The organism is Candidatus Hydrogenedentota bacterium, assembly GCA_012730045.1.
Lineage (GTDB): Bacteria > Hydrogenedentota > Hydrogenedentia > Hydrogenedentales > CAITNO01 > JAAYBR01.
On record JAAYBR010000081.1, the window covers coordinates 1 to 43,974 of the forward strand.

Annotated in this window: 29 protein-coding genes; 18 read left to right on the forward strand and 11 right to left on the reverse strand. The window is 69.5% G+C overall.

What is annotated here, in order from left to right; translation table 11 throughout:
- Window positions 1-340, forward strand: a 340-nt coding sequence (locus GXY15_08025) for a hypothetical protein (protein ID NLV41162.1), incomplete at its 5' end; no start/stop codon positions are given.
- On the forward strand, window positions 337-3,462 hold the full coding sequence (locus GXY15_08030) for a type I restriction endonuclease subunit R (GenBank protein NLV41163.1): 3,126 nt from the start codon (window positions 337-339) through the stop codon (window positions 3,460-3,462). The genes GXY15_08025 and GXY15_08030, both read left to right, overlap by 4 nt.
- Before the next feature lie 7 nt (window positions 3,463-3,469).
- Here the strand turns inward: GXY15_08030 and GXY15_08035 are convergent, their stop codons facing one another.
- Window positions 3,470-4,828: an SUMF1/EgtB/PvdO family nonheme iron enzyme gene (locus GXY15_08035; protein ID NLV41164.1), complete on the reverse strand. Its 1,359-nt coding sequence runs from the start codon at window positions 4,826-4,828 to the stop codon at window positions 3,470-3,472.
- A gap of 329 nt (window positions 4,829-5,157) precedes the next feature.
- On the opposite strand from GXY15_08035, the gene GXY15_08040 reads away from it, so the two are divergent.
- From GXY15_08040 to GXY15_08050, 3 genes are all read left to right on the forward strand, one after another.
- Window positions 5,158-7,524 (forward strand): M20/M25/M40 family metallo-hydrolase, encoded by a 2,367-nt coding sequence (locus GXY15_08040; protein ID NLV41165.1) that lies wholly within the window; start codon window positions 5,158-5,160, stop codon window positions 7,522-7,524.
- Between the two features lie 462 nt (window positions 7,525-7,986).
- On the forward strand, window positions 7,987-8,601 hold the full coding sequence (locus GXY15_08045; GenBank protein NLV41166.1) for a phosphoribosylglycinamide formyltransferase: 615 nt from the start codon (window positions 7,987-7,989) through the stop codon (window positions 8,599-8,601).
- Between the two features lie 77 nt (window positions 8,602-8,678).
- Complete coding sequence (locus tag GXY15_08050; GenBank protein NLV41167.1) at window positions 8,679-9,494, forward strand: DUF1080 domain-containing protein; 816 nt, start codon at window positions 8,679-8,681, stop codon at window positions 9,492-9,494.
- Between the two features lie 137 nt (window positions 9,495-9,631).
- Here the strand turns inward: GXY15_08050 and GXY15_08055 are convergent, their stop codons facing one another.
- Together GXY15_08055 and GXY15_08060 are read right to left on the reverse strand one after the other, a co-directional pair.
- Entirely contained in the window at window positions 9,632-9,997 is a 366-nt protein-coding gene (locus GXY15_08055; protein NLV41168.1) for a hypothetical protein, read from the reverse strand.
- Window positions 9,994-12,258, reverse strand: coding sequence for a hypothetical protein (locus GXY15_08060; protein ID NLV41169.1), 2,265 nt, complete (start codon window positions 12,256-12,258; stop codon window positions 9,994-9,996). The genes GXY15_08055 and GXY15_08060 overlap by 4 nt, the downstream gene beginning before the upstream one ends.
- A 291-nt stretch (window positions 12,259-12,549) precedes the next feature.
- On the opposite strand from GXY15_08060, the gene GXY15_08065 reads away from it, so the two are divergent.
- From GXY15_08065 to GXY15_08080, 4 genes are all read left to right on the forward strand, one after another.
- The gene (locus GXY15_08065) at window positions 12,550-14,571 is read left to right on the forward strand and encodes a PKD domain-containing protein (protein NLV41170.1); all 2,022 of its coding nucleotides are present in this window, start codon (window positions 12,550-12,552) and stop codon (window positions 14,569-14,571) included.
- Window positions 14,572-14,764: 193 nt separating this feature from the next.
- Complete coding sequence (locus GXY15_08070) at window positions 14,765-18,379, forward strand: hypothetical protein (GenBank protein NLV41171.1); 3,615 nt, start codon at window positions 14,765-14,767, stop codon at window positions 18,377-18,379.
- A 174-nt stretch (window positions 18,380-18,553) separates the two neighbouring features.
- Window positions 18,554-19,996: an arabinose isomerase gene (locus tag GXY15_08075; protein ID NLV41172.1), complete on the forward strand. Its 1,443-nt coding sequence runs from the start codon at window positions 18,554-18,556 to the stop codon at window positions 19,994-19,996.
- 220 nt (window positions 19,997-20,216) lie between these two features.
- Complete coding sequence (locus GXY15_08080) at window positions 20,217-22,649, forward strand: hypothetical protein (GenBank protein NLV41173.1); 2,433 nt, start codon at window positions 20,217-20,219, stop codon at window positions 22,647-22,649.
- Window positions 22,650-22,704: 55 nt separating this feature from the next.
- Here the strand turns inward: GXY15_08080 and GXY15_08085 are convergent, their stop codons facing one another.
- The 4 genes from GXY15_08085 to GXY15_08100 all read right to left on the reverse strand — a co-directional run bounded on the left by GXY15_08085 (window position 22,705) and on the right by GXY15_08100 (window position 30,230).
- On the reverse strand, window positions 22,705-24,378 hold the full coding sequence (locus GXY15_08085) for a hypothetical protein (GenBank protein NLV41174.1): 1,674 nt from the start codon (window positions 24,376-24,378) through the stop codon (window positions 22,705-22,707).
- Between the two features lie 276 nt (window positions 24,379-24,654).
- Entirely contained in the window at window positions 24,655-26,991 is a 2,337-nt protein-coding gene (locus tag GXY15_08090; protein NLV41175.1) for a hypothetical protein, read from the reverse strand.
- Window positions 26,992-27,572: 581 nt separating this feature from the next.
- The gene (locus tag GXY15_08095; GenBank protein ID NLV41176.1) at window positions 27,573-28,985 is read right to left on the reverse strand and encodes a DUF4832 domain-containing protein; all 1,413 of its coding nucleotides are present in this window, start codon (window positions 28,983-28,985) and stop codon (window positions 27,573-27,575) included.
- A gap of 171 nt (window positions 28,986-29,156) precedes the next feature.
- Window positions 29,157-30,230, reverse strand: a complete 1,074-nt coding sequence (locus GXY15_08100) for a LacI family transcriptional regulator (GenBank protein NLV41177.1) — start codon at window positions 30,228-30,230, stop codon at window positions 29,157-29,159.
- Between the two features lie 600 nt (window positions 30,231-30,830).
- Here GXY15_08100 and GXY15_08105 point away from each other — a divergent pair.
- The 3 genes from GXY15_08105 to GXY15_08115 all read left to right on the forward strand — a co-directional run bounded on the left by GXY15_08105 (window position 30,831) and on the right by GXY15_08115 (window position 33,530).
- Window positions 30,831-31,847 (forward strand): DUF1559 domain-containing protein, encoded by a 1,017-nt coding sequence (locus tag GXY15_08105; GenBank protein ID NLV41178.1) that lies wholly within the window; start codon window positions 30,831-30,833, stop codon window positions 31,845-31,847.
- A gap of 178 nt (window positions 31,848-32,025) precedes the next feature.
- Window positions 32,026-32,832, forward strand: a complete 807-nt coding sequence (locus tag GXY15_08110) for a 1-acyl-sn-glycerol-3-phosphate acyltransferase (GenBank protein ID NLV41179.1) — start codon at window positions 32,026-32,028, stop codon at window positions 32,830-32,832.
- 5 nt (window positions 32,833-32,837) lie between these two features.
- The gene (locus tag GXY15_08115) at window positions 32,838-33,530 is read left to right on the forward strand and encodes a hypothetical protein (protein ID NLV41180.1); all 693 of its coding nucleotides are present in this window, start codon (window positions 32,838-32,840) and stop codon (window positions 33,528-33,530) included.
- Between the two features lie 186 nt (window positions 33,531-33,716).
- Here GXY15_08115 and GXY15_08120 read toward each other — a convergent pair whose 3' ends face one another.
- Window positions 33,717-34,097 (reverse strand): exosortase system-associated protein, TIGR04073 family, encoded by a 381-nt coding sequence (locus tag GXY15_08120; GenBank protein ID NLV41181.1) that lies wholly within the window; start codon window positions 34,095-34,097, stop codon window positions 33,717-33,719.
- Between the two features lie 165 nt (window positions 34,098-34,262).
- Here GXY15_08120 and GXY15_08125 point away from each other — a divergent pair, with 165 nt between their 5' ends.
- The 6 genes from GXY15_08125 to GXY15_08150 are packed head-to-tail and all read left to right on the forward strand — an operon-like array spanning window position 34,263 to window position 40,365.
- Window positions 34,263-36,026, forward strand: a complete 1,764-nt coding sequence (locus GXY15_08125) for a hypothetical protein (protein ID NLV41182.1) — start codon at window positions 34,263-34,265, stop codon at window positions 36,024-36,026.
- Entirely contained in the window at window positions 36,026-37,033 is a 1,008-nt protein-coding gene (locus GXY15_08130) for a Gfo/Idh/MocA family oxidoreductase (GenBank protein ID NLV41183.1), read from the forward strand. The genes GXY15_08125 and GXY15_08130 overlap by 1 nt, the downstream gene beginning before the upstream one ends.
- A gap of 33 nt (window positions 37,034-37,066) precedes the next feature.
- On the forward strand, window positions 37,067-37,579 hold the full coding sequence (locus GXY15_08135) for an N-acetyltransferase (protein ID NLV41184.1): 513 nt from the start codon (window positions 37,067-37,069) through the stop codon (window positions 37,577-37,579).
- A complete protein-coding gene (locus GXY15_08140) occupies window positions 37,576-38,772 on the forward strand; it encodes a glycosyltransferase family 4 protein (GenBank protein NLV41185.1) in 1,197 nt (398 codons plus the stop codon). The genes GXY15_08135 and GXY15_08140 overlap by 4 nt, the downstream gene beginning before the upstream one ends.
- Window positions 38,750-39,751, forward strand: a complete 1,002-nt coding sequence (gene queG / locus GXY15_08145; protein NLV41186.1) for a tRNA epoxyqueuosine(34) reductase QueG — start codon at window positions 38,750-38,752, stop codon at window positions 39,749-39,751. Before GXY15_08140 ends, queG begins: the two co-directional genes overlap by 23 nt.
- Window positions 39,751-40,365: a M23 family metallopeptidase gene (locus tag GXY15_08150; GenBank protein NLV41187.1), complete on the forward strand. Its 615-nt coding sequence runs from the start codon at window positions 39,751-39,753 to the stop codon at window positions 40,363-40,365. The genes queG and GXY15_08150 overlap by 1 nt, the downstream gene beginning before the upstream one ends.
- A gap of 10 nt (window positions 40,366-40,375) precedes the next feature.
- Here GXY15_08150 and GXY15_08155 read toward each other — a convergent pair whose 3' ends face one another.
- The 3 genes from GXY15_08155 to GXY15_08165 form a co-directional block, all read right to left on the reverse strand.
- The gene (locus GXY15_08155) at window positions 40,376-40,978 is read right to left on the reverse strand and encodes a glycerol acyltransferase (GenBank protein NLV41188.1); all 603 of its coding nucleotides are present in this window, start codon (window positions 40,976-40,978) and stop codon (window positions 40,376-40,378) included.
- Between the two features lie 147 nt (window positions 40,979-41,125).
- Window positions 41,126-41,494 carry an RNA-binding protein gene (locus GXY15_08160; protein NLV41189.1) on the reverse strand — a complete coding sequence of 123 codons (369 nt, stop codon included), beginning with the start codon at window positions 41,492-41,494 and terminating at the stop codon, window positions 41,126-41,128.
- A gap of 248 nt (window positions 41,495-41,742) precedes the next feature.
- Window positions 41,743-43,974 (reverse strand): PASTA domain-containing protein (locus GXY15_08165; GenBank protein ID NLV41190.1); only part of this gene is annotated, 2,232 nt, incomplete at its 5' end.

Below are 43,974 nucleotides of genomic sequence, written 5' to 3' on the forward strand. Positions count from 1 at the left end.
GCAGCCCCCCGCCGCAGAGCCGCACCCCGCGCAGGCCCCCGCCGCAGAGCCGCCCCCCGCGCAGGCCCCCGGCGCACCGCGCTCCGCCGCCCGGGGGAGCGCGTCCATACCGTCCATACCGTCCATACCGTCCATATCGTCCATCCCGTCCATCCCCCCCATCCCCCCCACCCCCCCGCGCTACCCCGAGGTCTCCGCCAATGCGGCGCTGGTCCTGATCGGGGTGGCCTGCGCCCTCCTGGACCGCCAGCTCTCGGCGCAGGCCGACGCCTTCGGGGAGGAGGGGGGCTTCACGGAGCGCCTGTACACCCACCGTCAACGCCGGAGACGCGACGCATGACCGCCTCTTTTTCGGAATCTGTCGTGGAGGACGCCGCCCTCTCCTGGCTCGGCGCCGCCGGGTGGCGCGTGGCGCACGGTCCGGACATCGCGCCGGACTCGGCGGGCGCGGAGCGCGCGCACTACGGCCAGGTGGTCCTGGAACGGCGGCTGCGCGCCGCGCTGGCGCGTCTCAACCCGGCGCTCCCCCCGGAGGCCCTGGACGACGCCTTCCGCAAACTAATGCACCCCGAGGGGCCGACGCTGGAGACGCGCAACCGCGCGCTGCACCGCCTGCTGGTGGACGGGGTGACGGTGGAGTTCCGCCGCGCGGACGGGTCCATCGGCGGTGCGCAGGCGCGGGTGATGGATTTCGACACCCCGGACACCAATGACTGGCTGGCGGTCAACCAGTTCACGGTGGTGGAGAACAAGCACACCCGCCGCCCGGACGTGGTACTGTTCGTCAACGGGCTGCCACTGGTGCTGGTGGAGCTGAAGAACGCGGCGGACGAGAACGCGACCCTCTGGTCGGCCTTTCACCAGTTGCAGACGTACAAGTCGGAGCTGCCGGCGCTGTTCGCGTACAACGCGCTGCTGGTGATCTCGGACGGGCTGGCGGCGCGGGTCGGCACGCTCACGGCGGGGCGGGAGTGGTTTAAGCCGTGGCGCACGGTCCACGGGGAGGCGCTTGCCCCGCCCTCCATGCCGGAACTGGAGGTCTTGGTCGGGGGTGTCTTCGACAAACGCCGCTTGCTCACCCTGATCGGCCATTTCCTGGTCTTCGAGGACGACGGCGGCGGCAACCTGGTGAAGAAGATGGCGGGCTACCACCAGTTCCACGCGGTGAACACGGCGCTGGCGGAGACGCTGCGGGCGGCGCGGACGCATGCGGGGGAGACCCAGGGCCGCTATGAGTCCGGAAGGCAGCCCGGCGGCGAGCCGGGCGACCGCCGCGTCGGGGTGGTGTGGCACACACAGGGTTCGGGCAAGAGCCTGTCCATGGCGTTCTACGCGGGGCGGGTGATCCGCGAGCCCGCCATGGAGAACCCGACGGTGGTGGTGCTGACGGACCGGAACGACCTGGACGACCAGCTTTTCGGCACCTTTTCGCGGTGCGCGGACCTGCTACGCCAGCCGCCCGCGCAGGCGGAGAACCGGGCCGACCTGCGCGCGAAACTGTCGGTCGAGGCGGGCGGCGTGGTGTTCACGACGATCCAGAAGTTTATGCCGGAGGAGAAGGGGGACCGGCACCCGGTGCTGTCAAACCGACGCAACATCGTGGTGATCGCCGACGAGGCGCACCGGAGCCAGTACGACTTCATTGACGGGTTTGCCCGGCACATGCGGGACGCCCTGCCGGGCGCGTCCTTCATCGGGTTCACGGGGACCCCCATCGAGCTGGTGGACGCGAACACGCGGGCCGTGTTCGGCGACTACATCAGCGTGTACGACATCCAGCGGGCGGTGGAGGACCGGGCGACGGTGCCGATCTACTACGAGAGCCGCCTGGCAAAGCTGCAGTTGAGCGAGGCGGAGAAGCCCACCATAGACCCCGATTTCGAGGAGGTGACGGAGGGCGAGGAGGAGGCGCGCAAGGAGAGGCTGAAGAGCCGGTGGGCGCAGCTGGAGGCGGTGGTGGGCGCGGAGAACCGGCTGAGGCTGCTGGCGAGGGACATTGTGGAGCACTTCGAGAAGCGGCTGGAGGCGATGGACGGCAAGGCGATGGTCGTGTGCATGAGCCGCCGGATCTGCGTGGAGCTCTACCGGGAAATCTCGGCGCTGCGCCCGGACTGGGCGCACGGGGACGACGACAAGGGGTGCCTCAAGGTGGTGATGACGGGGTCGGCGTCCGACGGCCCGGAGTGGCAGGAGCACATCCGCAACAAGCCCCGCCGCGAGGCGCTGGCCGCGCGGTTCCGCGACGCCGGCGACCCCTTCCGGATCGTGCTGGTGCGCGACATGTGGCTGACCGGGTTCGACGCGCCCAGCCTGCACACCATGTACCTGGACAAGCCGATGCGCGGCCACGGCCTCATGCAGGCCATCGCGCGGGTGAACCGGGTGTTCCGCGACAAGCCCGGCGGGCTGGTGGTGGACTATCTCGGCCTGGCGCAGGAGCTGAAGGAGGCGCTCGCCACCTACACGGCGAGCGGCGGCACCGGCCGGACGGCCATAGACCAGAACGAGGCCGTCGCGCTGATGCTGCAAAAATACGAGGTGTGCTGCGGCCTGTTCCACGGGTTCTCCTGGGAGCCGTGGACGACCGGCGCCGCGGCGGACCGGCTCGGCCTGCTGCCGGCGGCGCAGGAGCACATCGTGGCGCAGGAGGACGGCAAGAACCGTCTCTTCGGCGCGGTGCGGGAACTGTCGCAGGCCTTCGCGCTCTCCGTGCCGCACGAAGAGGCGCTGCGCATCCGCGACGACGTCGCCTTCTTTCAGGCCGTGCGCGCGGCCCTCGCCAAACGCGCGGAGGGCGGGCCGAAGTCCGACGAGGAGCTGGACCACGCCGTGCGCCAGATTGTGTCGCGGGCGGTCTCTTCAGACGGGGTGATTGACATCTTCGAGGCGGCGGGGCTCAGGAAGCCCGACATCTCGATCCTGTCCGACGAGTTCCTGGCCGAAGTGCGCAACATGCCCCAGCGCAACCTGGCCGTCGAGCTGCTGCGCAAGCTGCTGACCGGCGAAATCAGGACGCGGCAAAAGAAGAACGTCGTGCAGGCGCGGTCGTTCCTGGAAATGCTGGAAAGCGCCCTGCGGAAGTACCAGAACCGCGCCGTTGAGGCGGCCCAGGTGATCGAGGAGCTGATCGCGCTGGCGAAACACATCCGCGAGGCCGCCGCGCGGGGGGAGGCGCTTGGGTTGACGGAGGACGAGGTCGCCTTCTACGACGCGCTGGAGACCAGTGACAGCGCCGTGAAGGTGCTGGGCGACGACACGCTGCGGGCCATCGCGCGGGAGCTGGTCGCCACGGTGCGCCGGAATGTGACCATAGACTGGACCCTGCGCGAGGCTGTGCGCGCGCAGCTGCGCGTGCTCGTGAAGCGCATCCTGCGCAAACACGGCTACCCGCCGGACAAGCAGGAAAAGGCGACCCAGACCGTGCTGGAACAGGCCGCGCTGCTGTGCGCGGAGTGGGCATAGCGCCCGCCTACTGGGCGGGGGCGTCCTGGGCGCAGCGGAAGCCGTAGTCCTCGCGGGTGGCGTCCATGCGGTCGAAGTGGCGGGAGGCGCAGCGCGCCTCAAACTTGCCGGTGAGGTAGGATCCGCCGCGGAGCACGCGGAAGATCTGGCCGTAGTCCTTGGTCACATCCTGGTTGCCGGGGTAGGCGTCGTACCAGTTGGACACCCACTCGTAGGCGTTGCCGGCCATGTCCACGCACCGGTACGGGGAGGTGCCGTTGAAGTACAGGCCCACGCGGACACGGCGGGCGTTGCCGGCCTCTTTCGTGTTGGCCATGCCCTCCTCGAAGGTCCAGCCCCAGGGGTACTCCCGCCCGTCGCTGCTCCGGGCGGCCTTTTCCCACTCCTCCTCCGTGGGCAGGCGCTTGCCGACAAGGGAGGCGTAGCGCATGGCCTGGGACCAGGAGACGCCCGTGGCGGGCCAGTTCTCCTGACCCTCGGGGAAGCTGTGTTCCGGAAAGACCGCCTTGTAGTCCTGGTTCGTCACCTCAAACTTGTCCATGTAGTAGGGCTTGAGGCTCACCACCCGCTTCGGGCGCTCGTCGGGCGCGCGGTCCTCGTTGCCCATGGTGAAGTCGCCCCCGGAGATCAGCACCATGCCCGGCGGCACCGCGCCCGGGCTCATCTGGAGCTGCACGGTCTCGGTGGCGTTCGCCGCCAGCGTGACAATTTTTTCCTCCTGGACAAAGCCCGGCGTGTGCACGCTCACGAGGTAGCTGCCGGGGAACAGGGTGAACCGCGAGGGCGTGGTCTGCGCCTGCGCCACGTTGTTGATCCAGATCTTCGCGCCCGTGGGCCGCGAGAACACCTCCATCTGCGCCTCCATGGGCTTCAGCTCGTGCTTGAACTCGAGCTTGAAGTTCTCCTCGATGGTGAAGGCGTTGGTGATGGGGTAGTAGTTCTCCAGACGCAACTCGTAGGAGTAGTCGCCCACCTGAAGCGGATACCCAAACACGGGGGTGGAACCGACCTTTTCCCCGTCCACATAGATGTCCGCGCCGATGGGTTTGGACTCCACCGAGACGGTCCCCATCAGGGGCTCCATGGCGATGGTGAAGGTCTCCTCGGGCTCCCCCTTCACCACAATGTCGTGGAAGGTGCGCTTGTAGCGGTCCAGGGTCAGCAGCACCTCGTACTTCCCCGCCGGAAGCCCCTCCACGGTCACCGGCGCGGTGCCCCGGTCCTCCCCGGCGACCAGCACGGCGGCCCCGGCGTCGGGCGCGCTCTCAATGATGATCCGGGTGGCCGGCTTGGGCGGCTCTTTGGGGCCGCATCCGGCCAGAAAAAGCACGGCGCACAGGGCGACACCCCACCCGCTGCGCCCCAAGCCTCCTCTGCGTGCGCCCCCCACCTCAGGAAGTCTCTTCCCCATGGCGGATGAATCCTCTCAACCGGCACAAGCAGAAATATGATGACTGCGAAACAGAGAAAAAAGTGCGGCAACCCGCGACCTTGTTCACAGTATACCATCCTTTAACGCGATTCGCATTATGTTTCTTCCTCTTCCGCGCCGCGGCATTGGTGGTGCCAATGTTCCGCCCGGACGCAACCTCGCGCCCCTGGGCATGGTCTAACCTCCGGCAGTTTCGGGACCCGACGGGTCCGCGCGCCAGAAACAACCGTGCCCGCGGGCACACACGGAGAGGGACGGCGGCAATGTCAAACACAGCGGGGCGGTGGGCGGTCCTTTCCCTGGCGGGCGTCCTTTTGGTGGTCCTGCTCTCCTGGTGGATGTCCCTGGCGCCGTCCGCCCTGCCGGAAACCGCCCCCCCCGAGGCCTTTTCAGCCCACCGGGCCATCAAGCACATTGAGGCCACCTGCCAGGTGCCGCATCCGGCGGGCTCCAAGGCCAACGACGGGGTCTGCGCCTACATCCAGGAGCAGCTCGCCGCGATGGGGGTGGAAACCGTCCTGATTGACGGCCCCGCGGGCGGCCGGCACGGGCAGTCGCTCACCTGGGAGCGCGCGGTGCTGGGGCGGGTCCGGGGCACCGCGCCGACCAAGGCCATCGCCGTGGACGCGCATTTCGACTCTGTGCCCTATGGCCCCGGCGCGGCGGACGACACGTCCGGCATCGCCGCCATGCTGGAGACGGCGCGCGCGCTGAAGGCGGGGCAGCCCCTCAAGAACGACGTCATTTTCTGCTTCGCCGACCAGGAGGAGTTCGGCGGCGACGGCGCCCGGGCCTTCATCGGGCATCCGTGGTTTGAGGAGGTGGGGCTGGTGCTGGGGCTGGAGACGCGCGGTGTCAAGGGGCCGGGGCTCATGTTTGAGAGCACCCGGGAGAACGGGTGGATCATCCGGGAACTGGCGAAGGCGGACGTTTCCCCCCGGACGAACTCCATGATGACGGATTTCTACCGGCGCATGCCCTTCGGCAGCAATTTTGACCAGTACAAGAGGCACCGGCCCGGCTTCAATGTGGCGTACATTGACGGGTTCGCCTATTACCACATCTCGCTCGACAGCCCGGAAAACGTGAGCCTGAACAGCCTCCAGCACCACGGCGCCTACATTCTGGGCATCGCGCGGCATTTCGGCAACCTGCCGCTGGACGGCGACCTGAGCGCGCCCGACGCCGCCTATTTCAACCTGCTGGGGGACTGGATGGCCGTGTATCCCCTGGCCTGGAACCGCCCGCTGGTCCTGCTGGCGACGGCGCTCTTCCTCGCGGCGCTGGTGTTCGGGCTGGCCGTGCGGGGCGTCCGGTTCGCGGGGCTGCTGGGCGGGTTCATGGCCGCCGCGGGCACCCTCGTGCTGGCCATGGCGCTGTGGGCGCCCGGCGCGGCGCTGGCCTTCCTGCGCTTCAAGGAGATGGCCCTCTACTCCAACAACGCCTACTGCCTGGCCTTCGCGCTGCTGGCCTTCGCCGCCCTGGCGGCGGCGGCGGCCACGCTCTGCCGCGCCCTGCGCCCGGCGGAGATGGTGGGCGGCCTCATGCTGCTCTGGACGGCCGTTCTCTGGGGCATGCACCTCTACGTGCCCGGCGGGGTCTACGCCCCCGTGTGGGTGCTGGTCTTCGGCGCGCTCCAGGTGGCCGTGCTCGCCTGGGCCGGCCGCGGCGGCCGCGAATGCGCCCCCGGCGCGCTGGCCGGGGCGGCGGCGCTCACCGTGCCGTCCGTGCTCATCGTCTTCCCCATGATCCCCATCATCGGCTACGCCCTCACGGCCATGGGCGCCTTCAGCGTGGCGGCCCTGCTCATCCTGATCTTCTTCCAGCACACGCCGCTGCTCGCCGCCACCGGGGACCGGTTCCGCCGGTGGGCGCCGGGCGCGCTGGTCCTCGCCGGGCTGCTGGTCTACGGCTTCGCCTTCTACACGAACCTGCCCGGCCCCCGCACCCCCAAGCTGAACTTCCTCTCCTACCTCGTGAACTTCGACAAGGGCGAGGCCTGGTGGGTCAGCGCGGACCCGGAGCCCGACGAGTGGACCTCCCAGTTCTTCGCCCCCGGCACCTCCCGAGCGCGCATCGGCGAGATCATGCCCGGCAACGAGCGCGAGTACCTCAAGGCCCCCGCGCCCCTGGACCCGCTCGGCCCGCCGCGCGTCGAGGTGTCGTCCGACCGCGTTGAAAACGGCCGCCGCATCGTCGAGGGGCGCCTCGTCTGCCCGCGCGACGGACAGCGCGTGACCGTGCGGGCGCTGTCGGCCACGCCGGTCCACGCCGCCACCGTGGCGGGTGTTGAACTCGGCACCGGCGCCCCCTTCTCCTTCCACCTGCGGATCATGGACAAGGCGGGGGTCGCCCTGCGGCTGGAGAGCGACCCCGGCGCGCCCATCGTGCTTGAGGTCCGCGAGGAGTCCTACGGCATCCCGTCCTTCCCCGAGGTCAAACCCCGCCCCGACTGGATGGCCACCGAGCCCAACCGCGTCATAGACCACCGCCGCCCCCTCCACAGCCACCACACCGTCACCCTCTGCACCATTGACTTGGGCACGGGGGCTCAACAGGCAGCCGAGTCGGATGAACAAAACTGGGACGAGGTTGAGACAACAGTGCTGGTCACTCCGCCCATCCTCTGACCGGACGGCCCCATCCAGGGCAATCGCACTGAAATGTCCGGCAAGAAGGGACGAATGCCCCTTGTGCCCATGAGCTGGTGTTGTTTGTCCCAACGGCTGCCGTGTGGGTGCCGTGCTGAGGGATTCCTCGGGCTCACCTCGCATCCATGAGTTGGTTCTATTTGTCCCAACGGGACATCCGAATATAGCCCAGGGCAGGCCGCCGCCCGAAGGGCCAGGCCTGCCCTGGGGAGGAGGCCCCCCCAAAAGACTTGCCCTGAAGGGGCAGCCGAAATTCCACGCACCTGAGAGAAGACGAGGCAGGCGGGACGCCTGCGGTACGGAAGGCACCCCGCCGGCCCTCTTCGTACCGCAGGCGTCCCGGCGGCCTTGTCTTTGGGTGCCCGCCACAGGGGCGCGGCCTTCTGCTAGAATAGGCGCTCCGGCGGCGGCGCGGGCCGCGGGCCGGGGGAGAAGTGAGCCATGCCCTTGCGCGTTGTCGTCCTGCTGTCCGGAAGCGGCACCACCCTGCAAAACCTGATAGACCACATCGCCCGGGGCGCGCTCGACGCCCGGATCACCGGCGTGGTGTCGTCGCGGGCGGGGGCCTACGGCCTGGAGCGCGCGCGCCTCGCGGGCATCCCGGCGGCCACGGTGCCCCGGAAGGCCTACGCCGACGATCAGGCCTTCAACGCCGACCTGTGGCGCGAGATCCGCGGCATGGGCGCGGACCTCGTGGTGCTCGCCGGGTTCATGTCCCTCATCACGGTGCCCGGGGACTTCCACAACCGCATCGTCAACGTGCACCCCGCGCTCATCCCCGCCTTCTGCGGCCACAGGATGTACGGCCACCACGTCCACGAGGCCGTGATCGCCTTCGGCGTCAAGGTCTCCGGCGCCACCGTCCACTTCGTGGACGACCAGTACGACCACGGCCCCATCATCCTGCAGAAGAGCGTGCCCGTCCTCGACGACGACACGCCGGACACCCTCGCCGACCGCGTGCAGGCCGCCGAACGCGAAATCTACCCGCAGGCCCTCCAGCTCATCGCCGGGGGCAGGGTCACCGTCGAGGGCCGCCGCGTCCGCGTGCGATAGGCGCCGCCGACCCCGCAAAACGCGCGCCGCAAAAACCCAAGGCGCTATACTGTCCGCAGTCAAGGAGGCCGCTTGTCATGCTGAAACGACTTTTCCGATGGCTTCTGTTTCCGGCGGTGCTGCTGCTCGTGGTGCTGATGGGCGCGCTGCACGCGGTGAACCTGGGGTCCGTGTTTGAGTGGGGCAAGCCGCGCCCGGAGGGCAAGCCGACGCCGCGCCCGGAGGGCATGGGATGGGTGGACCTTTTGGACGCGGAGCACGCCCCGCTCTGGAAGAACCTGGACGATGACAGGAAGGTGTTTGAGATCGAGGCCGGCGTGCTGCACATCCTCGGCGAGTCGCTGCACCCGCTCCACTACGCCACGTACACGGGCGAGGAGTTTTCGGACTTCGACCTGCATCTGGAGTTCAAGCTGTCCACGCCGCGCATCGCGCCCCTGGCGGCGCTGATGGTGAACCCGCAGATCATGTGCAACAGCGGCGTGTTCCTCCGCGCGCCCGTGGGCGACTCGCCCCTGCGCGGGTTTGAGATCCAGGTGCTGGGGGATTACGGCTGGCCCGCGACCAAGAACGGCACGGGCGCCATCTATGACGTGGTGAGCCCCATGTTCAACCTGGCCCGGCCCACCGGCGAGTGGAACAGCTACGACATCTCCCTGCGCGGCTCGGAGGTGACGGTGACGGTGAACGGGTGGAAGGTGATAGACACGGACTTCGCGCAGATGACGGAGCCCATCGGGAAGTTCAAGACGCCCTACGCCGAATTGCCCAAGGCCGGGCGCATCTCCCTGCAGGACCACGGCGGCGAGCTGTGGTACCGCAACATCCTGATCCGCCGCGCGGAGGGCCCGGCCGCGACGGTCAAGCGCGCCATCACCAATCTTGTGAACTAGGGGCGCGCGCGGGCACGCCCGCGCGAAGGAAGGCGGCAGTCTTTCGCGGGAGTCCACATCGTCCACACAGTCCACCCCGTCCACTCTGGACGATGTGGACGATGTGGACAGGTGGACAGGTGGACACCGCTTTCCCGTCACCCCTTTTCGCGCAGGAAGGCGGTGATCTTTTCGGCGTGGTCGCCCTGGATCTCCACGAGATCGCCGAGGGCCTTGCCGCCGGCGGCGCAGTGTTTCCGCAGGGCCGACAGCAGCGCCTCGGCGTCGCCGGAGACGTTGCGCACGAGGGTCATCACCTTGCCGCCCGCGCGGCGCTCGACGGAGACCGGGTAGCCCCCCTTCTTCGTCTTGGCCACGTGCCAGGGCGGAGGCGCGCCCTCCGCCTTTTCGGCCTGGACCCGCGCGGCGGCTGCGGCCACGTCCTCCGGCGCGATGCCGGGCACGGCGAGGCCCGCAAAGGGGTTGTGGGTGAGGGATTCCTTTCCGGGGGTGTCCGGGGTCATGGGGTCTTCTCCTCCGGCGCGGGCCACTCGCAGACCGCCAGATCGCCCGCTGTCAGTGTCACAGTCACCCGCCCCGGCCCCTCCGCCGCCACCGGCGCGGGAACGCCGTCGGCGCGGAACAGGCGCGGGGCCGCGCCCTCCGGCAGGGGGTAGTCCGGCGTGTCCAGGTTCAGGGCCACGGTCTGCGGCGCCTCCGTGATGTTGGCCAGCACGACAGCCACGCCGCCGTCGGCGGCGCGCCATGCCGAGGCCAGCACGCCGGGCGCGGGCATGCTGTACTCGCGGACCCGGTCGCGCCGTCCGGCGTAGATGGACAGGCGGGACACGGGGATCTCCGACGCCGGAACACCAGTCTCGGGCGGGCGCAACATGACGCCGTCACGCAGGTAGGCGAGCGCGGCCCGACGCAGGCGGGCGGCGCGCACGAAGAAGTCCGTCTCCTCCGCGCGCTGCTCCAGCAGCTCCGGTTTGAAGTTGGCGAGGCAGGGCTGCTGCCCCCAGAGAAGGGCGCGGGCCTGTTCCAGGCGGAACTGCGCGGAGAATTTGCGGTCGAGGAGGACGAGGGGCTCGGCGGGCGCGAACTCCGGGGGCCACAGCTCGTCGTAGGGCGGCTCGGTGAGGGAGGCGTAGTTGCCGAAGAGGAGGGCCGCGTCGTTGTACACGGCCTGGAACAGGGGGACGGGCTCCCACTCTCCCGGCGCGGCGTAGCGCTCGCGGCTGACCTGGAGGCTGAGCATGAGGTCGAGTCGGGGCAGCCACGCCTCGCCGCAGCCCTCGCCCGCCAGGGTCGCCTCCGTGCGCCGGGCGCAGCGCGCGCGAATGTCCTTCTCCAGCGCGGCGAAGCCCTCCACCCACCACGACCCGCCGCCGCGCGGGTGCCCGTGCGACACGTCGTAGCACGCGCAGCTCGCGCAGGCCTGGTCCATGTAGATGCCCCCCGCGCCGAACTCCGCCACGGCCTTTTCCGCGAGCCCGGCGTAGGTGTTCCGCCAGAACGCGGTGCCCATGCACATGGGCGTGCAGGCGGCGTTGTTGAAAATGTTGTAGACCTCGCGGCCGATGGCACCGTCGGGGTTCTTCACGGCGAAACGTTCGGCCCGCTCGGTCTTCCAGCTCTCCGTCTCCAGCCCCCAGAGCCGCTGGTTCATGTAGAGGATCGCGTGGACGCCCTTCGCCTCCGCCGCCGCCAGGGCCGCACGGAACGCGTCGCCGCCCTCGCGCGGCGGGAAGTACTCCGGGAACCCCGTGTCGTAGGCGCAGCCGTGCCACCAGTGCCAGAACACGCTCACGGGCAGCCCGGTTTTCTCCGCCAGCGCGGTCGCGGGCGGCAGCACCCCCGGCGACTTGCCCCGGTTCCACACCCACAGCGCGGTGTCCGCCGCCCACGCGGGGACCCTCCCCAGCCGCTTGCGGCTCTGGTCGGCCCAGAACCCCGCCGCAGCCCCCGCGCGGTAGCGCTCCGCCGCGCCGAACCAGCCGCCGCGGAAGACGGCGATGTCGGCGGCGTACTCCGGCGCGAAGCGGCTGCCGCCGCCCTTCCCCGGCAGATGGGCCATCTCCAGGCCGACACCGCCCGCGCCGTCGCCGCAGACCGCGAAGAGCTTGCGGTGCGCCCCCGTGTCGGCGCTGGAGAGCATCACGCCGGGGCCGGTGTCATTGCAGAAGGCGACAAACTGCATGGACAGGAGGCCCGGGTATTCCCATGCGCGGCGCGCGGGCTGCGGCGGGTCGCCGGGGTTGAGCAGCCGGCCGGGGTTGCGCGCGAGGGACCCCATCCACTCCGGAACGGCCAGCGCGTCGCCCTCGCCGGGGCGCAGCCCGGCGACGCGGGGAAACACCACCTGCCGGATGCGGTTGAAGGGAAGCCCCGTGACGGCGAAGGTGAGGCGGAACGCGCCGTCCGCCGGGACCACCTCCGCCTCGACCCGCGCGTCGAGGGCGCCGTCCTTCACGCTGAACCCGGACCACGCCAGGCGCAGGCCGCCGTCCGCGGACGGTTCCACGGCAACCGTTTCCGCGCCCGAAGCGCGGAGCGCCCCGCCGTCGTCCAGCGTGAGGGTCCACAGCCCGTCGGGGTGCGCGCCCTGGACAAATTCCCGGCCCGTGGCCATGTCCCGCAGGGAGACAATGCCGCCGGTGGCGGGGTCCAGGGCGAGGGCCGCGCCGCCCGACTCCAGCACCGCCGGGGCCTCGGAAAACGCGGCGGCGCAGGCCAGGAGGATCGGGAGGACAATCCAGGAAAGGCGGCGGGAGGAACGCATGCAGGCTCTCCTTCATGAGGTTGCGCGACAGGACGCCCCATTATACCCGGCGCGCGCCGCCGGATAGATCGGACGCCAAGAAACGGGAAGTTTTGCCCTCTTCCGTAGCGCAGGCGTCCCCGCCTGCCCTGTCTTTCATCCAGCCACCGGTTTGGCTTCCGGCCCGAAGACAAGGCCGCCGGGACGGCGGCGCCACGGAAGGACGCCTTTCCGTCCTCCCCCGCCGTGCCCCGCGGCGGGAACGGTTTGGGAACCGCACGGCGGGCGTGGTATCTTCAAGGGATGAAACGCATGCTGACAGTTGCGGTGTGTTGGGGTGTGCTGGTGTGCGCCGCGGCGGCGTCCTTTGCCCAGCCGTCGGCGTTCCACCCGGAGGCGGAGACTCCGCCGAAACCGGCGGCGCCCGCGGCGCCGGAGGCCGCACCCCCCGCGCCCGCTCCTGAAGCGGCCGCCCCGGAGGCCCTTCTGGCGGCGATGTCCCTGCAGCGCCGGGTGGCGCAGCTCATGATGATCAGCATCCAGGGCACCAAGAGCCCCCTGCCGGAGGAGCAGCTGTTCCTCAAGACCCTGGGGCCGGGCGCGGCGCTGGTGCGCCGGGCGAACAAGCCGGGAACGGTGGTTGCGCTGACCACGCAGATCCGCATGCTGTCCGGCGCCGGAAGCGTGCCCCCGTGGATCGGCACGGACCTGCACGAGCTGGCCGCCGGGGATCCCGGCGGGGGGGCGTCGCCCTTTCCGGCGCTGCCGTCGCTGCTGACGCTGGCGGCGGCGAACGACGACGACACGACGCGCCAAATCGGCGTCCTGCTGGCAACGCATCTCCAGGCGCTCGGGTTTGACCTGTGGATGGGGCCGCCCCTGAGCCTCGCACCGGGCCCCGGCCTCGGCGGCGGGTCGGTCAACTGCCTCGGCGGCGACCCCGCCTTCGTGGCCCGCGCCGCGGGGATCCTGATGGACTGCCACCGCGCCCGCGGCGTCGTCTGCCTGCCCATGGGCTTTCCCGGCGGCGCGCTGAACCGCGAGGACCGCGGCGCGGCGGTGCTGACAACCGCCCCCGCCCAAATGGACGAACAGGACCTGCTCCCCTTCCGCAAGGCCGCCGAGGCGGACGCGCCGATGATCCATGTGGGCAACACCTACGCGCCCCTGATCGACACGGCGGGGCGCCCGGCGTCGCTGTCGCCCGCCATAATCACGGGGCTCCTGCGCGGGCAGCTGGGCTACAAGGGCGTGGTGGTGGCGGGGCCGATGGACGCCCCGGAGATCAGCTCCGGCAAGGACCCGGCGGAGGCGGCGCTGGACGCCCTGCGGGCCGGGGCCGACATGCTGCTGTGGCAGGGGCCCTGCGGCCAGCCCGGCCGGACGGTGGAGCGGATCGTCCAGGCGGTGACGCAGGGGGAGCTGCCCGCGGAGGTGGTGGACGCCGCCGTGCTGCGCGTGCTCCGGGCGAAACAGTCCCGGCCAGTCCCGGCGGAGAAGGCGGAGAACGCCGAAAACCTGTTCCGCAAGAACGACCTCGGCCGGGCGGTGGAGCAGGCGGAGCGCCGCGCCATCACCCTGCTCCATCAGACGGCCCCCGTGCTGCCGCTTGACAGGGACCTTTCGACCCCCGTCGGCGTCACCGGCACCGTCGGCACGGAGGAGCTGTGGGAGGCCCTCCGGAAGCCGCTCAAGCATGTGTCCATGCAGCCCATCACCACGGCGCGCCACATCGGCGACATCCAGCGATTCGAGATCGAGCGCCTGACCAAGGGCATGGGCGGATTCAGGACCATCATCTGCGTGCTGTCCGACCGCGAGCGCGTGGAGACGCAGATCGAGCTGGTCCGCGCGCTGAAGACCAAGGCGCAGTCGCTGGTGGTCGTGTACCTCGGCTGGCCGGGCAACGCCCACCGCCTCGGCGACGCCGACGCCATCCTCCTCGCCTACGGCACCGGCGACCGGCCCGGCCACGCCATGAACGCCGTCGCCGACGTGCTCCTGGGCAAGGGCCCCGTCGGTTTCGCCGACCTGCCCGAAACCATCGCGCTCAAGGCCGGCGAGGCGCGCACCTTCAGCGTCGCCGACGTTGCCCAGGTCCCCTCGGGCCGCCTGCCCGTCGCGCTGTCGGAAAAACTGCCCGCAGGGCACGCCGCCCGCTTCGCACCCGCCAACGCCGTGAAAAAGGCCGAATGGACCTTCGGCGACAAGCGCGTCGCCAAACCCGCAGCCCCCTTCACCTTCGAAGCCCCCGGCACCTACCCCGTCACCGTCACACTGACGGACCAGCAGGGCGAAAGCCGGACCAGGACCTTCCAGGCCGTGGTGGAGTAGGCGGGGGAGGGGCCAAGCCCTTTGTTTTTGTCCATTTCGTCCATGCTGTCCATGTTGTCCACAGCGCGAACTCCATGGACTGTATGGACGGCATGGACTCTATGGACAGCGAGAACCCCGCCCCCGCTTTTCGTTGACGGTTCTGCCCGTTTTCCCTACAATGGGAGGTACACGGATTCAGGAGCCGTTCACTATGCGCCCTGCCATGACTTTTCGCTGCGTGATCGTTGTGTGCCTCTGCGCCTGCGCCGCCGGAACGGCGGAACCGGCCAAGGTCTACGCCGACCGGCCCAACCGCATCTCATTCGAGCCGCAGACGGCGCAGTTTGTCCGCTTTGTCATCCACCAGAGCAGCGTCGGCGCGGCGTGCCTGGACGAGCTGGAGGTCTACGGCCCGGACAAGAAGGTCAATCTCGCGGCGCAGCCGGGGGCGGAAGCGTCGGCGTCGGCGTGCCTTTCGGGGTATCCGCAGCACGCGGTTGAACACCTGAACGACGGGGCCTACGGCAACGACAAGAGCTGGATCGGCGGCGACGGGCCGGGGCAGTGGGCGCAGATCCGGCTGGCGGCGCCCGCCGAAGTGGCGCGGGTGGTCTTCTCGCGGGACCGCCTGCGGGATTTCGCCGACCGCGTGCCGACGGCCTTCGAGGTGCTGCTGTCGCCGGACGGCGAGACGTGGACCACGGCGGCGTCGGTGACGGCGGAGGCCGGGCCGGTGCGGCTGCGGTCGCAGGGCGGCGCGCCGGGCATCCCCTCCCCTCCCCCGCCGCCGAAGGCCGCGCATCCCGCCTCCACCGACGACACGGCGCTGGACCCTCCGCACTACGCCTTTCTGGCGGAGGAGCACGCCTGGCTGAAGACGTACGGCCGCGCGGACCTCGACCCGCGCCTCGTGCCGTACAACGGCCGGGTGAAGGACTACCCCCGCCACCGGGGGGACGACGCGGTGCCCCTGCCGGAGCTGGCGGCGGCCCCGCCGCTGGACGCGCCGCCGGACGGCGCGGCATGGCGCGGGGCGTCGCGGGCCGTGGCCCGTGTGGCGCACCCCTATGACTTCGACCGGGGGCCGCTGGTGGAGCATGCGCTGCGGGCGGGATGCCACGGCGGCACGCTGTGCCTCGCCCTGCGGGTGGACCGTCTCCTGAGCGCCCATGTGGCGGTGCTGTCCACGCCGGACAACGGCGCCTGCGGCGTGGTCGCCGTGAAGGGGAACCGGCTGGTCTTCCGCGACTTTTCGGAGGGGGATCCGCCAAAGGAGCAGCCCGTGGAGGGGCGGTTCAACAGGGACCTGACGGAGTTCTCCCTGCGCCTGCCGCTGGCGTGGTTCCCCGAATGCCGCGAGAAAGGGCTGCGCGTGGGCCTCGGCATGGGGGGGCGCCACACCCCCGCCGACGGGCGGCCCGTGCTGCTGGCCTTTGCGCCCTTCGCCCTCGCGGAGGAGTCCCCCGGCGGCGGCGGGTTCCGGGTGCGGCTGACGGCCGCGCCGGGCGGGGAAATGGTGACGCTGCGGGCTGACGACGGGGAAGGAGAGAAGACACTTGCCCTGCGCCCCGGCGCGTCCGAGGTGCTGGAGGTGGCCGCCGCCGACGGCCCCATCGGCCCCGAGGCAACCCTCACCGTGCGCGATGCGGAGGACCGGGAGCACGTCCTGCGCCTGTTCCGCTACGACCCGCTGGCACGCACGCTGGCGCTGTTCGGCGACATGCTGGACCGCTTCGAGGCGCGGGGGCTGGATGTGAAGGCGGAGCGCGCGCAGTGGGACGCGTTCGCCAGACGCCGCGCGAAACTCACGGCGAAGGGGCGGCCCGACGCCGCCGCGCTGCGCGCCGCCTTCTTCGAGGCGCGCACCGCCAAGCGCGCCCTGCTGCTGCGCGACCCCGAAATCACCGGCATCGGCCGCCTGCTCTTCGTCAAGCGCAACGCCTTCGAGCCGTCGCACAACTACAGCGACTACTTCGACTCGGCCTACCGGCCCGGCGGCGGCGTCTGCCTGCTCGACATCCCCCGCGACGGCGGCCGCTGGGCGCCGGACCAGGCGCGGGTGACGGAGCTGTTCGCGTCGGGCGGCGGCATCGCGCGGAACCCCATGGCGGACTTCGACGCGTCGCGCGTCTACTTCTCCTACCGCCCGGAGGAGAAGGGGTACTACCACGTCATGTCCATGGCCCCCGACGGCTCGGATCTGAAACAGCTCACGGACGGCCCCTTCCACGACCTGTGGCCCTGCCCCCTGCCCGACGGCGACCTGGCCGTCATCAGCACGCGCTGCACGGCGCGGTTCATCTGCTGGCGTCCCCAGGCCTCCGTGCTCTTCCGCATGAAGCCCGACGGATCCGAGTTCACGCCCCTGTCCTTCGCCAACCTCACGGAGTGGGCGACGTCGGTCATGGACGACGGGCGGATCATCTGGACGCGGTCGGAGTACCAGGACAAGGGCGCGGACTTCGGCCACACCCTGTGGGCCGTGCGCCCCGACGGCACCTGCCCGGAGCTGGTCTTCGGCAACACCATCATCCAGCCGAACGGCTACGCGAACGGGCGGCAGGTCCCCGGCACCAAGGAGTTCTCCTGCACCCTCATCTCGCATTTCGGCGACCTGAACGGCCCCATCGCCCTCGTGGACACGGGGCGGGGGCGCTTCACCCGCGACGCCATCACCAGCCTCACGCCCGAGGTGCCCTGGCCCGGCATGTGGCCCGACAACGAGTGCTTCCGAGAGGCGCACCCCGTGGCGCGCGACTACTTCCTCTGCGCCCACGCCCCCCGGAAAACCTTCGGGCTCTACCTGCTCGACCGGTACGGCAACCGCGAGGCGCTGCATTTCGACCCCGCGATTTCCAGCATGTGCCCGACGCCGTTCGCGGCGCGGCCCAAACCGCCCGTCCTCGACGGCGGCAAGCCCGTCGAGGACGCCGCCCCGGAGACCGGCGAGTTCATCATGCAGGACGTGTACGCGGGCCTCGGCGCCGCCGTGCCGCGCGGCGCGGTGAAGTACCTGCGCGTGGCCGAGGAGGTGCGCGCCACGCTCGACCAGATGCCCGACGGCACCTACCGCGCCGACCACCCGGAGTTCCAGGACTGGTACGCCACACCGGTGCACAAAGTGTCCGGCCCCCACGGCTGGCCGACCTATGTGGCCAAGGCGTCCCACGGCATCGTGCCCGTGGAGCCCGACGGCTCCGCCCGCTTCACCGCCCCGGCGGGGAAGGTGCTCTACTTCTCCGCGCTAGACGAAAACTACAACGAGCTGCAGCGCATGCGCAGCGTGGTGCAGCTCCAGCCCGGCGAGACGCGCGGCTGCGTGGGCTGCCACGAAAGCCGCCAGCAGGCCCCGGTCCAGCACCGGCGGCTCCTGGCCCAGGCACCCCGGGCTCTGACCGTCGCCGACTGGGAAGGAAAACCCTTCTCCTACGAGGAGGTGGTCCAGCCCGTGCTCGACAGGCACTGCGTGTCCTGCCACAACCCGGAGCACCCAAAGGGCCTCGACTACACCGGGGTCCTCGACGCCGACAAGATCCCGGCGTCCTACCGCACGCTCATCGAGAAGGGGCTGGTCCACTACGCCGACATGGGCTGGAACTCCGGCGGCTGCGAGAAAATGGAGCCCCTCACCCTCGGCACGCTCAAGAGCCGCCTGTGGGAGAAGCTCAACGCGGGCCACCAGAAGATCCAGCTCACCCCCGACGAGACCCTGCGCATCAAGACCTGGATAGACCTCAACTGCCCACTCTGGCCCGACTACAAGAACCGCCTCGAACGTCCCGGCGAGACCGAGCGCCTGGCAAGAAGCGGGGACGGCGGGCGGTAGTGCCCTTGTCCATGGCGTCCATGGAGTCCATACCGTCCATGCGCTGACCCGCACGGACCCTCATGGACGATATGGACGCCATGGACGATATGGACCGGCATCCCCGCCTTGCCGGGGCGGGGCAGTTTCGTGGTACCCTGCGGGTTCGTGCCTAACCCCAAAGGAGACTTCGCCATGACCCGTGAGGCCCCCGCTGTGAAGACCGTCCGCGTCGGCCTGTTTGGCATTGGACTGGACACGTACTGGCCCCAGTTCCCGGGGCTGCATGACCGGCTCTGCGGCTATCTGGAACGCATCCACGGCCGGCTGGCGGCGGCGGGCGCGGAGGTGGTGGACGCCGGGCTGGTGGACAGCGTGCCGAAGGCGCGGGAGGCGGCGTCGCTGTTCCGCCGGGAGGAGGCGGACATCCTCTTCCTCTACATCTCAACCTACGCCCTGAGCTCGACGGTGCTGCCGGTGGTGCAGCGGGCGGGGGTGCCGGTGGTGGTGCTGAACCTCCAGCCCTCGGCGGCGCTGGACTACGCGGCGTTCAACGCCCTGGGCGACCGGGGCCTCATGACGGGCGAGTGGCTGGCAAACTGCCAGGCCTGCTCGGCGCCCGAGATCGCCTGCGTCTTCAACCGCGCGGGGATTGACTACCACCTGGTCACGGGCACGCTGGACGACCCGGAGGCGTGGCGCGAGATCGGCGCGTGGCTGGACGCGGCGCGGGCGGCCAACGGCATGCGGGAGAACCGGGTGGGCGTGCTCGGCCACTACTACTGCGGCATGCTGGACGTGTACAGCGACATGACGCAGCAGGCGGCGGTGTTCGGGTGCCACTTCGAGCTGCTGGAGATGTGCCGGCTGCGGGAGCTGCGCGACGCGGTGACGGACGCGGAGGTGGCGGCCAAGCTGGCGCAGTTCCGCGGCGAGTTCGAGGTGGCGCCGGAGTGCTCCGCCGCGGAGCTGGCGCGCGCGGCGAAGACCTCGTGCGCCCTGGACGCGCTGGCGGCGCGCCACGGCCTCGGCGCGATGGCCTACTACTACGAGGGCGCGCCGGGCAACGAGTACGAGAACATCGTGACGTCGGTCATCGCGGGGAACTCGCTGCTCACGGCGCACGGGGTGCCCGTGGCGGGCGAGTGCGAGGTGAAGAACGTCCAGGCGATGAAGATTCTGGACCTCCTCGGCGCGGGGGGCTCGTTCTCGGAGTTCTACCTCATGGACTTCGCGGACGACGTGGTGCTGCTGGGCCACGACGGACCCGGCCACATGGCCATCGCCGACGGCCCGGTGAAGCTGGTGCCCCTGCCCATCTACCACGGCAAGCCGGGGCAGGGCCTCTCCATCGAGATGAAGGTGAAGAACGGCCCCGTGACCCTGCTCAGCGTGGTGCAGGACGGCGCGGGCCGCCTGAAGCTCCTCGTCGCCGAGGGCGAGTCCGTGCCCGGGCCGATCCTCCACATCGGCAACACCAACAGCCGCTACCGTTTCCCCATCGGCGCGAAAAACTTCGTGAACGCGTGGTCCGCCGCCGGGCCCGCCCACCACTGCGCCATCGGGATCGGCCACGTGGCGGACACGCTGGAAAAGCTCGCCTCCCTGTGGAAGATCGAGTGCGTGCGGGTCTGCTAGGCGCGCCGATGCGGCAGAGGTTTTTCGTGGGCGCGTCTCCGCGGCCGGGCGACGTTTCGGATTCTGGGGCGTTGGCGGGCATGAGATTGCTTCGCTTCGCTCGCAATGACGTGTGTTTTCGCGGTCATTGCGAGCGAAGCGAAGCAATCTCGTGCCCGCGAGGACTCGCCCCCCCTTCCAGGGGGACCGAGAGGGTTTACACTGCGGAAAGGTGATTGCCATGCGCATACTGTTGCTTGCCGTCCTGGCCCTGTCCCCGTTCACCGCTGCCGCCGAATCGTGGCAGATTGTCCTCGGTGCGGAACACCGGGCCGACGAGGCGGTCCGGGTGGCCGTGGAGGACCTGACGGTCTACGGCAAGAACTTCGGCATCGTCTTCGAGGCCGTGTCCGACGAGGCCTTCGGCGAGGGCAACCTGCTGGTGGTGGGAACCGCCGCGCGCAACCGCCTCGCGGCGGACCTCGAAGCCCCGCAGCCCCCGGAGAACCCCGATGGCTTCGCCATCCGCACCGTGACGGCGGACGGGCGGCGGGTCATGACGGTGGCGGGCGGGTCGGTCCTCGGCGACGTGTACGGGCTCTACTGGGTGTGGGACCGCATGCGCGTGGCGCGGGCGGTGCCGGACATCACGGCCACGCGCGCGCCCGCGGTGCCCGTGCGGCTGGGCGGCGCGTGGGGGCGCGGCGGCGGGGCGGGGTCCTCGCCGGAGCGGATGCGCCTCGCCCTGCGGTACAGCTACAACTGGGTTCCCGGAACACCGATCCTCGACCTGGTGCCGTGGGACTCGGAGCCCGAGGCGTCGGTGAACGCGAAGAACCGCGAAGCCGCCCGGGAGCTCATCGCGTATGCGCACTCGCTGCACATGAAGTACTTCAGCTTCGCCAACGAGTTCACGTTCCATCCCTCGCTGCTGGAGGCGGCCGGCGCGGCGCTCTCGCCCTGCGACCCGAAGTTCTGGGACGCGCTCCAGGAGAAGTTCCGCATGCTCCTCACGGCGATGCCGGAGCTGGACGGGGTCGAGCTGTGCAACGACGACATTTCGGGGTTCTGGGACGCGTACCAGCCCTTCGACGTGACGCGGGACGCCCCGGAGTGCGACTGGTCGTACACGAAGCGGTTCAACACCTTCGTGCGGAAGGTGCACGAGGTGGTGGCCGGGGAGTTCGGCAAGACCTACTTCCACTTCACCTGGGGCCTGCGCGAGCATGAGATCCACTGCCAGCCGGAGGTGTACAAGGCGGTCTTCAACGCCGACATGCCCGTGGACCACTTCTACGCCATGCCGAAGATCACCCGGGGCGACCGGTGGTGGCACCAGCCGTACAACGCCACGTTCAACCTGACGCCGCACGAGACCGTCGTGCTCTTCGAGACGATGAACTACCACGAGGGCGGGGCGACGCGCATGTTCCCCACCTTCTCCGGCGAGTACTTCCAGCGCGGCCTCCAGACCTTTCTCGCGCCGGAGAACAGCAATGTCCGCGGCATGGCCGCCCTCGCGGGCGCGGGCACCGACGACTGGGGCACCACGGGCGCGCACAGCTACATCCTCTACCGGCTCATGTGGGATCCCAACGATTCCATGGACGACATCGCGCGGGACTTCTGCGCCATCCACTTCGGCGCGGCGGCGGCGGAGGACATGGCTCGGATTCTCCTGCTCACCCCGACGGCCCACCAGTACGGCCTCCACATCGAGCCCATCTCCTACGGCCAGTTCAACTCGTTCCTGCACATGCGCGTGGGCACGTTTCCCGCCGACGGCTACCCCGCCATTGACGGCGGCAAGGAGCATCTCGCCTTCCTGCGGCGGGTCTACCTGCGCTGCGTGCCGTGGCGCGGGCCGACCCTGCGCGCCCTGGCGCAGGGGCTGGAGACGGCGGACGACATGACCGCGCGGTATGCGGACGCGCGCGGCAAAATCGCCGACCCCGCGCTGGCGGAGGAGTTGGGCATCCGCCTCGCCATGACGCGCAACCTGATCCGCACGAACATCGGCTATGTGAAGGTCATGTTCGCCTATTTCGACCAGATGGACGCCCCGTCGCCGGAACACCACGCCACGCTGGCGGAGGCGCTGGAATGCCTCACCACGGCGAAGGCCGACTTCCAGGCCACCCCCGGGTTCAAATTCGACCTGTTCGGCGTGAACGCCCTGCAGCGAAACGCCGAGGACGCGCTGAAGGACACGGAGGCGGCGCGGGAGCGCCTCGCGCGCGTCCCCAACCGGCGGGAGATCGAGGCGCTCATCGCGGACCAGCAGCGCCGCTACCGGGAGGTGCTGGAGGCGCAGAAGGACAAGGCGAGACTGTTCGCCCGCTTCGAGGTTCTGGTGGACGGGCAGGACATGCTGGTCCTGAAGGGGGACGGCTACCAGGTCGTCAACATCCGCTGGGACGGCGCGCATGTGCAGGTGGGCGACATCCACTTTCCCCTGCCCGAAAGCCCCGGCACCCTCGTGCCCAGGGACATTGAGTCGCGGCCCATGCACCCCTTCGTGCTGGAGCAGCCCTCGCCGGAAAACGGCCATCAGGCCAAGGTCTATCTCGACGACCAGCCCGGCGCGAACGGCTGGATGCGCTTCGAGCTCTACTGGATCCCCGAGACGCCCGAGGCCCTGGGGCTGGTCGTCCCCTGGGCCGGGGAAAAGTAGGCACCGGTCGGACAGGTCGGACGGGTCGGACCAGTCTGACAGGCCTGTGTTTTCTCTACTCTGTCGCGTGAAACCGGTACATGAACCGGCCCGGGGGCGCGGCGTCGCCGTGGAGGGTGAATTCCAGAATGTCGCCGTCGGCCTGTGTGTTGTCGGCCCACTTGAAGCCGAAGTCGAGACGGTCGCCGGGTTTGAGCCCCAGCGCCTCCCTCGGCACCGCGAGGGTCAGGCGGGCGCCGTCAACGGTCCACCGCGCCGTGCCGGCGGGTGTCCAGCTCCAGCCGCCCGCGCAGCGTTCCACCGTCGCCTCCGCGCCGTCCCGCGCGCGGTTGACCAGCAGGTCAAAGCCCTCCCAGCCCGTGTCGGCGCGGCGGTCCAGGTTGAGGAACAGCCGCATCCACACGCCGTCGGCGGGCGGGGTGAGGGCTTCGCGGGTCCGCGCCAGGAACCACACAAAGCGGTCGTCGCGCGCCACGCGGCACTCCACGATGTTGTTGCGCAGGGTGGCGTTCACATACCGCCCGGCGCTTCCCCAGCCGGGATGGTCGCGCGGCGGCAGGCCCGCATGGTTGCGGTAGACGGGCGTCACGGCGTCCCATTGCGCCGCGCCGTCGTCCGGGGCAATGGACACGCGCGGCCCGGCGGCGGGCTGGGGGCGCGCCCCCTTGTACCGCCGGACGCGGTCCACGAGCTGGTGGTAGTAGGCGTCCGTGTGTCCGCCGCGCATGGGCTCGATGTCGCGGCTGTTCTCGTGGTTGAACTGGTCCACGAACATGACGGGCTCGCGCACGCCCGCGAACTCGTCAAAGCGCATGGCGATCCACTCGTTCCATCCGGTGACGAAGACAAACTTCGGGTCCTCCGCCAGCGCGCGCGACCACTGCTCCGCGAAGTTGAACCCGTGCCACGCCGCGTCAGGGCGCGTGTCCCAGGCGCCGCCGTGGAAACTGCGGCCCAGCGCGCCCTTCTCCGACAGCGCGCCGAGGCGCCCGTTCACGGCGTTCTGCGCGACGCCGACGGTCATCTGCTCCTTCCCGCCCGCGCGGTTGGGAAACACATGCTGCGGGTGGACCTCCAGCCAGCCCCACTGGTCCGGGCCGCTGGGTCCGGTGAAATAGGACGGCTCCGGTTTGCGGAAGGTGAAGAAGTCCTTCACGGAGTCGTCCACCTTCGCCGGGTCGGCCAGAATCAGCGGCTTGCCGTCCCACAGGAACCAGAGGTCGCGGTGAAGGCCCGGCCCGTAGAGGTCGGCGTGGAGAGTGTCCACCACCTTCCGGGGATCCCAGAATGGCGTGAGAAACGCGATCTGCGGCGTGCGCTCCCCGGCGGCGCGCAGGTCGGCGTAGACCGCGCACAGCGCCAGATAGTTCTTCTGGTAGGTCTCCTGGTTGGTCACGTCAAAAATGACGACGTCCACCTGCGCGTCCGCGAGCATCTGCGCGTGCTTTCCGATGACCCAGGGATCGTCGGAGAGGTAGTAGCCGAAGAGCGGCTCGCCCCAGTGGTGGAAGGCGTGCATGGGCCCCCAGGCGGGGTGGCTGGCGTCCGCCATCGCCTCCGGATGCGCCGCGAGGATCCTGCTGATGTCGTGCGGCCCCGACTGCCCGTGCGCGCCCTGCCACAGGAAGTAGAACATGCCCACAAACCGCTCCGCGCGCGGCGCGGGGGCCTCCGGCGCGGTCACCGCCGCCCGCCCCAGCACGTCCACCGCCTCCCATGTGTCGGCCATGAGGTCAGCGGCCTCGGCAGGAGTCTCCACCCCCACAGTGGGACACAGCAAAGCGGCAAGAACAACGCACCGAAAAACGCGGGAGAGAACGATCATGTGTCAGGCCCTTTCAAGAGCGGCCATTCTCGCATAGCCGCCCCGGACAGGGGAAGAAAAGGACCCACCGATGAGCACACAGCGCATGCCTGAGGAATCAGACCGATCGGTCTGATCCGTCAAATCGGTCCGATCAAGCTGAGAAGCACCCTCCAGACTCAACCCCCGTTCATCGGTGGTTCACTTCTTCCTCATGATCCTGGCGTCGAAGATGCCGCCCGCGAAGTTCCCGGGGTGGGCCTGGAACCGCACCGTGATCTTCTTCTTCCCCTTGAGCAGCTTTTCAGGCAGGGGGTAGGCCGTGTCGAAGAATTCGCCGGGCTTGTCGTTGTCCAGGGTCTGGGTGGCGAGTTTCTGTCCGTCCACGAGGACGTCGAAGGTGCGCGCGCCCGTCTCGCTTCCCCAGTAGGTGACCACGAGGTCCTGGGACGCGTCCGGTGCCGTCTGGAGGTCGAAGGCGAACCAGCCGCCGTCGGTGGCGTGCCGCCACTTTCTGCCCTGCCAGTCCCCGGCGCCGGTGTTGTCCCCCTCCAGGTTGTGGTCGCGCTCAGGCTGCATCTCGCCGATCCGGACCCTGTCCACGGTGCGCTCCTCGATGTCGTGCAGGCGCGCCTCCTCCGCCCGCCTCCGGGTTTCCTCGGCGCGCCATTCGTCCTCCGTGTACAGGTCGAGGTACACCGTGTGCCGTCGCCCGTGGAAGCTGTGAAACGGTGTGAGCGTCAGGTCTTCGGGCCGTCCGGCGCCTTCGGTGCGGAAGGTCAGCGTCTCCCCGGCCACGGGCTTCAGCCAGTCGGAGACGGGGCGGCCGTCTGTGACCAGCACGGGCAGTTCGCGGTTCTCCGCCTCCGTGCCCAAATCCGCCGCCAGCACCACGGGGCCGTGGAACACCGCGACCCGGTTCGGGTTGTCCGGCATGGACTCCGTGCGCAGGGCCAGCGGCAGTTCGAAGGTCACCACATCGCCGTCCTCCCACTCCCGGCGCAGGTCCGCGTAGCCCCCCGGGCCGGGGGACACCAGCGTTTCCGTCCCGTTCACGGCGAAGGCCAGCGGCCCGGGCGCCCAGTGGGGGTGCCGGATGCGGAGGGATGTTGTCACGGGGGCCGCCGCGCCGATGGTGATGCGGACCGCGCCGGACTTCGGCAGCTCCGTGTCAAGGCGGAGGCGGACCCCTTTCTCCGCCCAGTCCAACTCGGAGGCGATGAACTGGTTCACATACACCCCCTCCGCGTCGCGGGCGTAGAGATGGACGCCGTGCCGGGCGTGGTTTTCCATGCCCGTGCCGGAGCAGCAGGTGAAGCTGTCAAAGGGCGTCATGAAAGTCTTCTGTCCGCCCGGTTTCAGGGTGAGGTAATAGAGGACCATGCCGTCGTCGGGGTTTTGCGAGGCGAGGAGGTGGTTCCACAGGGCGCGCTCCGCGTAGTCCGCCAGCTCCGCGCGCGCGCCGCGCCGGAACAGCAGGCCCGTGAGCTTGACCATGTTGTAGGTGTTGCAGGTCTCGCAGGTGTTTGCGCCAAGACGGTCGTTGAGTTTTCCCGGCTCGCCGAAATGCTCGTCATTGCTGTTTCCGCCGACGGCGTAGGTGTGGTCATGCGTGACGGTGTTCCAGAAGAAGGGCGGGATGGCCCCGAAGGGCGCCTCCCCCGTGAGTTCGTGGATGCGCTCGCAGCCGATGACCTTGGGGAACTGCGTGTTCGCGTGTTTCCCCTGCAACTCGTCGCGGCCTTCGGCCAGCGGGTCGAGCACGGCGCGGTGGTAGAACTTCTTCGCCAGGTCGAGGTACTTCGCCTCGCCCGTGTCGGCGGCCAGGTCGGCCAGCACCTCGTTTATGCCGCCATGCTCGCAGGCGAGCATGGTCTGCCACTGCTCCTCCGACAGGTTCTTGGTGGTTTCGATGGAGAAGTCCGCCAGTCCGCGCGCGACGGCCAGCGCCTTTTCGTTGCCGCAGAGCCGGTAGGTGTCGCGCAGGCCCGCGAAGAGCTTGTGCAGGGTGTACCAGGGCACCCAGGAGCCGTTGAGGTCGAAGCCCTGCGAGGCAATCTCGCCGCGGGCGACCTTTTCAAACACCTCCTTGCCGCCCGGAATCGCCGCGACGTACCCGTTGCCGTTCGCCTGCTGGCACGCGGCCAGCCCGTCCACCATGTATGCGGCGCGCTCGCAGAACCGCGCGTCCCCCGCAGCCTTTGCCATAAAGGCGCACGCGGACAGGTAATGCCCCGCGCTGTGCCCGGCCACGCCCTGCCGCTCCCATCCGCCGTAGGCCTCCGCCTTTTCCGGAAGCCCCGCCTCTTTCCGGAACCCCGCCAGCAGCCGGTCCGGCTCCAGCGACAGGAGATACGCCGCGCCCAGATCCTGCGCATGGCGGAACGGCCCGTCGAGCAGCCGCACCTCGCCCGGGCCGAAGGGCTGCACCGGCAGTTTCGGCGGGGCGGCGAAAACCTCCTGCGACAGCAGGAGCAGGAGCCCCGCCGTGACCGCGCCCAGGGCCTGCAGATTCCGTTCCACACGAAAGATGTTCATGGAGACGCCCTCTATCCGGTTGGTTTCGTGCCGGGGGCCGGACAAGGCGGCCCGCCGCCGTCACCCCGTCATTGTAGAGGATGCGCCGGCCCGGAACCCACTCCGCCGGGAAGAGGGGAGAAGGCGTGCAGGGATGGAAACGCAATGAGGGTTGCTATTAACTCCACTGCAAAAGAATAACCCCGCCGGAGGCCTTACGGCTGGTCCAGCGGGGAACAGATGTTGACGGCATTGTAGGATGTGTTTGCCGTCCAGTTAAGATTTCTCGCACTTTCCAATCGCCGGATGAGAAATGCCCGTTGACACACATGAATGACATCGGGGCTTGTGGATCCACGCTGAATGCGTCAGCGGAACGCATTCCCGCTCACCCAGTAGATGGGACGAACCTGAGCCGTTCCGGCAAGAAACTGCCCCGTTCGCCGGAGCGTTGGCGTGAACGAGATTGCTTCGCTGCGCTCGCAATGACGTGTGTTTTCGCGTCATTGCGAGCGTAGCGAAGCAATCTCGTTCACGGGGCGACCCCGGCTCCTGCAGTGTCCAATCCGGCGATCAAGGGCACTTTGGACAGAACCCCGCCCTCACGGCTGCGCCTTGGGGGCCACCGTGATCTTTCCGAGTTTGTAGCGCCGGTGGCCGTCCGTGTCCGCGAGGGGCAGGGCGATCACCGGGGTGCCGTCGCGCCGGCCGACGGACACGAAGACGTCATACTCCCCGGCGGGCAGGTTGAGGGCGAAGCCGTGGCTGGAGGATGCGGCGCGTTCGGGGGCGGCGCCGGGCGCGGCGACCTCCAGGGTCCGCGCGTCGAAGGACTCGTCCACGAAGACGGCGGCGATGCCGCCCTGGGCGTCCTTGAGAATGTAGGCGGGGAAGCCGCCGGGATAGCACGGGGCGACGCCCGCGTTGGCCCACGTGGACGTGAAGGACACGCGCTCGTCCAGGCGGACGCTTTGCGGCCAGCGGGCCTCGCGGAGCTGGAGGCGGTAGCCCAGCCGCAGGTTGGTCTGGTCAATCAGCTTCCGCTCGCCCTCGAGAAACTCGCGGGGGAACCAGTGGATGCTCATGTAGCTGGTGTGGTACTCCTCGACGGCGCGCAGGAAGACCTCGGGCAGCCAGGCGCCCCGTTCCTGGCTGGATTTCCAGTGCTCGTGCTCGAGGATGACCGGCAGGCGCGGCCAGAAGTCCGCCGCCATGTCCGCGTGGTAGTACGAGCGCGGCGGCGGCTGCACCAGGATGCTGTTGTCGCGCAGGGTCATGCCCTTCTCCCGCGCGTGGGCGATGGTCTCGTCGCCCTGGAAACTGTAGTCGTCGTTGGCGGCGAGCAGTGTCTTCGTGAAGTGCCGCGCGTAGATGTCCATGTGCTTCTTCACCACCTCCGCCGGGTAGGTGATCTGCGACGTGTGGAAGGTGTGGCCCTCGCCCCAGACCCCGAAACTGCCCACATCCACAAAGGCGACGTTCGGGTTGCCGTCGTAGCGGGCCGCCAAGGCGGCGACGAAACGCTCCACCTTCTCCAGGAAGACCGGGTCGTTGTAGTCCGGCTCCCAGAGGTTCCCGTCCGGGTCAATCCCCTTCCCGCCGGTGCAGAAGTGGCCCTTCGCGCCCGCGTCCTTCACCCATTCCGGCGTGGCGTAGCGCAGCCAGGACTCGGCGGAGGAGAAGCACAGGACGATCTGGAGCCCCTTGTCAATCCAGCGCTGGGCCGGGCCGTCCACGATGGACCAGTCGAAGACGCCCTCCTGCGGCTCGATGTAGGCCCAGGGCAGGCGGAAGTAGACGCTCGACAGGCCGGGAAAGTCGTCCACCGTGTCCGTGGACGCCAGCTTGCTCCCGTAGTTCGTCGGGACGTTGGAGTAGTAATACAGGGTCCATCCCATCATGGGGTTCACCAGCGCGGCGCCGGTGTCCGGCGGGCGCACGGCCACCTCCTCCGGCGCGGCCAGGACCGGAATAGAAAGAAGCATCGCAAGGGCTGGGGCGAAAAAGCGGTTCATGCGGGCTCTCCATGGTTCTCCCCATGATAAAGAATATCCCGGCCCAAAGAAAGGCTGCGCTGCCGGAAGGGGGGGCGAATGGGAGGCTGGGAAAGGGCGGCGTCTCCGGGGCTGAAAGAAGTGCGCCCGGTGACCCGGGCCTTTCCGGACCGCCGGATTGGCGGCCGCGGGTCAGCCGGCCTGCATGTCGAAAAGGCGGCGGGGCTTGGGCACCTCCACGGCGAAGCGGCGCTCGTCCAGCACGGGCGGATAGAGCACCCGCACGGGGGAGGTCCGGTCTCCGGTCATCCAGGAGAACAGGTCCACAATGCCCTGGGCGGCGGCTTCGCGCACGGGCAGCCAGACATGGGCCGCCGCCTCGGGCAGGACCGCCGCGTTGTTCACGTAGGTCCATGCCACGAGGTCGAAATCCTTCCCGCAGTCCCGGCAGGCCCGGCGCGCGCCCTCGCGCAGGCTGGCGCCGTCCTCCGTGCCGCTGGAGTCAATCAGCCCGGTCACGGTGCGGTCCGCCAGCAGCCGGTGCACCGCCCCGATGATCCGCTGCGCGTCGAAGGAGACGGGAATCACGAGGTCCTGCTCGAAGGCGATGCCGGCCTCCTCGAGCGCCCGCCGGTAGCCCCGCATCCGCTCGATGCCGGGCTGAAACCCCGAAAAGGCCTTGAGCATGGCGATGCGGCGGTGGCCCCGGTCCAGCAGATACCGCGTGCTGCGGTAGGCGCCCTCCTCGTAGTCCACGGCGGCGCAGCTCGCCTCCGGCAGGCTGTCCAGCCGTCCGATCACCACATACGGCGTCCCCGAATCGTGGAGGCGGCGCAGCACCGTGTCCGCCGGGCGCAGGGGCCCCGCGATGATCAGCGCCTTGAAAAGCTGCTGCCACACGCCCCGGGCGTAGTCCTGGGCCTCCCCCGCGCCGCGCGGGTTCAGGTCGAAGGCGACATACTCCCCCCGCGTGCCGAATATCTGGTAGAGGTAGTTGAACAGCCAGAACAGAAACTCCTGGCTCAGCGGAACCTCGCCCACCGGCGCCGGCAGGGTAATGCCCAGGCACGCGTTGTGGTGGCCCCGCAGCGACCGCGCCCCGATGTGCGGCTGGTAGCCCACCTTCTCCATCAGCTCCTCAATCCGCCGGCGCGTCTCCGCGCCCACCCCCGACTGCCGGTTAAGCACCCGGCTCACCGTCTTTGCCGACACGGCCAGCTCGCGCGCTATGTCATGTATGGTCCAGTGACCCGGCTGTTGTGACACCTCTCGCCTCCTTTCGCTGGGCCGATGACGACCCTTGCCACCCTGGCCGCCCTCCCCCCACGGGAAGACGGCCCCTGCGCACACCCGCCCCCGATGCCCCCCCGCGCACAAGGCAGGGTAACCGGTTGCCAATGAAAGTCTAACATCCCCCCCCTGAATCACGCAAGCCGGACCGAATCGCGCAGAGGAGGGGGGCAAAGGGCTGGCGGCGACCTGAACCCGCGGATGGGTGGGATGGAGGTATGAGAAGCAGGGGAAGGATGGGAACATCCGCCCCAGAAGCTCCCCCGCCTCGGCAGTCGTCCCATTCTTCCCATGCCTACCATCCCTCCTGAAAACGCCGTTTCCCGACTTGATTCCCCCCCGCCGAGGCGCTTTCTTGCTGCGCGGCTGCCCAGCGGCCGATGCGGCGACCGTGCTCACGAGAGCAAGGCGGCGTTGGGAAGCGTTTTGAACCGCACCACTATTGAGAAAAGTTCTTGACAAGGCTTCTGTTTTGGGGTACACTTCATAGAGACATCGGTTACTCTGAGGGGCGGTTGGCCGGACGAGTGGACCGGCGAACAGCCTGCAAGGAAGCAAATGGAAAGGATTCCTACCATGAAGAGACGCGGTTTCACCCTCATCGAGCTGCTGGTGGTTATCGCCATCATCGGCATCCTGGCGGCCATCCTGCTGCCGGCCCTGGCGCGCGCCCGCGAGGCCGCCCGCCGCTCCTCGTGCCAGAACAACCTCAAGCAGTGGGGCCTGGTCTACAAGATGTACAACAACGAGGCCAAGGGCGCCTTCCCCCCGCTGCAGACCATTCGAGACCGGACGTCTTACGGCGGCACCTTGGAAGTGGACAAGGCTGCGGTTGGACCATCGGTTGCGGCGCTGTACCCGGAATACCTGACGGACCCCAACATCATCCTCTGCCCCTCCGACGCCCAGTTAAGTGAGCATCAGGCGGACCTGGTCTTCAGTGCGGACAACTTGGACGGTGCGAGTCCGACGCTCATCGGTCAGCCCCGCTTCGCCTTTGACCCGCAGGTGATTGACTCCAGTTACGCCTACTTCGGATGGGTCATGGACAATCTCAAGTGGCAGTCAAATTCCAGCGACTTCGCGCTGCTCGGTGCGGCATTGGAGCCCGGCCAGACCCTGCCAAACGCCCTTCCCACCCAGATGGCTTCCGTGCTTATGGGGTTCCTCTATCCGACGGTCATGGGGGGTCAGTATCCCCCCACAGTCGCCGACAAGGACATTGAAGCCTCCACGACGGTGCCGTTCTTCGGCCGCGGCAACGGCGGCGGCGACACGATCTACCGCATGCGCGAGGGTATTGAGCGCTTCCTGATTACCGACATCAACAATCCCGGCGGGGCCAGCATGGCGCAGAGCACGCTGTGGGTCATGATGGACATCATGTCCTCCGGCACCTCCGGCTATCTGTTCAACCACATTCCGGGCGGCTGCAACGTCCTGTTCATGGACGGCCACGTCGAGTTCATCCGCTACACGCCCGTGCCCGGCATTGACGACATGAACGGCGCGGCCGCCGAGGCCGCCGTCCAGGGTGCCACACAGCCGGTGATCCCCACCATCGCCGTGCTGATCGGCCTGCTGGGTTCCTGATTCCAGCCCGCAATCCTGCGCCGGCGGGGCGTGACTCCCGCACCGCCGGAAAGTCCCTCAGCGGGGCCCCCTCACGGGGGCCCCGCGTTGTTTTTGTTTTGCGGGCGCGGTGTGGCAGACTGTTGTCCCGGGGCGGGGACGGCCGGGCGGGTGGTCCCCGCATGAGAGGGAGCGTTTCATGTCCTTGTGGCGGTTATTGGTGCGGGCGCCGGCGCTGCTGGCGATGAGCCTCACCCTGATCCTGATCCGGCTGCTGGTGTGGCCGGCGGCGCTGGTTTCGGAGCCCGCGGACCGGCGGCACAGCCGGGCGCTGCTGCAGTTGTGGACCCGGCTGTTCGCGCGGCTGGGAGGCATCCGCGTGGTGTCCACCGGGACGCCGCCGCGCCGCCCCTTCTTCCTGGTGGCGAACCACCTGACCTATCTGGACATGCTGGCGCTGTGCCATGTGACGGGCTGCCTCTTCGTGAGCCGCGAGGACGTGCAGCACTGGCCGGTGATCGGCGCGGTGTCGCGGTCGCTGCGGATCATCTTTGTGGACCGCGCGAGCCGCCGCGACACGGTGCGGGTGAACGCGCTGATATCGCAGGCGATGGCGGCGGGCGAGGGGGTGGTGATCTTCCCCGAGAGCCACACGAGCCGGGGGGTGGACGTGGACCCCTTCAAGACGGCGCTCATTGAGCCCGCCTGCGCGGGGGGCGTGCCGGTGCATTACGCCACGCTGAACTACGAGACCGACCCCGGGTGCCCGCCGCCGGGGGTCGTGGTGCTGTGGTGGCGGCCCGAGTCGTTCTTCTACCACCTCCAGCGGCTGCTGCGCCTGAAGGGGGTGACGATCCGCGTCCACTTCGGCGAGAAACCCCTGTTTGACCCGGACCGCAAGGTGCTGGCCCCCCTGCTGCGCGATGCGGTCCGCGCCCACTACCGCCCGATGGAGGGCGCGCCCGAACCGGAGCCGGAAACGGCCCCGCAACCCCAGGAGGCCTGACCGCCATGAAAATTCCCCGCCGTGCGGCCGCGCTGCTGCTTTGCGCCGCCCTGGCCGCCCTCGCCGCCCCGGCGGCGGACCCGTCCCCCGAGATCACGGAACACTACACCCGCATGATGAATTACCACGGGTACATGGACGGCAGCGTGCCCGGGGGCGCGGTGCTGTTTGTCGGCGACAGCATCACCCAGGGGCTGTGCGTTGCGGCGGTGTGCGAGCGCGGCGTGAACTACGGCATCGGCAGCGACACGACCGTTGGCGTGCTCCAGCGGCTGCCGGCATACCGGTCCATGGACCGGGCGCGGGCGGTGGTGGTGGCCATCGGGGTGAACGACCTGTGGCGGCGTGACAACGCGGCCCTCCTGGAGAACTACCGGAAGATCGCCGACGCCGTCGCGGGGCGCGCGCCCCTGCTCTTCAGCGCCGTGCTGCCGCTGGACGAGCGGATGAAAGAGGACATCCGGGGCGTCAACGCGCGCATCCGCGAGCTGAACGCCGGCCTCGCCGCGCTGTGCGCGGAGCGGGGCGACTGCCGGGTGGTGGACGTGTTTGACACGCTGCTGGACGCGGACGGCAGCCTCGCGCCGGAATATCACACGGGGGACGGCGTGCACCTGAGCGACAAGGGCTACACGGTTTGGATCGCCGCGCTCCGCGGCGCGCTGGAGGCCCTGCCGCCCCGCGCAGCGAAGGGCTGACGCCGGGTTACTAACGCGAAGGCGCAACGTGGAGGCTCCCTGTCTTCCTTTGCGCCTTCGCGCCTTTGCGTCAGATTCTTCCCTTCCCCTCCCCGAATCTGCGCTCATCTGCGCAACCTGCGGACAGAAAAGAAAACGCCCGCATCCCCCCACCGGGGGGCTGCGGGCGCGACATGCCTTTCGGAATTAGAAGATGTACTCGGGCTCGAGGACGGCCTCGTAGTTCACGCTCTTGTCGGAGAAGGGGAAACTGACCGACTCGAACACGCCGGTGCCCGTGCGCATGACGGCGCGCGCGGTGCCGAGCACGGGGGCGACACCCACGAGGTAGCCGAGGGGCTTGCCCTTCTTGAGGTTCTTGTCGAAGGTCATCGGAATCTCGGCCCAGCCGAACATGATGTTCGACAGGCCGCGGCCGAACTTGGTCAGGGACTTCTCCAGCCCCGTCGGCTTCGGCAGGTCCACGTCCGGATCATAGGACTGGGCCTGGACCGGCGCAACCGACGCGAAGACCGCGGCCAGCAGGGCCGCCACGATGACCAGCGTGCTCACTCGTTTCAGATTCACAGCGCACACCCTCCAGAAGGGTTCAAACGCCCCGGGTTTCATCCTGACACGCGTTCAGTGTATCATAGGGCGGTTCGGTTGTCAATAGTTTATAACCGGCCCCCGGGGAACGTGAAAACGCCCCCCCGCCGCGGGCCGCACGGCCCCAACACCCGGGAGGTGCCCATGAAGAACGAAGCCTACCGAAGCGCGCTCCGCACGCTGTGGCGCAGGGCCCCCTGGATCCTCGGCGCCACCGCGCTGGCCGCGCTGGCCGCCGTCGGCAGGGAGCTGCTGTTCCCGCCGCAGTTCGCCGCCGAACAGATGCTCATGGTCAGCGGCCTGGCCGCGGGCGGCGACGCCGTCGCGCTGGTGCCCCAGCCCCTCAGCCCGAAGGCCTACGAGCACATGCTCACGAGCGCGGCGGTGCTGGGCAGAACCATTGAGCGGCTGGAGAAGGACGGCGCCTTCGGGGCGGACGGCCCCCCGGCCATCGAGGACTTCTCCGCCCTGCTTTCCGTGAAGACGGAAATCGTGGACGAGACCAGCCGGCCGGTGAACTACTCCCCCCTGATCCGCGTCTCCGCACGCGGGGAGACGGCGGAACAGGCGGTGGCCATCGTGAACACCTGGGCGGAGACGGCCACCGAGGTGGCCCAGCGCGCCTCGTCCGTGCGCCTGAGCGCGCCCGCCCTGATGCTCACCCGGCACAAGGAGGAGTACGAGAAGGAGGTGGAGGCGGTGTGGAAGCTCCAGGCGGAGGAGCAGGCCCAGTGGAACACCGACGTGCTCCAGCGCACCCTGAGCAACCGGGTGGACCTGCTGAACGAACTGGAGCACAGCCGCAACGAGGGGCGGCGCAAGCTGGAGATCGCGCGGAAACGCCTGGAGGAGATCGCCGGGGACCTCACCGCGCGGCTCGAAACGCAGAGCGGCCAGTATGCGGGGGAGGCGGACACCCTGCGCGCCGAAACGGCCCGGGAGCTGGGCGAGAACAACCTGGACGCCCTCGCCCTGCAGATGGGGCGGGAGCTTGACCTGGTGCACTCGCTGGAAACGCAGCAGCTTGACCTGACGCGCGAAATCAAAGGCATGGAGGAGCGTCTGGCAAAGGTGCGCGGGGCCCTCGAGAAGGAGCCGCTCCTGCTGGAGCTGGGCCGCGCCCCCTCGGAGACGGCCTGGTGGATTTCGGGGGCGGAGAACCCGAAGACCCTGGCCGAGCTCCAGGGCAAGGTGATGGTCTCGCAGGAGATCAACACGGCCCACCAGGAGCTGAAGAAGGAGGAGAACGAGGCGGTGGCCACCCTCGCCCAGAAACAGGCGGAGATGTCGGTCATCGCCGGGCAGCTCGAAGCCGCGAAAACCCGGCACGAGGCGCTCAAGGCGCTCTTCGCCGAGCACAAGATGACACAGGCCCGGCTGTCGAACGATCTGGACATCGCGGAGAAGCTTTACTCGAACCTGCGCACGGACGAAAAGACCTTCCTCATCCAGGAGGAGCGGGAGCGGACGCTGGAGGCCAGGAGTCTGGAGGCCGAACTGGCCGAAACGGAGCGCCAGATCGAGGCGGCGAAGGCGGAAGTCGCCGACCTGCAGCGGAGTCTGGCGGAGCACACGGTGGCGCAGATCCGCCTGAAGACCCTCGAGTCCCAGGCGTCCTCCATCTTCAACGACATCGCCCGCACGGAGCGCCAGACCCTGGCCGCACTGGGCGTGGCCTCGGGCGCTGAGGGGCAGGAGGACCGGCCCGTCGGCCTGAACCGGATGACGTTGGAGACCTACGCGACCGAGGACCGGGGGCTCCTCGGGAAGAAGGGGCGCGTGCTGCTGGTTACCCTGCTGGCGTTCATGCTGTCCGCCGCCTACGCCTACCTGAAACACGACGGCCTGCCCAGGTTCCGCGCCTGGATGGAGGCCTTCGAGGCCGCGGACAAACGGAAAGGAAAATGATGCTGCGCGTCGGACTCATCGGCTACGGGTACTGGGGCCCCAACCTCGCCCGAAACTTCAACATGCACGCCGGGTGTACCCTGGTGCGCGTGGCGGACATGCTGGAAAAACGGCGGAAGCTCGTGGAGAAGTCCTACCCCGCCGTGGACGTGGTGGACGACCCCGCCCGGATCACCCGGGCGGACGACATTGACGTCGTCGTCGTCGCCACGCCGGTCTTCACCCACTTTGACCTGGCCAGGGACGCGCTGCTCCACGGCAAGCATGTCTGGGTGGAGAAGCCCATGACCTCCAACAGCGCCCAGGCCGCCGAGCTGGTGGACCTCGCGGAGTCGCGCGGACTGCTGCTCATGGTGGACCACACCTTCCTGTTCACCGGCACGGTGATGAAGATGAAGGAGCTGGTGGACGCCGGGGAGCTGGGCGACATCTACTACTACGACTCGGTGCGCATCAACCTGGGCATCTTCCAGCACGACATCAACGTGATCTGGGACCTGGCACCCCACGACTTCTCGATCATGGACCACCTGCTCGGGCCGAAGGCCCGCGCCCTCAGCGCCCACGGCTCGGGCCATTTCAACACGGGGCTGGAGGATGTGGCCTACGTCATCGTCCACTACGACAACAACCTCATGGCCCACTTCCATGTGAACTGGCTCTCCCCCGTGAAGGTGCGGCGCACGATCCTGGGCGGATCGAAGAAGATGCTGCTGTGGGACGACCTGAACATGGAGGAGCGGATCAAGGTCTACGACAAGGGGATGGAGGTGGAGACGAAGGAGGGCATGTACCAGATTCTCGCCACCCCGCGCCACGGGGCCATGCACGCCCCGGTGGTCCCCGGCGTCGAGGCCCTCTACGCGGAGATTGACTACATGGCGCGCTGCCTGGAGAGCCGGGAGCGCCCCTTCAACGACGGGCAGGCGGGCCTGCGCATGGTGCGCCTGCTGGAGGCGACGGACGCCTCGCTGCGCGAAAACGGCCGCCTCGTGGAGCTTGCCTGAGGCGCGGACACGCCGGAGAAAAGGAGCCCCTTCATGGACAGTTACAACCGCATCGCGCCCGATGTGACCCTCGGCGAGGGGGTGCGCCTGGCGTGCTTCATCAACGCCTACGGCTGCCGCATCGGCGAGCGCACGAAAATCGGCGCCTTCGTGGAGATCCAGAAGAACGCCGTCATCGGCGCGGACTGCAAAATCTCCAGCCACACCTTCATCTGCGAGGGCGTCTCCATCGGCGACGGCGTCTTCATCGGGCACAACGTCACCTTCACCAACGACAAGTACCCGCGCGCCGTCAACCCGGACGGCTCGATGCAGACCGAGGCGGACTGGAAGGTGGCGCCCGTCCACGTGGGCGACCGCGCCTCCATCGGATCCAGTGTCACCGTCCTGTGCGGCGTCACCATCGGCGAGGGCGCCATGGTCGGCGCGGGCAGCGTGGTCACCAAATCCGTGCCCCCGGGCGAGCTGTGGGCCGGAAGCCCCGCCCGCTTCCTCCGCCGCGCCCCGGACGCCCCCCAGGAGGGCGCGGAACCCCCGACGGCATGACCGCCCCCCCGACACGCCGCGCCCTGATCCTTGTGGAGAACCTGTCGGTCCCCTTTGACCGCCGGGTCTGGCGCGAGGCCCTCACCCTGCGCGACGCCGGGTGGCGGGTGTGCGTGGTCTCGCCGCGCGGCGCGGACCGTGACACGGCCGCCCACGAGGTGATTGACGGCGTGGAGGTGCGGCGCTTCCGCCTCGTTGAGGCGGAGGGCGGCCTGAAGGCCTATGTCCTGGAATACGGCCTGGCACTCGTCTCGATGTTCCTGCTCACCCTGCGCTTCCGCCTGGGCGGCCGCCTCGATGTCATCCAGACATGCAACCCGCCGGACCTGCTCGTCTTCGCCGCGCTCCCCTTCCGCCTGCTGGGCGCGCGGATCGTGTTCGACCACCACGACCTCTCGCCGGAGCTGTACATCTCGAAGGGCGGCCGCGCGGGCAGCGGGCTCCACCGCGCCCTTCTCTTTTTCGAGCGCCTGACCTTCCGTCTCGCGGATGTGGTCATGTCCACCAACGAATCCTACCGCCGCATCGCCCTGGAGCGCGGCGGCAGGGACCCGCGCGACGTGTTCGTCGTCCGCAACGGCCCCGAACTGTCGCGCCTGCGCTGCGCCGCGCCCGACCCCGCCCTCCGGGAAGGGAAACCGCACCTGCTGGTCTACGTGGGGATGATGGGCGGACAGGACGGGCTGGACTACCTGCTGCGCGCCGTGGCGGCGCTGGCGGAGGCGCGCGACGACTTCCGCGCCCTGCTGGTGGGCGACGGCCCCGCGGTGCCGGGGCTGAGGGCGCTGGCGGCGGAACTGGGCGTCGCGGACCGGGTCGCCTTCACCGGGCTCGTCGGCCAGGAGAAGGTGTTCGAGGCCATCGCCACCGCGTCGGTCTGCGTGTGCCCGGACCCGAAGATCGGGCTGAACGACCTCTCGACGCTGGTAAAGGTGCTGGAGTACATGGGCATGGCGAAACCCGTGGTGGCCTTTGACCTCGCCGAGACCCGCGCCTCCGCCGGGGAGGCCGCCCTCTACGCGACGCCGAACAACCCCCGGGAGTTCGCGGACAAGATCGCCGAGCTGCTGGACCATCCGGAAGAGGCCGCGCGGCGCGGCGAGACCGGCCGGGAGCGCATCCTGAACGGCCTGGCCTGGGACCACCAGGCCGAACATCTCCTCGCGGCCTATGGCCGCGCCCTGGAGCGGTGACGTGGGCCCCCGCCCGGATGACGCCCCCCTCCCCTCCCCTCCGCCCGACGACCCCGAATCGCTCTCCCGCGCCGTGAAGGACGCCGCGCGCGCCCTGGGCTTTGACGCCTGCGGCGTCGCCGCCGCAACCGCCGAGGCGGACGACGGTTTTGACGCGTGGATGGACGCCGGCCACGCCGCGGGCATGGACTGGATGCGGCGCACCCGCGACCTGCGCCAGAACGCCGCGCTGAAACTGCCCGGCGTGCGCTCCGTGGTGGTGGTGGCGGCGGGCTACGCCCAGCCGCGCCCCCCCACGCCCCCGGACCACGGAAAGGTGGCGCTCTATGCCTGCTTCCGCGACTACCACCGCGTGCTGCTGCCACGGGTCCGCCTGCTCGGAAAACGCCTCACGGAGCTGGCCCCGGAGACGGAGCACTACGCCTGCGTGGACAGCGGCCCCGTGCGCGAGCGCGCCTGGGCCGCCCGCGCGGGACTGGGATGGATCGGGAAGAACAGCCTGCTCCTCCACTGGGAGCTGGGCTCGTGGCTGTTTCTCGGCGCGCTCCTGACCACGGCGGAGCTGGCCCCCGACACCCCGGCTGCGGACCGCTGCGGCGCCTGCCGGGCCTGTCTCGACGCATGCCCCACGGGCGCCATCGTCGCGCCCCGGGTGGTGGATTCAAACCGCTGCATCGCCTACCACACCATAGAGAACAAGGGCGCGGTTCCCGAAGAGGTGGGCAGCCGCCTCGGGGACTGGGTGTTCGGCTGCGACGCCTGCCAGGAGGTCTGCCCCTGGAACCGCCGCGCCCCGCGAACCGCAGAGCCGGACTTTCTGCTCCGGCCGGAGGCGGCCTGTCCGCCCCTGGACGCGCTGGCGGACATGACGGAGGGGACCTTCGGCGCGCGGTTCAACGGCACCCCCGTGCGCCGCGCCGGGCTGGAGGGCATGCGCCGCAACGCGCGCGCCGTCCGGCGGAACAGGGGGGACGCGTGATGCGCAAACTCATCGGCCGGCGGGCGGGGCATGTTCTGCTGCTGGTGCCGCTGGCGCTGCTCGCCGCGCTGGCGGCGGCCTATTTTGTATTCACCGGCCCGACGGATCTGGACGCCTACCCCGGTGCGGCAGACTCCCCCTACCGGCTGCCGTTCCCGGCGGGAAAGACATGGCTGTGCGTGCAGGGCAACCGGGGCATTGTCAGCCACCGGGAGGGGGAGCGCTTCGCCTATGACTTCGCCATGCCGGAGGGGTCGGAGGTGTGCGCCGCCCGTGCGGGCGAGGTGGTTTCGGTGGTTCAGCAAAATGACGGCCACGGGTACCGGTGGCCGAACAACCGGGTGGTGGTCCGCCACGACGACGGCACGCTGGGATCCTATCTGCACATCCGGAAGGACGGCAGCCTGGTGGCGGAGGGGGCCCGGGTGGCGCGGGGGCAGGTGATCGCGCTGAGCGGGCACGTGGGCAACAGTATGCTGCCGCACCTGCACTTCCACGTCAGCGACCCGGCGCGCGGGGAGACCGTGCCCGTGTCCTTCGCCGACATGGACCGGCACCGCGGCGTGCCGCGCATGTTCTGCCGCTACACGTCGGGCAACGCGCCGCCGCAGTGACCCGTGACGGTCATTCTTCGGAAATGTCGTTGAGGGAGGTCAGTTCGGGGTACTTGGGGGTGACGTTGCGGTAGAAGGCCTGAATCTCGCGCAGGTCCTTCTCATAGTCGCCCGTGGGATGGTAGAGGCCGCCCACGCCGCCGCGGCGGCGCTTGTAGTCGAGGTAGCCCAGGGCGATCGGCACGCCCGCACCCACGGCGATGTGGTAGAAGCCGCTCTTCCATGCGCGGACCTTTTTGCGGGTGCCCTCGGGCGGCACGGCCAGGATGAGCCGGTCGCGCTCCCCGAAAAGGTCCACGCACTGGCCCACCACCCCGTTGGGCTTGCTGCGGTCGATGGGGATGCCGCCGAGCCAGACCAGAAAGCCCCGGAACGGCCAGCGGAACACCGACTCCTTGGTCATCCAGAAGAGCTTCGCCCGCATGAGGAATCCAAGCGCCAGCATGACCGGAAGGTCCCAGTTGGTCGTGTGGGGCGCGGCGATCATGACGAACTTGGGAACGTCCGGCAGCTCGCCCTCCTTCTTCCAGCCGATCAGGCCGAGAAAGACGCGCGCCCACAGGCGGCCCAGAATGGAGACAAACGGCGTGTCGAAGATGGTGAAACGGGGCATGGAATTTCCCTGGCGCTCCCCCTCCGGGGTCCGGCAGCAATCAGGGATTGTACCCCAACCGGGGCGTGAGGCGCATCCGGACCGCTGAAAAAAAACCGGCCGGACACCCCGGAGGGATGCCCGGCCGGAACAGTTGGCCGTCTTGGACTAGTAGCGGGAGCCGCCGCCGCCGCCGCGGTAGCCGCCGCCACCGCCGCCGCCGCCGCGGTAGCCGCCGCCGCCGCCGCCGCCGCTGCGGTAACCGCCGCCGCCGCTGCCGCCGCGGCCGCCCTCTTCCTTCGGACGCGCCTCGTTGACCTTCAGCGCGCGGCCGTCCACGTCGCGGCCGTCAAGCGCCGCGATCGCGGCGGAACCCTCGTCGCCGTTGGGCATCTCGACGAAGGCGAAGCCGCGCGAGCGGCCGGTTTCGCGGTCCGTGATGATGCGGGCCGAGGAGACCTGACCGTAGGCCTCAAAGGCCTCCCGAAGATCTTCCTCACGCGTGTTGAAGGAAAGGTTACCCACGAAAATGTTCATACCGATCAACTCCTTGTTCGGTTCGGGCGTTCCGCCCGGGTGTCTGGGCAGTCGGGTCAGCGCTGACGGAGTACAAATTCACAAAGACACCACAGGAGCTGATCGACGTGCAATTCCGGGACAGCCGCACAGTGGCCGTCCCAAAGCAACCGGCATTATAACAGAAAGCGCGCAAAAATGCTTCCCTTTTTTCGGATTTTTTCGCCCGCCGCGCGGTCCGCGCGGCGGGCGAAAATCCGTTCCAATCGTTACCCGCGTCCGGCCCGGGAGACGACGCCCAGCACCACCAGGGACAACGCCCCGAGGAACAGGTCGCCCAGGCGGCTCTTCAGCGACTCCGTGGACAGGCCGGCCTTGCCGCAGCCGCTGCAGCCGCCGCAGCCGCCCATCTCCAGCTCGCCGCGGTCGAGCACACCGTCGCCGTTGGCGTCGAGGGCGGCGAACAGGACCGGGGTCATGTTCCAGATCCGCGCGCGCGCCTCAGCGAGGTTCAGCGTGCCGCTGCCATCGGCGTCAAGCTCGTCGAACACCTCTGCCAGCAGGTCCCGGGCCGTCCCGGAGGACGCCGGATCCACGCCCAGGGACACCGACAGGGCCACCGGCGTGCCGGGTTCCGCGAGAACGCGACCCGGAGGATCCTGGCGCACCACCGCGCCCGCGGCGACAACGCTGCTGTATTCCTCCGTGACCGCGCCGGCCACGAAGCCGGCCGCCGCCAGGGCCGCCTCGGAAGCCGGGCGGGCCATGCCGGTCACGTCCGGAATCTCGACGGCCGTGGGGCGCGCGCCCTTGCTGACCACGAAGCTCACCGCGGACCCGGCCCCGGCCTCAACGCCGCCGGCGGGATTCTGCGAAATCACCCGGCCCGCCGGGAAGGTTGCGCTGTACTCTTCGGTCACCGTGCCGACGACCAGGCGGGCAACGGTGATCGCGCCTTCCGCGGAGGCCCGCGTCAGACCGACCACATTCGGCACCAGGATGGGGGCCGGCCCCTTCGAGAGGACGACGCTCACCGCCGTGCCCGGGGCGGCCGGGGTGCCGGCCGGCGGATTCTGGTCGGTGACCAGGCCCGCGGCCAGGATTTCACTGTACGCCTCGGTCACCGTGCCGAGCGTCAGGCCCGCGGCCGCAAGGGCGGCCTCCGCCTCGGCGCACGTCAGCCCGGCGACATTCGGCACGGGCCGGTCGGAGGCCGGATCCGGACCCAGGGAGACCTCAAGGGCCACCGCCGTGCCGGCCGCAACTTCCGTGCCCGCAGCCGGCGTCTGGCTCATCACGTTGCCCGCGGGCACCGTGGCGCTGTACGACTCCGTCACCGCGCCAAGCGTCAGGCCCGCGCCTGTGAGCGCCGCCTCGGCCGCCGTGCGGGTCAGGCCCACCACATACGGCACCGCAACCGGCGCCGCACCCAGCGAAACCTCAAGGGCCACCGCCGTGCCGGCGGCGACTTCTGTGCCCGCAACCGGCGTCTGGCTCATCACGTCGCCCGCAGGCACCGTGGCGCTGTACGACTCCGTCACCGCGCCAAGCGTCAGGCCCGCGTCCGCAAGCGCCGCCTCCGCGGCCGCCCGCGTCAGGCCCACCACGTTCGGAACCGCAACCGGCGCCGCACCCAGCGAGACCTCAATGTCCACCGCCGCGCCCGGAAACACTTCCGTGCCCGCAACCGGCGTCTGGCTCATCACGTCGCCCGCAGGCACCGTGGCGCTGTAGGACTCCGTCACCACGCCAAGCGTCAGGCCCGCGCCCGTGAGCGCCGCCTCGGCGGCGGCCCGCGTCAGGCCGACCACGTTCGGAACGGCCACCGGCGCCGGACCCAGCGAGACCTCAAGGGCCACCGCCGCGCCCGGAAGCACTTCCGTGCCCGCCGCAGGCGTCTGGCTCATCACGTCGCCCGCGGGCACCGTGTCGCTGTACGACTCCGTCACCGCGCCGAGCGTCAGGCCCGCGCCCGTGAGCGCCGCCTCGGCGGCGGCCCGCGTCAGGCCCACCACGTCGGGCACGGCCACCGGCGCCGGACCGAGAGAGACTTCAATGTCCACCGCCGTGTTCGGAAGCACTTCCGTGCCCGCAACCGGCGTCTGGCTCATCACGTCGCCCGCAGGCACCGTGGCGCTGTACGACTCCGTCACCGCGCCAAGCGTCAGGCCCGCGCCCGTGAGCGCCGCCTCGGCGGCGGCCTGCGTCAGGCCGACCACGTTCGGAACCGCCACCGGCGCCGGACCCAGCGAGACTTCAATGTCCACCGCCGTGTTCGGAAGCACTTCCGTGCCCGCCGCAGGCGTCTGGCTCATCACCTGGCCCGCCGGGACGGTGTCGCTGTAGGACTCCGTCACCGCGCCAAGCGTCAGGCCCGCGCCCGTGAGCGCCGCCTCGGCGGCGGCCTGCGTCAGGCCCACCACGTCGGGCACGGCCACCGGCGCCGGACCGAGAGAGACTTCAATGTCCACCGCCGTGTTCGGAAGCACTTCCGTGCCCGC

Bases quoted from the DNA above. Each gene is read 5' to 3' on its own strand.
- GXY15_08030 (NLV41163.1), top strand. From the start codon at position 337: ATGACCGCCTCTTTTTCGGAATCTGTCGTGGAGGACGCCGCCCTCTCC.
- GXY15_08040 (NLV41165.1), top strand. From the start codon at position 5,158: ATGTCAAACACAGCGGGGCGGTGGGCGGTCCTTTCCCTGGCGGGCGTC.
- GXY15_08045 (NLV41166.1), top strand. From the start codon at position 7,987: ATGCCCTTGCGCGTTGTCGTCCTGCTGTCCGGAAGCGGCACCACCCTG.
- GXY15_08050 (NLV41167.1), top strand. From the start codon at position 8,679: ATGCTGAAACGACTTTTCCGATGGCTTCTGTTTCCGGCGGTGCTGCTG.
- GXY15_08055 (NLV41168.1), bottom strand. From the start codon at position 9,997: ATGACCCCGGACACCCCCGGAAAGGAATCCCTCACCCACAACCCCTTT.
- GXY15_08060 (NLV41169.1), bottom strand. From the start codon at position 12,258: ATGCGTTCCTCCCGCCGCCTTTCCTGGATTGTCCTCCCGATCCTCCTG.
- GXY15_08065 (NLV41170.1), top strand. From the start codon at position 12,550: ATGCTGACAGTTGCGGTGTGTTGGGGTGTGCTGGTGTGCGCCGCGGCG.
- GXY15_08070 (NLV41171.1), top strand. From the start codon at position 14,765: ATGCGCCCTGCCATGACTTTTCGCTGCGTGATCGTTGTGTGCCTCTGC.
- GXY15_08075 (NLV41172.1), top strand. From the start codon at position 18,554: ATGACCCGTGAGGCCCCCGCTGTGAAGACCGTCCGCGTCGGCCTGTTT.
- GXY15_08080 (NLV41173.1), top strand. From the start codon at position 20,217: ATGCGCATACTGTTGCTTGCCGTCCTGGCCCTGTCCCCGTTCACCGCT.
- GXY15_08085 (NLV41174.1), bottom strand. From the start codon at position 24,378: ATGGCCGACACATGGGAGGCGGTGGACGTGCTGGGGCGGGCGGCGGTG.
- GXY15_08090 (NLV41175.1), bottom strand. From the start codon at position 26,991: ATGAACATCTTTCGTGTGGAACGGAATCTGCAGGCCCTGGGCGCGGTC.
- GXY15_08095 (NLV41176.1), bottom strand. From the start codon at position 28,985: ATGAACCGCTTTTTCGCCCCAGCCCTTGCGATGCTTCTTTCTATTCCG.
- GXY15_08105 (NLV41178.1), top strand. From the start codon at position 30,831: ATGAAGAGACGCGGTTTCACCCTCATCGAGCTGCTGGTGGTTATCGCC.
- GXY15_08110 (NLV41179.1), top strand. From the start codon at position 32,026: ATGTCCTTGTGGCGGTTATTGGTGCGGGCGCCGGCGCTGCTGGCGATG.
- GXY15_08115 (NLV41180.1), top strand. From the start codon at position 32,838: ATGAAAATTCCCCGCCGTGCGGCCGCGCTGCTGCTTTGCGCCGCCCTG.
- GXY15_08125 (NLV41182.1), top strand. From the start codon at position 34,263: ATGAAGAACGAAGCCTACCGAAGCGCGCTCCGCACGCTGTGGCGCAGG.
- GXY15_08130 (NLV41183.1), top strand. From the start codon at position 36,026: ATGCTGCGCGTCGGACTCATCGGCTACGGGTACTGGGGCCCCAACCTC.
- GXY15_08135 (NLV41184.1), top strand. From the start codon at position 37,067: ATGGACAGTTACAACCGCATCGCGCCCGATGTGACCCTCGGCGAGGGG.
- GXY15_08140 (NLV41185.1), top strand. From the start codon at position 37,576: ATGACCGCCCCCCCGACACGCCGCGCCCTGATCCTTGTGGAGAACCTG.
- queG (NLV41186.1), top strand. From the start codon at position 38,750: ATGGCCGCGCCCTGGAGCGGTGACGTGGGCCCCCGCCCGGATGACGCC.
- GXY15_08150 (NLV41187.1), top strand. From the start codon at position 39,751: ATGCGCAAACTCATCGGCCGGCGGGCGGGGCATGTTCTGCTGCTGGTG.
- GXY15_08155 (NLV41188.1), bottom strand. From the start codon at position 40,978: ATGCCCCGTTTCACCATCTTCGACACGCCGTTTGTCTCCATTCTGGGC.
- GXY15_08160 (NLV41189.1), bottom strand. From the start codon at position 41,494: ATGAACATTTTCGTGGGTAACCTTTCCTTCAACACGCGTGAGGAAGAT.